Consider the following 57,671-nt stretch of genomic DNA (forward strand, 5'->3'; position numbering starts at 1 on the left):
AGTATTCTGGCGGTTTCTGCGATGCTGGCTGCCGGAAAAATTGCGCGCCTGTCCGGTGCTGAACGGAAAAAATACCAGACGGAAGTCGTACAGTGCCACAGTGCTGTCCAGAAAGGACTTGCTGCTTCCGGGGCAAAAGAGGAGCTGCCGAAGGGCTATCGGATAAAAACGATGCTGTTCACCGCCTGTCCGGCGTTGTATCTTGCGCTGTATCATCATTGGAAAGGTTGAAGTAACTGTTCCGTAGGTCTGCGCATTTACTGCGCTGACCGTAAGAAAACTTAGACTAGAAGGCAAAAATCCTATCGGCATAGCCGATTTGGAATGGATTTTTGCGCGTAACTGTGGGGGTACTGAACAGTTACAGGTTGAAAATAAGAACCGGATGCCGATGGATCGAATTGCTTTTGGATGACGCAAAAGCAGAATGAGAGGAATCATGAAAGACGATAAAATTGTTTTATATATGCATGCGGGAAGCGGCAACCACGGCTGCGAGGCGATTGTCAACAGTCTTTGCCGGATGCTTCCAAAACCGGCGATTCTGATGACGAACCGCCCGAAGGAGGATGAAACCTATTCCCTGAAGGAGCTTTGCAGTAGCTTTGTACAGGAAAAAAGCATCGAAAAGAATGTATTCGTGCATACCTGGTACTATTTGAAGCGAAAGCTTTTACACGACCCGGACTGCTTCATGGAATACCGGTATCAGGACATTTGCGGGAAAAATCTGCACCGTCTGAATATTTCCATCGGCGGGGATAATTATTGCTATGACAACATGCTCGACCGGCTAATTTCCGCAAACCGCATGTTCCACAAGCAGGGCGCTAAAACGGTTTTATATGGCTGCTCTATCGAGCCGGAGTTGTTAAAACGTCCGGAAATCATGGAGGATATGAAGCGCTATGACGCGATCGTCGCGCGGGAAAGCCTGACCTTTGCAGCACTGCAGGAAGCCGGAATTGACAAAAATATCCATTTATATCCGGACTCTGCTTTTTTACTGGAAACAAAGCTGGCTCCCCTGCCGGAGGGCTGGGCTCCCGGAAAGATGCTGGGCCTGAACATCAGTCCGATGATTGTGGACAATGAAAAGACTCCGGGCATTACGATGCAGAACTATAAAGCGTTGATTTCTCATATTTTAGAAACGACCGATCTGCATATTGCGCTGATTCCCCATGTGGTGTGGGAAAGCAATGATGACAGAAAACCGATCCGGCAGCTTTATGAAGCCTTTGCATCGACCGGACGTGTGATCGAGCTGCCGGATGGGTCCGCTCCGGAATTAAAGGGCTATATCAGCCGCTGCGAGATGTTTATCGGAGCCCGGACCCATGCGACAATCGCGGCATATTCCTCCTGCGTGCCGACGCTGGTAGTCGGCTATTCGATCAAGGCTCGTGGAATCGCAAAGGATTTATTTGGAACGGACGAGGGCTATGTCCTGCCGGTGCAGGCACTCGCCAAAAAAGAAGACCTCGTCAACGCATTTGACTGGCTGTATCAAAATGCACAGGCACAGAAAGCACACCTGCAGCAGATCATGCCGGACTATTGCAAAAAGGCAAAAGAAGCAGAAAACCTGTTGAGAGAGCTGTGAAAGCGTAAAAAATCAGAAGCAGTTGCGTGAAATACAATGCAGCCGTGCAGGCAGTTCATAAAAAACAGAGGGAGGGAAAATTGTGAGCCAGATACAGGAAATGATAAAACCGGCAGCAGCGATGCTGGATACTTATCCGGTGGTGACCACCAAACAGAAAATCAAACAGTGGATCAAGACCTGCATCCCGGGCATGACGCCGGAAAAGGTAGAGCGTTATTCCTGGCCTCAGGCGCTTCTTGCGATGGGGCTGTTGCAGGCATATGAGCAGACAAAGGACAAGACTGCGTTAAGCAGTGTGTTTTCCTATCTCAGACGGTGGAAAAACAGCGGATATCCCATCTCTCATGTGGATCATGTGATGAATGGAAGCGTTGCCCTGTGGACAGAAGAGATTTTGACGAGGGAAAAAAGGGAAGATGCAGAATCTCTGGAAGCGCTCTGGATCTGCCGGGAAGGGGCGGACATTTGCGCAGGCTGGATCAAAGCAGCGAAAAAAACTGCGGACGGCATCCTTGCGTACCGGAGCCAGCATCCGGACTGGCTGTTTGCAGATACCCTTGGGATGCTTTGTCCCTTTGCCTGTCGTTACGGTGTTCAGAAACAGGATAAAGAGCTGTTAAACCTCGGAATCCGTCAGCTGGAGCTCTTTTTCCAAAAGGGGATGGATGAAAAAACCGGTCTGCCCTATCATGGCTATGATGAAAAGAACGGCACGAAATACGGAATAATCGGCTGGGGAAGAGCCTGCGGTTGGATGCTGCTTGGATTGTCGCAGAGCATTTTGTGGATTTCAGAGCAGCCTGCAGGAGCAGAACAGACGAACAAGCTGCAGGCGGAGCAGCCTGCAGGAGCAGAACAGGCGAACAAGCTGCAGGCAGAGCAGTCAGCAGCGCAGCCGTCCTCCCAGTCTGTTGCCCGGGAGGGCTGCAATCGTCTGCTTTTACTGCAACAACAGCTCCTTGACAGCATTTTTGTATGGCAGCGCGCAGACGGTGGATTTTCCTGGCAGCTACAGGCACGGGAGGGACACCGGGATACCTCAGCAGAGGGGATGATCGGATATGGGGCCTGGCTGGCAGCAGAGACTGCAGCTGTGCAGCGTTCAGAGCAGTGGAGCCCTGCACTGAGCCGTCTGGCAGCTATCATGCAGACGAGCATCCGTGATGGGCGTGTCACAGACTGCTCCGGCGAATGCAAGGGCTTTGCGGAATATCCGCAGGTATACGGAACCTATCCCTGGGGCAGCGGCAGCGCGCTGGCCTTTCTGGCAGTGCAGCTTTTCAGGGAAGAGAATAACGATAGGGCAGAATGATCCTTATGCCCTATCACAGGACAAGTTCGATCAAACAGTTTGGCAGGAATATCAGGAGAACAGGACGAAAAAACATGGGAAGAGTCAGATATGCGACCAGAAATATAATATTCGGCTTTTTAGGGAGCGGGGCAACGACGCTGCTCAATTTTATCCTGCGGCAGGTGTTTATCACCCATCTGGGCGACACGCTTCTGGGCGTGCAGGATCTCTATAGCGAAATTCTGACGATGCTTTCCCTTGCGGAGCTTGGCGTCGGAACGGCTTTAAACTACAGCCTGTACGGTCCGGTAGCGCGGGGCGAGCGGGAAAAAATCAAATCCTACATGCAGCTGTATAAAAAAGCGTACCGCACCATTGCCATCGTGATTGCTGTCATCGGACTTGCACTGGTACCGTTTTTACCCTGGATTGTCAAAAATGCAGATTATCTGACCCTAAGGCAGCTGCGGGTTTACTATCTGCTGTTTCTGTTCAACACGGTGACAACGTATTTTGTTGCATATAAATACAGTCTTGCCAATGCGGAGCAGAAAAACTATATCCAGACGAACGCGGATGCCATCAGCAAAGCGGTTTCCGTGGTGCTGCAGCTTCTGGGACTGCTGGTACTGCCAAACTACCTGTTATACCTGCTGATCCAGGTCGCCGTGTCCCTCGGACAGAAGATTTTTATCAGCTGCTATCTGAACCGCAAATATCCGCTTTTGCTGGAAAAAAATGTGGAACCGCTGACAAAAGAAGAAACCGGAGCGGTGGTGGATAAGACGAAGGCGCTGATGCTGCACCGGATCGGGGATATGGCGCGTCTGCAGACGGATGCGATCATTATTTCGTCCTGTCTGGGTGTCGTCTGGGTCGGTCTGATCGGAACCTACAAGATGATCGTCAATTCCGTTTCGGGTTATGTAAACCTGATTTTCAACTCCGTCATTTCCAGCTTTGGAAATCTGATCGCGACGGAGAGCAGGGAAAAGCAGTTTCAGCTGTTTCTGGTGTATCGTTTTTTCGCGATCTGGGTATACGGATTTTCAGCGGTCGGATTTTTCCTGCTCCTGTCCCCGCTTGTGGAGCTCTACGTCGGAGCGGATCGCGTGTTGGCGACCTCGATTATCGCCTGGTATCTGACGGATTATTTCTTTAAGGGGGAGCGCGTCGTGCTTTCGAATTTCAAAACGGCGGCTGGCGTTTTTGAACAGGACAAATATCTGTCCATCCTTCAGGGTATCGTCAATCTGGTGGTGTCGATCGCTCTGGTGTTTAAAATCGGTCTGGCGGGCGTGTTTATCGGAACCGTCGTATCCGGACTGATTGCAAATATCACAAAACCGATCATTATTTATCGGGTTTGTTTTGAAAAAAGTGCGGTTTCCTATTTTCAGGAGTCCATCAAATATCTGCTCGTCATCGGAGCTGCGCTGGCAGTGCTCATTCCGCTGCAGAATCTGCTGATGCCGCAGGTGACGATTGCAAAATTTGCGCTGATGATCGTGATCATTACGGTTGTCTTTAATGGAATTTTTCTGATCGTGTTCGGCAGGACGGAGGAATTTAAATATTTGTACGGAATGGTAAAAGGGAGGCGGAAACGGTCATGATAATCGTAGAGGTGATGGGCGGACTGGGAAACCAGATGCAGCAGTATGCGTTGTACCGGAAGCTGGAGTCTTTGGGAAAAGATGCCAGACTGGATGTTTCCTGGTTTCTCGACAAAGATCGGCAGACAAAGGTGCTTGCAAGCCGGAAGCTGGAGTTGTCCTGGTTTGAAAATCTTCCTGCAAAATATTGCACACAGGAAGAAAAGCAGGCAATTCTTGGAAAAAATAATTTGGTCGGAAAACTGAAAAAGAAGCTGCTTGGGGGCAGCAACCAGCATTTTACGGAAAGCGATATGTACCATCCGGAAATCTTTGATCTGGAGGACGCTTATTTAAGCGGTTTCTGGGCATGCGAGGCTTATTATGCGGATATTTTGCCGATGCTGCGCAGCCAGATTCATTTTCCAGATCCGGAAAAAGGCGAAGGCTGGGATTTAGAGGCTGCCGCGAAAAATAAAGAAACGATGGAGCGCATGAACCAGGAAACCTCTGTAAGCATCCATATCCGCCGCGGGGATTATCTGGATGCACAGAATGCAGAGATGTTCGGCGGGATCTGCACGGATGCTTATTATGAAGCGGCGATTTCGTATATAAAGGAGCAGACACCGGACGCACATTTCTATGTTTTTTCAGATGACTCTGCATATGTGAAAAATGCCTATCCCGGAAAAGAGTTTACCGTCGTGGATTGGAATACAGGGAAAAACAGCCTGTTTGATATGCAGCTGATGAGCTGCTGCAACCATAATATCTGCGCAAACTCCACCTTCAGCTTCTGGGGAGCGCGGCTCAATCCGAGCCCGGATAAGGTGATGATCCGTCCGTCAAAGCATAAAAACAGCCAGAATATCGTGCCGGAGGAGATGAAAAGGCTCTGGGACGGTTGGGTGTTGATAGATGGAAAGGGAAGAATTATTTAAGAAAAGTTAAGAAAAGTTAAGAAAAGCGGTTCCTCGAATACGGTATAATAATGCTGACACACGGCAATTGCACATATTTTTTGAGGTAAAATGTGCAGCAGCGAACAAGACGGTACAAACTGGTAATTGGGCGCGTTTGCGTTGTTTTGTAGATTGAGGAGAAATTATAATGAAAAAGAAAATAGTTATATCTGAAAAAGTGACAGCGGTTATGCTTGCAGCAGCGATGGCCATTAGCATGACAGCATGCGGCAGCCCTGCAAAAGATATGCAGGGAGCAGCAGAAACAGCAGCGGATGAAGAAACAAGTACGGTAGAAACAGCAGCGGATAGAGAAACAAGTGCGGTAGAAACTGTATCAGAGATTGCCGGAAATACAACGGAAAGCACGGAGAATGCAGCGACAGACGCAGAGATTTTGGTTGCAGAAGACCCGGATACAGAAATTACAGCGTCAAATGAGAATACCGACATCAAGGTAACGGTAGAGGATCAGAAGGAAGAAAAGAAAAACGATGCAGGAGAGGTCCTGGTCACAATTAGCGTTCAGAAAGCCACCATCGAAGACAGCGGCTATGATGCACTGCAGAAGGTGCTGGATCAGCAGAGCGCAGATACCTATGAGCTGGCGCAGGAAGCATGGGGAGATATGCAGGCCTTCCTGGAAGACAGCGATTGGGAAACAACTGGCTCTTTATATGCCATCGAGGACACCATTTCCATGAAGCGTGGGGATGACAGGATCTTCAGCTATGTAACCACAGATTATTCCTATCTTGGAGGTGCACATCCGAACGTCGTTTATAATAGCTACAATTATGATACAAAGACTGGCAAAAGGCTGACGCTGCGGGATGTGACAGAGGATTACGACAGCCTGTATGCACAGGTTCTGGACACTCTGAAGGCTTTTCAGGAAGAGCATGAGGATTTTATGTTCTTTGAAGACTACGAGGATACTGTCAAGGGAATGTTTTACGGATTTTCAGCCGAAGAGGATTTGGAAGACAGCGGCATGACAGCTGCAGACAGGGAGGAAATTTCGGATACTGCAGGGACAGCGTCCGATATCGACAATATTCAGTGGTATCTGACCGACAATGAGCTGGTGGTGATCTTTAACCGTTATGATATCGCAGGGTATGCCTTTGGTCCGACTGCGGTACAGATTCCGTTCGAAACAGGGCTGGTAAAAGAGATTTATTCATGACAATAGAATGCTCGCAGAGCGTGCATTCTATTGTTGGAAGTAAATGTGCGAAGCAAGAGGAATTATGCCTATGAAGAATGTGATTGCAGTGATCTGGGACTGCGATAAGACGCTGATCGACGGATATATGCAGGATCCGATGTTTGCAGAATATGGCGTTGAGACGAAGCAGTTCTGGGCGGATGAAAATAAAATCCTGGATGAATACCAGAAAACCGGCGTGCGGGTCAATCGCGACACCTATTATCTGAATTATTTTATCAAATGTGCCCATGAGGGGATTTTTCCGGGCTTAAATAATGCAAAGCTTCGCTCTTTTGGAAAGCTGCAGAAGCTTTATCCGGGGACGCTGGAATTTTTCCGGAAAACAAAAAACATGTTCCGAAATGATGCGAGTTATTCGGAATATGATATTCAGGTAGAGCATTATATTGTCAGCACCGGGTTTGCAGAGGTAATCCGAGGAATGGAGCTGATGAATTATGTGGATGATGTCTGGGGCTGCGAACTGATGGAAGCGCCGGATGCAGATAATCAGCCGCTCATCAACGAAATCGTTTATACGATCGATAATACGACGAAAACGCGTGCGATTTTTGAAATCAATAAAGGAATTGGAAAGATTGACGGCATCGATGTCAATTCCAAGATTCCCCAGGAGCTGCGGCGTGTGAAATTTGAAAATATGATCTACATAGCAGACGGACCAAGCGATATCCCGGCCTTTTCCCTTGTACATCAAAACGGCGGTTCCACCTTTGCCATTTATCCAAAGGGCGACGTCGCTGCCATGAAGCAGGTAGAACAGATGCGTGCAGACGGAAGAGTTGACATGTATGCCGAGGCGGATTATTCCGAAAATACAACCGCAAACATGTGGATCACAAACCGCATTCAGGAGCTTGCCGACAAAATCCGGGAACGGGAAAAAAATAAAATCGAAAAATATGCCGGCGGTGTGCCCAAGCACCTGGTGTGAATCGTAGAGAAGGACCGGGAGCTTTTTGAAGTAAAATATGCAAAGCGGCTGACAGATCTGGAGCAGGAATGCGAAAAAGCTGTGATGCAGATCGATGACAGAATGTATGCAAAAACGTTGGAAGATCGTTATGATCAGGTATCGTGCTTTGGCATTGCTTTTTACAAAAGGCGTTGCCTGATTCAGAAAAAATGATATAGTTATAGATAGCAAGAATAATCGGAGGACTTACAATGAAAGTATTGGTAACCGGCGTAGCCGGACAGCTTGGACATGATGTGATGAATGAGCTTGCCAAACGCGGCCACGAGGGTGTTGGCTCGGATCTGGCAGCAGAATACAGCGGGATTGCAGACGGCAGTGCCGTAACAAAGATGCCTTATGTATCGATGGATATCACCGATGCAGCAGCGGTAGAAACGGTTTTACAGGAGGTAAAGCCGGATGCTGTCGTGCACTGCGCGGCATGGACTGCAGTGGATTTGGCAGAGGATGACGATAAGGTGGACAAGGTTCGCAGCATCAATGCCGGCGGCACGAAGAATATCGCAGAGGTATGTAAGAAGCTGGACTGCAAGATGGTCTACCTTTCCACCGACTACGTATTTGACGGACAGGGTACCGAGCCCTGGGATCCGGACTGCAAAACCTACCAGCCGTTAAACGTTTACGGACAGACGAAGCTGGAAGGCGAGCTTGCGGTTTCGGAGACTCTGGACAAGTATTTTATCGTCCGGATTGCATGGGTATTCGGCGTCAACGGCAAAAACTTCATTAAAACGATGTTAAATGTCGGCAAGACCCACGATACGCTGAAAGTTGTATCCGATCAGGTAGGCACACCGACCTACACTTATGATCTGGCGCGCCTGCTGGTAGATATGATCGAAACTGACAAATATGGGTATTATCATGTGACCAACGAGGGCGGCTACATCAGCTGGTACGATTTTACAAAAGAAATTTTCAGACAGGCAGTGGAGCTGGGACATACAGAGTATTCCGAAGACAGACTGACTGTACTGCCGGTGACAACAGCAGAATATGGTCTGTCCAAAGCAAAACGCCCGTTCAATTCCAGACTGGATAAGAGCAAGCTGGTGAAAAACGGCTTTACACCGCTTCCGACCTGGCAGGATGCGCTGCGGAGATATTTGAAAGAAATTGGGATGTAAGGAGAAAGCGGTATCTCTGATGGGAGGTACCGTTTTTAAAATTTGTGAGTGGATTTATAAAGGGAATATATAAATAAAGGGAATATATAAAAGCCTGCCGTTTGTTAATCATAGAAAAAGCAGGAAACGATTGTTAATTCTCCCCGAAAGGGGTATAATTTACTAATAAAATGCTGACAGACTGCGCATGTGGTCATGCTGGCTTAAAGAGGGGATGGAATATAAAGACTCTGAAAAGAGAGAAAGAGAATCAGATGGAACGTTTACCTTACACAGAGATTCTGAAGACAAACATCAATGTAACAAATATTGATGAGGCAGTAGGATATATCGACAAATATTTAGAGCAGATGAGAGGGGAGTACATCTGTATTTCAAATGTGCATACTACCGTGACCGCATACCGGGACGAAGAATATCGGAAGGTTCAAAACGGAAGCATTTTAAATATGCCGGATGGAAAACCCCTCTCGATTGTACAGAAATTAAGAGGATATACACAGGCAGGAAGAGTACCTGGGCCGGACCTGATGCCTGCGATCTTTAAACTTTCAGAAAAAAGAGGATATCGGCACTATTTTTATGGCAGCACGCCTGAGACGATTGAGAAGCTTGGAATACGCCTGAAAGAAGCCTATCCCAGACTGCAGATTGTTGGAATGTATTCTCCGCCGTTTCGACCGATGACGGTAGAAGAGGATGCAGAAATTATCGAACAGATCAATGAGACAAAACCGGATTTTATCTGGGTTGGTCTTGGCGCGCCCAAACAGGAGCGCTGGATGGCAGAGCATAAAGGAAAAGTGAACGGAATTATGCTCGGCGTTGGTGCGGGATTTGATTTTCATGCCGGAACGGTGCTTCGTGCACCGCGTTGGATGCAGGAAGTGTGTATGGAATGGCTGTGGCGTATGATGCAGGATCCGAAGCGGCTATTTCCCCGTTATCTGGATACAAATTTTTCGTTTTTATATTATCTGATGAAAGAAAGTAAAAAACGAAAAAAAGCGGAAAAACACATAAAAAAATACAAAAAAACAAACAGAGACAGACTGAAGATCGCCATGATCGGGCATAAGAGAATACCGTCCAGAGAGGGCGGCGTGGAAATTGTGGTAGATGAACTGTCCACCAGAATGGTAAAGCTCGGTCATCAGGTGGATGCCTACAATCGTTCCGGTTATCATGTTTCCGGAAAAAAGTTCGATGAGAAACGCGGTCGGATTTACGAAGGGGTGCGGCTCATCACAATACCAACATTTCATAACAGCAGCCTGAATGCAGTAGTATATTCTTTTCTTGCGACGATCGTGGCGACTGCAAAAGCTCTCGCAGGCGGTTATGATGTGCTGCATTATCATGCAGAAGGACCCTGTATGATGCTCTGGATTCCAAAGCTGTTTGGAATCCATGTGGTTGCAACTATTCACGGATTAGACTGGCAGCGGGCAAAATGGGGAAATTTTGCCTCTAAAATGCTGAAGCAGGGTGAAAAAACGGCTGCGCGACATGCGGATGAAATTATTGTCCTTTCCAAAAATGTGCAGGAATATTTTCAGGAAACGTATCAGCGGCATACGGTTTATATTCCCAATGGAATCAGCAGACCACAACACCGGGAAGCTGATTTGATTCAGGAACGTTTTGGACTGGAAAAGGATGGCTACATCCTGTTTCTGGCGAGAATCGTGCCGGAAAAAGGACTGCATTATTTAATTGATGCGTACCGTCAGTTGGATACGGAGAAAAAGCTGGTCATTGCAGGCGGCTGCAGCCACAGTCAGGAATATATAGACGAGATCCGCAGGATCTGCGCAACAGACCACCGGATCGTTCTGACCGGTTTTGTGCAGGGCAGAGAGTTGGAGGAGCTTTACAGCAATGCATGGCTGTTTGTTTTGCCAAGCGATATTGAAGGAATGGCCATCAGTCTGCTGGAAGCAATGAGCTATGGAAATTGCTGTCTGGTAAGCGATATACCGGAAAATACCGAAGTGATCCAGCAGTGCGGATATACGTTCCGTAAATCGGACACAGCCGATTTAAAGAGAGTGCTCGAAAAGCTGCTGGAACATCCGGAAATGGTACAGGAAAAGGCGAAACAGAGTGCGGACTTTATCTGCAGTCGTTATAACTGGGACGATGTGGTAGAACGCACTTTGAAATTATATCGAAGGAAATCAAAGCATGAGGATACTGATTGTTAATAAATTTTTATATCCAAACGGCGGTTCAGAAACTTATATTTTCAAAATCGGACAGCAGCTTCAGAAAATGGGGCATGAGGTACAGTATTTTGGAATGGAGCATGAGAACCGTATCGTTGGAAACCGGGTGGAAAGCTATACCAGAAACATGAACCTGAAGGATATGAAATTAAATAAAATCCTGTATCCGTTTCAGATCATTTATTCGTCCGAGGCACGAAAGAAAATCCGGCTGGTTTTGGATGACTTCCAGCCGGATGTTGTACATTTGAATAATTTTAACTTTCAGCTTACCCCTTCCATCCTGTATGAGATCCGGAAATATGAAAAACAGACAGGACGGCATGTGCGTATTTTGTACACGGCGCATGACAGCCAGTTAGTCTGTCCGAACCATCTAATGCAGAATCCGATTACCGGACAGCGGTGCACGAAATGCATGGAAAAAAATGCGTGGTGCTGTGTACAGGGAAAATGTATTCATGGATCAACTGTGCAGAGCATTCTGGCTGCTTTTGAACATACGCTGTACAGAAATCTCAAAACCTATCGAAGAATCGATCAGATTATCTGTCCGAGCCAGTTTATGCAGGAGCGCCTTGCGACAGATTCTGTGCTGAAACCCAGGCTTATATTGCTGCGCAATTTTGCAGATATGGAGACGTCAGATGGAAGTCAGAAAAAGGATTATGTCTTCTATTTTGGCAGATATTCGGAGGAAAAAGGAATCCGGACTTTGTTAAAGGTCTGCCGGAATTTGCCGGAAATTCCGTTTGTCTTTGCCGGCAGCGGAGATCTGGAAAATCTGGTAAATGCAGCTCCAAACGTGGAAAATGTTGGATTTTTGTCGGGAGAGGCGCTGAGCAGAAAAATTGCGGAAGCCCGATTTACGATTTTCCCATCAGAATGTTACGAAAACTGTCCCTTCAGCGTAATGGAGTCTGTTTTGAACGCTACCCCGGTCATTGGAACAAATGCAGGCGGAGTTCCGGAGCTGATCGAAGAAGGAAAAACAGGAGAGCTGTTTGAAGCAGGGAATGAGGAAGAGCTGACGCAGAAGGTAAAAGCGCTGTGGCAGGATCGAAAACGTTGTGAAAAATATGCGGAGAATTGTAAAACAGTACATTTTGATACATTGGAAGAATACTGTGAAAAACTGTGCGGGCTTTACAAGGGGGAATAAATGGAAATAACCGGAAATGACAGAGCTTGGAAAGAGGAATTAACGACGGGAGAAATTTTTTTCTGCCTGTTTTTTGGGACGCTTTTGTTTGCCAAAGGAGTAGGTTTATATGACGGACAGGGCATATTCCGAATTTTTCTGTTGATCGCATCGGCATTTTGGGGCCTGAAAATGCTGACAACAGAGTGGGAGATCAGAGAACTTCTGACTGCTGTTATTTTACTGCTTCTTGGATGGACGGCATATCGCTCATCAGGGGAAAAGGCAGCCCTTGTTTCCATGATGGTAATTACCGGGATGAAAGGGGTATCTGTGCGGAAGGTATTTCGGACAGGGCTTGTGATCTGGACGGGATGCTTTGTTGTCACGGTATTGCTTGCTTTGACCGGCACAATTGAACCACTTATGCTGGTACACAATAAGGCAGGGCTGGGCTATGTGATACGAAATTCTTTGGGATACACGCATCCGAATGTATTACATATTTCCTATGTAATTTTACTCGCATTCTGGTTCTATACGTTTCAGTGGACTGGGAAAAAGCTGCTGAAAGCTGTGGGGATAGCCTTTCTGGGAAATCTCTATATTTTTGCATATTCTTTGAGCTATACAGGCTTTGCACTGACAGTTTTTTATCTCGTGCTTTTGGTATATATTTCTTTTCGCAAAAAAAGGACGAAAGCAGAAAATGTGCTGCTGTGGTGTATTTACCCTGTATGTGCGCTGGGCTCTGTGATCGGTCCTCTTGTTTTGACGGGGAAAGCATTCGATATCGTAAATAAGCTGGTAAATACCCGGTTTTATCTGTCCCGGCATTATCTGACGAACTATCCGCTGACCTTGTTCGGAGGACAGGTGAAAGGCGGAAACAGCTGGTCGGTTGACTGCTCCTATGTGTATTGTCTGATGTATTACGGTGTTGTTTTAGCCGTTTTGTTTTTTGTGGCATATGCCGGCTGTATTGCAGATCTGATCCGCAGGAGACAGGATGACGCACTGGCTGTAGTGGTAGGGTTTTTGGCAGCAGGCTTTACAGAGCCGTTTTTGTTCAATTTTTCCTTTAAAAATTTGACACTCCTTTTCCTTGGAGCTTATTTTTACAGCCTTTTTGCAAAATTGCAAAGCAAAGAGAAAAAGAAAATTGGTACATTTCGGCTTCTATGTCTGAAAAAGGACAGTTTTGTGATTTGTATTCCGCCCCGGTTTGGAAAGGTCAGAGAGATCACGATCAGAAGAAAAAAATGGATAACGGTATCCGGCATGATCGCGGGTATTTTACTTGGCGGTATCCTGGGCATGGAGTTGATTCACGTTCCGTCTTATGTCATCGTGAATAAAAGCTGCAGCGACCGCGTTGGAGGCAGAGAGGATTATGAAATCTTCGGGGAGCTTCCGGAAGAAATCCGTGCAGATAGCCTGCAGATAGCCTGCCAGGGAGAGGATACGAAGGTATATGTGTTTGAAGGAAGCACGGTTACGCTGGAAAAATATAGAAGAGAGCTGAGTGCAGCCCTTGGAGGAGGAGTTCTTGGAGGCAGCATTGCTTTTGCGGCAGCAATAGCTGTGGGATCGCGTAAGAAGAAAGAGGATGCAGAGCAATGAAAATTCTGATGCTGGTAAACTGGAAGGTGCTTTCCTGTAAAGAAACGCCGAATGATAAACAGCCTCCGGATTATCGGGTAGAAGGAGAGCCTTATTGGTTTTACAGATATTTTAATCAGAAAGATGATGTAGATATTATCGATATATCGAGTGTTTCGTGGCTTGAAAATTTCGAACGGAAAAAGCTGCGGTTTTATGTGCTTCAGGCATTGAAAGCAATTCCTAAACTCCATAAATATGACCTGATCGTGTCACACGGGATGCAGAGTGCGGTTGTAGTATGCCTGTATCGGCGCTTTTTTAGGGGAAAAGAAAAACATATTGTTTTTGATATCGGCTCCTTTAACAGTGCGGCAGAAAGCGGCAGCGCTCTGAAGCTGATGCAGTTTGCATCCAGGTCGATTGACGGACTGATTTATCATACGAGTGCACAGCATGCGTATTATGAAAAATTTTTCCCATGGCTGGTCGAAAAATCTCAGTTTGTCCGATTTGGAACAGATGGTGTTTTCTGGAAAAAGGAAACAGACTCCAAAGAGGAGATAGAAGGCGCTGCTGCAGTGGAAAATAGCTCCGTGCCCTATATCCTGTGTGTGGGTTATATCAAGCGGGACTGGGATACTCTGTATCGTGCATATGCAGCGCTTGCAAAGCAATATGAACTGCAGAGACCTGGGTTTATGCTGCCGGTGTTGAGAATGGTCGGCAAGGCAGAATATCAGCCTCCGGAAGGCGAAAGACTGTCGGAATGTGCAAAGCTGGAGCTGATCCCATATATTCCGGTGAGGGAATTGATGACACAGATCCAAAATGCACAATTTTGTGTACTCCCGTTGGAGTCGTTTTTGTATTCCTATGGACAGATGACGCTCCTGCAGCAGATGGCACTGGGAAAAGCTGTGATTGTAGCAAAAGTGCCGAGTATGCTGGACTATGTACAAGATGGGGAGAACGCATGCTTTTATGAAGCAAAAAATGCTTCGGATCTATGCGGTAAAATGGAAGATTTTTTAAAAAATCCGGAACGCAGGGAAACCATTGGGAGCAATGCGGCAGATTATGTGAAAAGAGTACATAATGAAAAAGACATGGCACTTCAGATTGAAGCATTTTATGACAGCGTGTTAAAGGGATAACTGGAATGAAAATAATTTTTGTAATGGTAAATATGGCAGGAGGCGGAGCAGAACGGGTGATTTCTATTCTGGCAAACCGTTTTGTGAAGCTGGGAAATCAGGTTGCAATCCTGATGACTGCAGGAGATACGGTTGCCTATGAATTGGATCCTGCAATTGAATTGTTCTGTGCGGGAAGCGTGTCCGGCGGAAGTATGAAGAAGCGTCTTGAACGGATCAAAAATATGCGTCGCTTTCTGAAAAAGAATCGGGATGCGGTACTTATTTCCTTTGGTCCGGGGACGAGCTTTTTTACAGTACTTGCGGATCTGTTTTTAGACCATCCGCTTTGCATTTCTGAAAGAAATGACCCGGCAGCCTGTGGACATCCGTATTTGAGAAATCTGATTTATGCAAGGGCGGATCGTCTGGTTTTTCAGACCGAGGATGCCATGCAGAGCTTCCCTGAAAAATTACGAAAAAAGGGATGCGTGATTCCGAATCCGGTTATGAAGGGACTGCCGTCTGCGTTTGTGGGAGAACGGGAAAAAACGATCGTTGCCGTCGGAAGACTGCAGACCCAGAAAAATTATGGCATGCTGCTGAAAGCATTTGCACGCTTTCACAAGAAATATCCGGAGTACAGTCTGCACATTTATGGAAAGGGAGAAATGCTGGAGGAGCTGCAGAAGGAGGCACAACAGCTGCAGATCGATGCGGCAGTTGTATGGGAAGGCTTCCGAAAGGATGTCCTGAGTTGTATCCTTTCCGCAGGAATGTATGTTTTGCCGTCAAATTATGAGGGAATTTCCAATGCGCTCTTGGAAGCAATGGCGATCGGACTTCCGGTAATTTCTACAGATTGCCCTATCGGCGGTTCAAAAATGTGCATTCAGGATGGGAAAAATGGACTTCTCGTTCCCTGCGGAGAGGAAGAAAAATTTGCGGAGGCCATGATGTGTCTGGCAAAGGATCGGGAATATGCGGACGCTCTGGGAAAAGAGGCGGCAAACATCCGCAGCAGCTTTTCAGAAGAAACCATCAGCCAAAAATGGTTGGATGAATTATCGGAAATAAGAAAATAAAGAAGGAAACTATAACAACAGGAGACGGAAAATGCGGTTTTTATATGTTGCGCCGAGATATCATACAAATCAGGTTCCGATCATACGCGGATTAAAACGAAAAGGGCACGAAGTATGCTTTTTAAGTCAATATGCCGGAAAAGTGGAGGACTATTCCGATCTGACGCCGACAGTGATCGGGTATTCCGGATTTTTCCTGTTTTTTGACCGAATCTATATGGCCCTTATGAAAAATAGGGACGCCTATGCCGGAGACAGAAAGATGAAGTGCGGGTTTCCTCCGATCGGAAAATTAAAACGGGCGATTCGGGACAGCCATGGGGATGTGGCAATTTTACGGGAACGTTCCGTGTATTCGATCTGCGCCTATTTACTTTGCAAAAAGTATAAAATCCCGGCAATTTTATATAACCAAAGTCCGCTCTGGGAGGACTGTATAAAAAATGACCCGGCGCATCGACTGATGCGTTTATTGACTCCGACAGTGAGAATGACGCCGGTAATGGGCGTTCAGGACGGCAGAAAGGTAAAAGAGCCGGGGGCTGCATTTGTTCCGTTTGTAATGGAACCGGAGCAAAAAGCGGAGGAAAAACGCTGGATAAAAGACGGTATCACACATATTTTTTCCATCGGAAAATATGAAGAGAGAAAAAATCACCGGATGCTGGTGGAGATTGTGGAAGAGCTGTCTGCTGTTTATAACATACATCTAACCATTGCAGGGGAACGGACAACTTCTGCACATCAGGCATATTATGATCGGTTAGCGGCTTATATTGCCGATCATGGCCTGCAGGATAAGGTGACGCTTCTTGCCAATCTCAACAGACAGCAGGTCGCAGAACAATATCGGAAGGCAGATCTGTTTGTCATCCCAAGTACAAGAGAACCTGCATCGATTTCACAGCTGGAGGCAATGGCATTTTCCCTTCCGGTTGTGTGCGGAGACAAAAACGGAACTGCATGCTATGTGGAAAATGGCGTGAACGGATGGCAGTTTCAGGATAACCAGAAGGCTTCCCTGAAGGAAGTGCTGGACAAAATGGTAGGAAGTCCGGAGCAATTGCAGAAAATGGGACAGGAAAGCTACCGACTGATTCAGGAAAAATATCAGATCAAAAATTATCTGGAGGGAATAAAGGAACTGCTGAAAAAATTGGGGAAGGAATGAATTGTTAATGAAAGAAAAAGTCAAACGTTTCTTGGCTACATTTGTTTTTCAATTATATGAAAAAAATTTTTTAAAAAATAAAATTTCTGTAAATTCGATAGAACAGACTGTTGATCATATGCTTACGACAGAGGACAGTTTAGTAAGATTTGGAGATGGTGAAATAAAGTTGATTTCTGGAAAAGAGATTCCTCTTCAGAAACCAGATCAAAGGTTGATAGAACGTTTAAAAGAAATATTACAGACTGAGGAACAAGGAGTATGTATTGCATTGCCGGACATATTTTCAGGATTATCAGCCTACACTGATAGAAGCAGAAATTTTTGGATGGAACATTTATTATTTCATCGTAAAGAATATAAACAATATTGCAGTAACAGGAAGTATGAAAATGCATTTTTTTCAAGACCGTATATTATGTATAAAAATAAAGATATTTGTTTTTCACGATTTGAAAAAATGAAGCACATTTGGAATGGTAAAAAAATTGTATTTGTAGAGGGAAATACTACTCATAATGGTGTGGGCGTAGATTTATTTGAAACCGCAGCGTCTATAGAACGAATTATTTGTCCGAGCTCACAGGCATGGGAAAAATATGAGGAAATCTTGGCTGTTTGTAAAAAACAATCGCCAGATCGATTGATCTTGATTTCGCTTGGAACGGCTGGAAAGGTGTTAGCGGTCGACTTGCATCGCTTGGGATACCGTTCGATCGATATTGGTAATTTAGACATGGAGTATGAATGGTTCTTGGGGGGGGATATAGAAAAAAGAAGACTTTTAAAACATGAAATTTGTAATAGACAAGAAAATGAAGCAGCTGGTTATTTTGACTATTTGCAGCAGATTATAGCAATTATTCACTGAATCGAAAAATAGTAAAACTTAAAAATAAAACATGGAGAGTAGGAGAAATTATGTATAAAAAAATTTCATATATTTTTTCAAAGCGAGATAAATATAAAATAGTGATATTGTTTTTGATTATGGCTGCTGGAAGCTTTTTGGAAATGATGGGAATAGCTGTATTTCAGCCATTTGTCAATATTATTATGTCACCGGAAATTATTCAAAAGAATGAACATCTTTTGAATGTGTATAATTTTTTTTGCTGTAAAACAACGGAATCTTTTTTGACGATAGTAGCTGTAGGTATTATTGCAATTTATATTGTGAAAAATATTTATTTGTGGATAGAGCAGGATATGATTCTGAAATTTACTTATGGTATGCAGCAAAAATTATCTACAAGACTTCTGACTACATATTTGTCAGAGCCCTATACATTTCATCTTAATAAAAATACGGCAGAATTGCAGAGAAGTATGCAGGAAGATACGGCACTTTTTACGCAATTATTAATGCATGCGTTACAACTTGTCGCAGAGATAATTGTATGTATTGTTTTAGGGATTTATTTGTTTCGTGTAAGTCACTCTATTACAACGATAATTGTCGGATTATTAGTAGTATGTGTTGCGCTTTTTACAAAGCTTACAAAAAAATTTAATGAACAACTTGGAAAAGAATCTCAATTCTATAAGGGGAAGTTATACCAATGGGTAAATCAGTCTCTTGGCGGTGTAAAAGAAATTAAAGTGTTAAATAGAGAACATTTTTTTATCTCTTCATATAAGAATTATTATGAACTTTATATTAAGGGGGTTAGACTTAATCGGTTGCTTTCAATTTCTCCTAAATATATGGTAGAAGCAGTGTGTATGGCTGGACTTTTAATTGCAATTATTTTGAAATTAAATTTTGGCAGAAAAGAGCTGGATGCGTTTATTCCACAATTAGCGACGTTTGCAGTGGCAGCATTTCGATTACTTCCTTCGGTAGGAAGAATCAACGAACACGTAAGTAATATTTTGTATGCGGTACCTTCCTTGAATTTGATTTATGAAGATCTGAAGAATATTGAAGAATATCAGAATGAAAATGGAATAGAAGAGGAAAGAAGCTGGAGCTTTAAGAATGCTATTATCGCAAAGCATATTACATATGCTTATCCAAACACAGAAAAGAATGTATTGGAAGATACTGGGTGTGAAATTCCAAAAGGAAAAACGGTTGCTTTTATAGGAAGTTCGGGAGCTGGAAAAACAACGATGGTGGATATAATTTTAGGTTTGCTTACTCCACAGCGCGGAAAAGTTTTGGTGGATGATATAGATATATTCAAAAACCTAACAATGTGGCATCATCAGATTGGTTATATTCCACAAATAATTTATTTGTCGGATGATACGATTCGCAATAATATTGCTTTTGGCATAAATGAAGAGGAGATTGATGAAAAAGCTGTTAAAATAGCATTGCAGAAAGCACAACTATTGGAGTTTGTGGAAATGCTTCCTGATGGTTTGGATACAGTTATCGGTGATAGAGGAATAAGATTGTCTGGGGGACAGAGACAACGAATTGGAATTGCAAGAGCACTTTATCACGATCCGGAAATCTTGGTATTGGATGAGGCGACATCGGCATTGGATAATGATACAGAAGCAGCGGTTATGGAATCAATTGAAAGTTTAAAAGGAAGCAAGACGATGATCATTATTGCACATCGTTTGACTACGGTCAAAAATGCTGATATTATTTATGAGGTAGGAGAAGGAAAAGTTGTAGAACGTTCTGCTGAATATGTATTTGAGAAAGAGAAAGTAAATTGATATTTTTATTTATATTAACGATATTAACGGGTTTTCAGGTTCTATTAGCGGGACATATTAGGAAAAAATAGAGAATTGTAAAATATCATATTTATCTATAATGCAAAATAAAAACGGAGGAAAAGCTATGAAGCTGGTAGTAGCAGGAACCGGTTATGTAGGTCTTGTGGCAGGTGTATGTTTTGCGGAAATGGGACATGATGTTACTTGCGTGGACGTGGATGAAAATAAAGTAAGGCTGATGGAATCAGGAGTTTCGCCGATTTATGAGGCGGGACTGGAAGAACTGATGAAAAAGAATAATGCAGCCGGACGTTTACATTATACGACAGATTACAAATCAGCATATCGGAATCCGGATGCGATTTTTATCGGTGTTGGGACACCGGAGCAGCCGGATGGTTCCGCCAATCTGAATTATATTGCGACTGTGTGCAGAGAGATTGCGGAAAACGTAGAACAGGACTGTCTGGTCGTTGTAAAGTCTACCGTCCCGGTTGGAACCAATGACCGTGTGGAGCAGTTTATTAAAGATTTCCTGATTCGCAAAGAGCTGCATATTGAGGTTGCGTCTAATCCGGAATTTCTGGCACAGGGGTCTGCAGTGCATGATACGCTCCATGCTGCGAGGATCATTATTGGCACAGAGAGTGTTCAGGCAGAGGAAAAACTGAGAAAAATTTACGAGCCCTTTCAGCTGCCGATCGTGGCGATGAACCGTCGGTCAGCGGAGATGACAAAATATGCCTGCAACGATTTTCTGGCACTGAAGATTTCTTATATGAATGATATTGCCAATTTATGTGAGAAAATGGGCGCTGATATTGAAAAAGTCGCAGAAGGAATGAGCTATGATGCAAGAATCGGAGCGAACTTTTTAAAAGCAGGAATTGGTTATGGCGGAAGCTGTTTCCCGAAAGATACAAAAGCACTGAAATTTCAGGCAAATCAGGTTGGATATCATCTGCGCACCGTAGAGGCAGCGGTAGATGTGAACACGGAGCAGAAAATCCGGCTGTTTAAAAAGGCCAGCGACCGTCTGATCACCTTTGAGCATTTAAAAGTTGCAGTATTGGGACTTGCATTTAAGCCGGGTACGGATGATCTGCGGGAAGCCCCGTCTCTTGACAATGTGAAGCTTCTTCTGGATAACGGAGCAGACATTTATGCCTATGATCCTGTTGCAGCGGAAAATTTCAGGAAGAAATATCCGGAGGGAACACATGGAAAGGGAACGATCACTTATGTGAAAAATCCGGAGGATGCACTGCAGGATGCGACAATTTGCTTTATTTTCACAGAGTGGAAGGAAGTAAAGGCGATTGCACCGGAGACCTATTCCCAAAAGATGAGAACACCTCTTGTATATGATGGGAGAAATGTATATGCGAAAGCAGATATGGAAAAGGCTGGGGTGGAGTATTACAGCATTGGAAGATAGATAGTGGAAGAAAGGAATTCAAATGGAACAGACAGATAAAATTTTGATTACCGGAGCGGCAGGTTTTATTGGTTCCTATCTTGCAGAAAAATTATTAAAGGAACAGTTTCAGGTAATCGGTATTGATAGTCTGAATGATTATTATGATGTCAGATTGAAAGAAGAGCGGTTAAAAAAGCTGGACGGTTATACGAATTTTAAGTTTATTCGAATGGATATTGCGGATGCTGCTGCAATGAAGGCGCTGTTTGAAAGCGAAAAACCGGATATCGTAGTAAATCTGGCTGCACAGGCAGGAGTGAGGTATTCTATTACGAATCCTGACGCATACATCCAGAGTAATCTGATTGGATTTTATAACGTGCTGGAATGCTGCAGGCATTCCTATGACGATGGAAATACAGGCGTAAAGCATCTGGTTTTTGCGTCCAGCTCTTCGGTGTATGGCGCAAATAAAAAAGTACCTTACAGCACAGAGGATCAGGTGGATCACCCGGTTTCCTTATATGCTGCGACCAAAAAATCAAATGAGTTGTTGGCGTATTCTTACGGAAAGCTGTATGGTATTCCGGTTACAGGACTTCGTTTCTTTACAGTGTATGGACCCATGGGAAGACCGGACATGGCGTATTTCGGATTTACGAATAAGATGGTAAAGGGCGAGAAAATCCAGATTTATAATCATGGGGATATGTATCGTGACTTTACCTACATAGATGATATTGTAAACGGGGTTTATCGTGTGATGGGAAAAGCACCGCAGGAGGATGAAAACGGTGTAAAATATAAGATATACAATATCGGAAATAACCAGCCGGAAAGCCTGATGTACTTTGTAGAAACACTGGAGACCTGTCTGCAGAAAGCGGGAGTGATCTCAAAGCCTGCAGAAAAGGAATTTTTGCCGATGCAGCCGGGAGACGTTTATCAGACCTATGCGGATGTCAGTGAATTGGAAAAAGATTTTGATTTTCGGCCGTCAACACCTCTTTCGGAAGGACTGCAGCGATTTGCAGACTGGTATGCGGAATACTACAAGAAATAGTAGGAATAAAGAAATGAAAAAAAGCCGATTTAGAAGGATCATTTATATTTTGTGTGTTACAGCAATTTGCTTTATTCCATGTTGTTTGAAAGGAATATGGATGGGATCGGATGCTCCGTTTCATCTGGCAAGAATTGAGAGTTTAAACCAGGCACTTCAGATGGGAATATTTCCGGTAAAAGTGCATCCGTCGCTGGCATATTCCTACGGTTATGGTGTAGGTATTTTTTATCCTGATTTTTTTATTTATCTGCCGGCAGTTTTGAGAATGGCAGGATGTTCGCTGGAAGTTTCTTATAAAATATATATTTTCATTTTGCTTCTGGAATTGTTTGTTTCCATGTATTTTTGTGTACGAAAAAAAACAGGAGAGATTTATCCGGCGCTGGCGGCAGGAACATTGTATTTGTTCTCTTATCCTGTTATAGATGGAATTTTTAAAAGCTTTACACTGGCACAGACGCAGGCACTGGTATTTTTACCACTTGCATTGATGGGAATGGTTTTATTTGTCGAAAAGGATGAATTTCCATGGATGCTTGGAATTGGATTTACCGGATTGATTTATTCTCATGCGTTATCAACAGCGATTGCCCTTGTGTTATGCTTTGTATTTCTGGTGTTTCAGCTGCCAAAATGGATTGGAAAGAAGAAAAAGTGGTTCTATTTGATGACGGCAGTAGCGGGTGTATCCGGTATTACAGTTTCTTATTGGGGACCGATGCTGGAGCAGATGAAGGCTCAGAGCTATAGGGTATCACAGCCGTGGACGCATGTATCAAAAAATGTGCTTGCATTGCATAGTGCATTTGGAAAATCAGGTGTTGGAATTGTAATTTTATTGCTGAGTTGCTTGGCCATTTGTGCATTCGTCTGGAATAGGCCTTGTAAAAGCTGGAGCGGAGTAGGATATTTTATAGGGGGAATTTTTTTGATTCTCCTTACAACGAATCAGGGATTTTGGAAAACATTTGAAAAAGCATTTGATATCCTGCAGTTCCCGGGACGTTTGATGGGTGCAGCGTCGGTTTTACTGATCTTTGCCTTTGCCGTTATTTTTGCGAAGAATCAGAGCTGTGCGAAGTGGAAGAATCTTTCGCTGGGATGTGTTCTGGTATTATCTATGTTCGGCGGATTTTTTTACTGGAAAAGCAATGAAATGCCTGCAAGAGAGAATTGGGACAATCGAAATATCTGTGAGGAAATCGCAGGAATAGGTGCAGGGGAAGAATGGCTTCCGGCAGTGACAACGCGGGAAAATCTGCAGCAGCCTGGAATCGTGGTTTCAAACAGTGGAAAATCCTATATAGGGGAATTTCAGGGAAGAGAATTAGTTGTCAGGTTAAAAAAGGAAGATGCGCCATATCAGCTGCCATTGGTATGGTATAAAGGTTATCACGCGGAAACGGAGGATGGTTCGGCAGGAGAAATTAACCGACGCGGAAGCGACGGACTGGTGGAGTTGACAGATATTTCTGAAAAAGACGCTGTTGTCAGAATTTGGTATTTAGGGACGCCTTTTCAGAAAATATGTTATATAATAAACGTGTGTGCAGCTGGTACAATGTTCTTTATTGCGTTGGCTGCGCGACACAGGAGAAGAGCCATGGCACAATGAGCCGGACTCGCAGCTATGGATGAGGAAGAATTCAACATGAAACGAACAAACACCATTTTATATCTCGTTGTTCCCTGCTACAACGAGGAAGAGGTTCTGCATAAGTCGGCAGCGGTTCTTTTGGACAAGCTGGATCGGCTGATTCAGGCGGGGACGATTTCGGATAAGAGTAAGATTTTATTTATCAACGACGGAAGTAAGGACAGCACCTGGCAGATCATTTATGAGCTGACACGTCAGAACTGCAAATATGCAGGCTTAAGCTTTTCCCGCAATTATGGTCATCAGAGCGCGATCCTGGCGGGTATGATGGCTGCAAGAAGCAAGGCGGATGCGGTTGTGACAATTGATGCAGACCTGCAGCAGGATATTGAAGCACTGGATCAGTTCCTGGAATGTTATCAGAATGGCTGTGAGATTGTCTATGGCGTACGCAATGACCGTGATACCGACGGATTTTTCAAAAAGACGACAGCAGGACTGTTTTACAAGCTGATGCATGTGCTTGGCTGCCAGACGATTACGAACCATGCGGATTATCGCCTGATGTCAAAGAAGGCATTGGATGCGCTGTCAGAATTTCATGAAACGAACCTGTTTCTGCGGGGATTGATTCCGACGATGGGTTTCCAGTCGGATATTGTTTATTTCGATGTAAAGGAAAGAGAAGCCGGACAGTCGAAATATACATTGAAAAAGATGATGACGCTGGCAGTAGATGGAATCACTTCCATGAGCACCAGACCGCTGCAGATGATCGTAATCCTTGGTTTTTTGACCTTTTTGTTCAGCATTGGACTGTTTATTTCCTGTATCGTGGACTGGGCAAATGGTGCGGTTGTTGCCGGCTGGACGACAACGGTGGCTTCGACCTGTCTGATTGGCGGTATTACACTTTTATCCCAGGGAATTATTGGGGAATATATCGGGAAGATTTATATGGAAAGCAAAGGACGTCCGCGGTATATCGTGGATTCCATGATTCTGCGGGATGCAGAGGATAGCGCAGAGGAAGAGCAGGAAAATGAGCGTAAGGATTGATATTCATGCGGATGATTTTGGGGAATCTGTTCATGCAAGCAGAGATATTCTGGAATGTTTAAAGGATGGAAAATTGAACAGTATCAGTGTGCTTGCAAATATGAGCTGTTTTGAAGAATGTGTGAGGCTGTATCGGGAGGCACAGGAAGAATTTCCATGGCAGCCGGCAATTTCTGTCCATGTAAATCTGATGGAGGGCAGCTGCCTGTCAGATCCGAAGGACTTACCGGATCTGGTGGATGAAAAAGGACATTTTCAGATTTCCTGGGAAAAGTTGTTCTTTGTTTCTTATCTTCCGTCCAGAAACAGGTTCAAAAAACAGCTGAAAAAAGAAATTGAACTTCAGATCAAAGCTGTGGCGGGAGTGTTTTCAGAATTGAACCTGCAGGAGCTTCGTATAGATAGTCATCAGCATACCCACATGATACCGGTTGTAGCGGAGGCACTGTTTGAGGTATTGGAAGAGCAGGGCTGGAAAGCGTCTTATATCCGGGATGCAAAGGAGCCGTTTTTTGTATTTTTGAAAAAGACTTCTTTATACAAAACCTATCGACCGGTCAATTTTGTAAAGAATATTTTATTGAACTATTGTTCTGCATTGTTGCAGAAGCGGTTCCGGAATGCAGGGATGAAGCCGATGTATCTGTGGGGACTGATCATGAGCGGGCATATGGATGAAAAGCGAATCCGGCAGCTTTTACCGGATATAGAAAAAAAGGCAGAGCATAACGGCAGGATGCTTGAAATCCTGTTTCATCCAGGTCAGGTATTAAGAGAAGAAATATCTGATGAATTCAGTCAGGAAGATGCCATTGTGTTTCATGTTTCTCCAGATCGGAGTGTAGAAAAGCAGGCAGTTTATGCGCTGGATCTGGCACAAAAAGCGAGAAAACGATAGAGTGCACGTTTTGAGGGCATTCTATTGTCATGAATAAAAAGGAGAACGCTGATGGATAAAATAGCGGTACTGATTCCCTGTTATAACGAAGAAAAAACGATTGAAAAGGTTGTCCGGGATGCAAAAGCGGCGCTTCCGGAGGCTGTTATTTATGTATATAACAACAATTCTACCGACCGCACTGCAGAGCTGGCAGAAAAGGCCGGTGCGGTGGTGCGTCAGGAATATAAACAGGGGAAAGGCAATGTAATCCGCCGAATGTTTCAGGAGGTTGATGCACTGTGTTATATTATGGTAGACGGTGATGATACCTATCCGATGGAAAATGCGCGAGAAATGGCGGACCTGGTGCTGGAACGCAACTCAGACATGGTAGTGGGTGACAGGCTGTCTTCCACGTATTTTGAAGAGAATAAACGTCCTTTCCATAATATGGGAAACAGTCTTGTCCGTGCGTCGATCAATGCACTGTTCAAATCGGATATTCGGGATATTATGACGGGATATCGTGCATTTTCCTACCGTTTTGTCAAGACATTCCCGGTACTGTCCCGTGGCTTTGAAATCGAAACGGAGATGACGATTCATGCGGTTTATAACAATATGCAGGTAGATAATGTTGTGATCACATACCGTGACCGTCCGGAGGGCAGCGAATCCAAGTTAAATACGTATTCGGATGGTTTCCGCGTGCTGAAAACGATTTTCCGGATGTTCCGTCAGTATCGTCCCTTTGCATTTTTTGGGCTGTTGGCGCTGTTGCTGTTTGTGATTGAAGTTGGGTTCTTTATTCCGGTTGGAATCGAGTATGTGGAGACTGGTCTGGTGCCGAAGTTCCCGACATTGATCGCCTGCGGATTTGCAGGATTAGCTGCATTGCAGTCCCTGTTTGCGGGTCTTATCCTGCACAATCTTGGCGTGAAGGACAGAAGGGATTTTGAATTCCGACTGCAGATTGTGGGGAAAGATACGAAAGAATAAATAGTGTAAATAGAAATGCTGGCATAATACAAAATCAAACATCAATGCAGCTGGGGTGCGAGCAACGAAGGTTTCCCCGGCTGCATTTTTGTGATAAGGGTAGGAGAAAGCTCTATGCTGTTTAATTCCATAGATTTTTTGATATTTTTCCCGGCTGTTTTGTTGGTATATTTCATTGTTCCACATAGAATCCGTCCAACCTGGCTGCTGCTTTCCAGCTATTATTTTTATATGAGCTGGAATCCGGTACATGGAATATTACTCCTTGCAGTGACAGCGGTGACCTATTTGGGAGCGCGGCTGCTGCAGAGAATGGACTGTGAACGGGGAAAAAAGAAGAGAAATAAAAAAATTATACTTGTTGCAGAAGTTATCGCTGTAATTGGAATGCTGGGATATTTTAAATATACCGGTTTTTTCTTGGACAGTATCAATGTAGTGCTGGCAAAATTCTGTATTGCGCCAGTGGAAATAGAATGGAATATTGCACTGCCGATCGGAATTTCATTTTATACGTTGACTGCACTGGGATATTTGATCGATGTGTATCGGGGAAAGGCTGAAGCGGAACATAACTTCCTTCGATATGCGTTATTTGTTTCGTTTTTTCCACAGATTTTGTCAGGTCCGATTGAACGTTCGACGAATTTGTTACGGCAGCTTCGAGATAGCAGTATAAAACGTAATTGGAATACGGAACGGATTGCCTCCGGTTTTATTACAATGCTTTGGGGCTTCTTTTTGAAGCTGGTTATTGCTGATAGGATTGCAGTGATTGCAGATACAACCTTTGGCAGACCGGAATGCTATGGCACATTCGGACTTGTGTTGGGGGCAGTGAGCTATGGCATTCAAATTTACTGCGATTTCAGCAGTTATTCATTGATCGCACTTGGTGCAGCAAAAACATTGGGATTTGATCTGATCAATAATTTTGAAACACCCTATTTTGCGCAAAGCGTGACGGAGTTCTGGCACAGGTGGCATATTTCCCTGAGCACATGGCTTAGGGATTATGTATATATTTCGATGGGCGGAAACCGCTGCAGCAAATGGCATCAATACTGGAATATTCTGGTTACATTTATGGTCAGCGGATTATGGCATGGCGCAAACTGGACGTTTTTAATTTGGGGAGCGTTACATGGATTTTATCAGATTCTGGAAAAAGAACTTAGACCTGTTGTACGAAAAATAAACGGATATTGCCATACCAAAACAGCGTCGTTTGGATATCGTTTTGCAAAGGCTGCAGTAACCTTTGCGCTGGTGGATTTTGCCTGGATCTTCTTTCGGGCAGACTCTGTAAAACAGGCATTGTATTATGTGAAAAGGATGATTTCTTTTTGCGATATGTGGTCTCTGTTTGACGGAAGCCTTTATACGATGGGACTGGATGTACAGGAGATTCATATTCTAATGATCGGGTTGACTGGGCTTATTGTCGTGGATTGCCTGCAATATTTGAAACAGAAAAAATTAGCAGAATTATTGATGGGACAGTGGTGTGTATTCCGCTGGGCGATTTTGATTTGTTTGATTGTGAACTGTATTGTATTTGGCTATTATGGACAGGGATTTGAATCTGCAAACTTTATTTATTTGCAGTTTTAAACATATTCGCTTTCTGGAAGAGATGGAGAAGGAATGAAAAAAAAGAATGATCGAAATCGGATAAAAATAATCGGTTTTCTTCTGGTTGTTTGCATCGTGCTTGGAAAAACGACTTCCGTATTGAACTATAAAGATACGGGTGGTGGAGGTGGCTGGCAGCGATTTTATCATATGCCACAAAAAACAGCAGATGTGATGTTTTTTGGAAGCAGCCATGCACATTGTACAGTCGATCATGGTTTGTTATGGGATCAGTATGGAATTGCCGGTTATACATTGTCTGCTGGTTCTCAGCGGCTGGATAGTACCTATTATTTTTTGAAGGAGGCAATTCGGGTACAAAAGCCAAAGATTGCGGTCGTGGAGGTATGGGGAACTGTATTGGACGGAATGGAGTACAGTGAAGAGGCAATTTACAGAAATACACTTGGAATGCATTGGTCAAAAAATCTTTTTGAATTTGTAGATTATATGGCAGCAGGAATGGGAGAAAGCTCTTCGTATCGCAATCGTGTTTTATGTAAGCTTCCGATCATTCATTCGCGGTATAAGGAATTATCAAAAGAGGATTTTAAAGATGATTTGCCTTATATGAGAGGTTATCGGGGAAGCTTTGATATTGTGTCGTTTGAAACACCCGTCAAAGTGTCGGCAGATCAAAAAGCAGATTTAAATCCGGTATGCGAGGAATATTTATATAAAATCATTGAGCTGGCGAAGGAAAGCGGAACACAGCTGGTCTTTATGGCGTCTCCGTATATTTTATCAGAAGAGGAACAGATGCGTTTCAATAAGACTGCAGAAATCGCTGCGCAGGAAAGTATTCCGATGTTGGATTATAATCAGCTGAGAGATGAAATCGGGTTGGATTATGCAGTGGATTTTCGGGATTCCGATCATGTAAATAACAGCGGTGCTGCAAAGGTAACAGATCATCTGGCACGTTTTTTAACTGCAAATTATGAACTGACGGATCACAGGGGAGATTCAAAATATAAAGATTGGGATTTGAATAAGCAGTATCTGGATGATAAAAGAGAAACAAATAGGCTGAACGGGCTTACGGATGCAGGCAGCTATTTACAGGGAGTCAGTACATTGCAGAACCGTACGGTGATTCTGTCTTTGAACGGAAACTATATGGCAGCGGGAGATTCTTATTATGATGGTCTTGCTGCACTTGGAATATGTTATGAGGATTATCAAAAGGGCGGTGTTTGGATTTTTGAAAATGGCGTTCCGACACTGTATTTGAGCGGAAAAGAATACAGTCAGAAGTATCCGATCAAGGATGGAGAAATTTATGTAAAATCTGAGCTCCATAACGAAGATTGTGAAGATACGGAGTTGATTTTGAATGGGAAAAATTATAGCTTTGTAGAAAACGGACTCAATATTCTGATTTATGATCAGGATACGAAACAGGTTATCGATCATGCAGGAACCGATATTTATGTAAGCTTTGAGATGATACGAGAGGATGCAGCAGAATGAAGAGAAATTTAAACTGGAAAAAGGTCTGGAAATATTCAGTTATATTCTGGGGGGTTATTTTTGTAGTCAGCCTGATTCCTATTATATTGCTTTCTACTTATAATTTTCCCTGTGCGGACGATTTGGGATATAGTATTTACACCAGACATGCGTGGGTAGATACTCATAATCTGTTTTCCGTGCTGGGAGCAGCAGGGCGAAAAGTAGCTGAAAGTTATCAGATCTGGCAGGGAACATGGGCGTCGATCTTTTTGATGGCATTGCAGCCAGGAATTTTTGAGGATGGAACATATTGGATTGGAACACTAATGCTTTTGGCGGCATTGATTTTTTCCGTTTATTATTTCATGAAGGTATTTTGGGGGAAATGGCTTGGAAGTTCAAAAACACAGCGATTTATTGTAACCTTTTTGTTTCTTTTCTTTGGAATACAGTTTTTGATTGACAAAACGCAAGGGTTATTCTGGTATAACGGTGCATGTCATTATATCTTCCCGTGGTCTGCATTGCTGGCACTGGCTGGAATTGTCGTTTCCATGACAGTGGATTCCAGGCACGGAAAGAGAAAATCGATTATTGGAATTCTGCTGGCAATTTATATTGGCGGAGGTAATCTGGTTACAGGACTGGAATGCGGAATATGGCTTGCTCTGGGAATTTTATTGACTGTATTATGCCATAAAAAGAAGCTGCTGGGACAAGTGCTGAAAATCGCAGTATTCTGGGGAATTTCCTTTGGATTGAATGTGGCGGCGCCTGGAAACTGGGTTCGTCAGGAAGAATTTTCTTACAGACCGGGATTGATTCGTTCCGTGCTGCAGTCTTTTTATTATTGCCTGGATTATGTATTGGGGCAGTGGACGGACTGGAAGATTATTTTATTTGTCATCCTGATATCTCCGTTTGCGATTCATGCAGTTCAGGAATATAAGGGAAATTTTTCTTTCCGGTTTCCGGTGCTTGTGCCGCTTTGGAGCTATTGCGTGTTAGCGTCTATGTTCACCGAGAGCATTTATGCAGGAGGCGGTCCGGGAGCCGGACGAATTTATAATGTAATTTTTCTGACCTATCTGATTCTGATTATGTTGAATCTGGTATATTTATATGGATGGTACTGGAAAAAATATGGTTCCGGGAAGAAAGTAGAAGAAAAAGACATTCAACTTTGGCATATCGCATCAGCGGCAGGGGCGGTATTTTGTTTTCTGATTGTAGCAGGTGTGACGCCGGATGCATTTACCAGTGTTTCAGCAGCAAAATCGTTATTAAACGGCGAAGCACGGGCTTATCGGGCGCAGGAACAGGAAAGAGTAGCAATTTTAGAGGATGCTTCGATCGAAAATGCAGAGCTGAAAGAATTTCAAAATAAGCCGTATCTTCTGTTTTACGAGGATATCGAGGCGGATACGAATAACTGGAAAAATGTCCGGATGAGCTCTTATTATCGCAAAAACAGTGTAATATTAATCGAGAGCGAGACGGAATAATCTGATGAAAGCGTAGAGAATTGTGCAGATAAAATTTGAAGAACCGTGGTATTGGAGAATTAGTGAACTGATTTCAATTTTTGGTGGAATGATAATGTTGTCCTTTGGAGAGAGGATACAGAAGAAACTGAAAAGACAGAAAAAACGGAGGCTTTTACGGTGAAGAAACTGGCAGAATGGATTAGTATAAAGAAAATAGCAGTAGCTGTCGGATTCGCATTTTTTGCGTCGATGGTACCCAACTGGTTATTGGCGTTTATCGCCAGACCTTCGGGGGACGACTACGGATATTCTGCAGCAAGCCATCAGACGTGGCTTCATACGCATTCTGTGATCGAAGTGCTTCGGACAGGTCTGGAAACGACAAAGCAGATGTGCCAGGTCTGGAATGGAGACTGGTTCAGTGTTTTTATATTTACGCTGATGCCGGAGGTCTTTGTATATAGAAGTTTTTGGATCGTACCTGTGTTCTGGACACTGGCAATGATTGCAGCCACTTATTATATGGTACATGAGGTTTTTACAAACTATTTTGGCTTAAAATGGTATGAAGGCGGAGTAGTCACATTATTGATCCTGCTGATGTTTTATCAATGGATTCCAAGCTCCGGAATCGGTATGTACTGGTATGTTGGAGTAATCCATTATATGATGCCCCATGTTTTGGCAATGCTTTTGATTGGATTTTTACTGAAATATTTAAGAACGGACAAATTCAGATATATTATCTTTTCTGTTTTTGGAATGATCGCAATCGGAGGGAGCAGCTATTATTCGGCATTTCTGGTTTTATTTAGTTATGTATTGATGTTTGTGATCGTGAAAAATAAAAAGCGTGCAGGGATATTTGCATTCCCGATACTGGCCGGAATAGTTGCTCTATATTTTCAGGTTACGGCACCCGGAAATGCAGCCAGAGTAGGCGGAGAGCAGATGGGCTTCAGCGTAGGAAAAGCAGCTTTCACGATTGTAGAAGCATTGTGGCAGGGGGCTGTAAATGTAGTAAATTATTGGAGGGAGACTCCACTTTTATTTGTGCTGTTATTCTTTGTGGCAATCGTAGCATGGGAATGTCTTTCAGAAGCAAACTTAAAATTTGAGTTTAAATATCCGGTATTATGGGTTGGCTATATGTTTGGCGTGTATGCGGCAATGTATGCACCGGAGCTCTATGCAGCAACGGAGGTGTCCGGAGGACCTGGAACGGTGGAATATCTGACGTTTATTTTAACGTCAGTTTCCTCCGTTATCTATGTAGAGGGCTGGATCTTGCGGAAACTGGAACTGCGTCATACCCTGAAAAGAAGAGAAATTTATCATAAATATATCACAGTTCCGGCTGTCTTCGTTTGCCTGGTTTTGTGTCTGGTATTTAGGGGAAATCTGAAGGATTCGTTATTTTACAGCTCCTGCAGTTATATTGCAAGCGGTCAGGCAACAGATTTTAAGGAACAAATGGAATCCCAGGAAAGAATATTGCGGGATGATTCCATTAAAGAAGCATATCTGTGTCCGACAAATCCGGAGCAGGGACCATTGATGCATATGCCTGTCATCAAAAATCCGGAAGCATTTACCAATAGAGTTGTCGGAAACTTTTATGGAAAAGATATGGTTACGACAACGGAATGAACATCAGATAACAATTACAGATAGGATGAATCCAGCGTAAAAATAAAGGAGAACAGTGTGAATAAAAAGCTTCATATCGAAATGCTGCGGATCATAGCGGTAGTGATGGTCGTCTTGAATCATTCGGATCTATATTATACCTATTATACAAATACGGATAGTGTTCTTACGTTTTCCGTGTCGTTGCTTTTGTCCTGTATTTGCAGAATTAATGTTCCATTATTTATGATGATCACAGGCGCATTGCTGATTCCAAAAGCCGAGAGCTGGAGTGTGATCTTTAAAAAGAGAATTTCCAGAATGCTTGTAGTATTAGTTGCTTTTTCTGCGCTGATGTATGGTCTGCAGTGCTTTGCATGGAATCAGGATACATTTTCAGCAATGGCATTTGTGGAGAAGCTGTTTAAAAATGAGATTCAGACTTCTTACTGGTACCTGTATGAATATATAGGAATTTTGATGATGCTTCCATTTCTTGGGGCAATTGCGAGAAATGTGGATTTGGATTGCATGAAATATTTTTTGGGATTGGGGCTGATCATTAAAGTCGGAATGTCTATCGTCGGACAGTTTACGGGATATTCTATGCCGATGAGTCTCTTTGTACTGCAAAATAATGTCTTTTATGTTTTGCTGGGATATTTTCTGGAAAAAGCAGTTAGTACAGAAAAATGCCGACAGCTTTCCGGGTGGAAGTTATCGGCTGGTCTGGCAGGGAGTGTGATAGCAGCTGCAGTTATGGTGATTGCTGACAGAAAGCTGAGTGGGGAATATCATGAATCCGTATTGAATCTTATGATCCCGCTGATGGCTTGTGCAGTTTATCTTGGTGTCCGCAGATTTTTTGTAATGCATACGAATATCAGAGGAGCCGGGATCATAGCATGTCTGGGCAGCTGTGCATTTGGCGTATACTTACTGGAGCATATCGGTCAGAAGCTATTCCTGAAGCTATATTTGCAGCTGGCAGATCGGACATTCGGAATATTTGCATGCTCTGTTTATATCTGTTGTATTTTGCTGTTTAGTTTTGTATGTACATGGTTTATTCGAAAAAGTAAAATAGTAAGAAAATTTATTTAGCAGATTAGTGCAATTTTTTTTGCGGAAGCATTTTTAATGCCGCATAAAAACCGAATATCGAAGCGATAAAGCCGCGGTAAGTATACCAGTAGCACCAGGAAGCATGGGAGGATGTAACGAAAATCCATGCAAAGGGAACAAGGCTGACGCAAAGAACTGGTATGATATTAGCAAAGGCGTGAACTGCTTTCCGCCAGTCGATTTTTAACAGAGAATATAAGGCATATCCGCCAAGGATGATGAAATAAGGCCATTTCAAAAGCACACGAAGGTTTCGAAAAATCGCGCCGAATTTGGTAATTGCCTCTCCTTCGATCACGGTTTGCCCAGTATGGACAGTGAACTCAGATATGGCATTGGCAATAATATTTTCGTGTAAAAGGATGCTGCTGATTGCCCATTTCCCAAACCACATGCTGACATATCCGAGTCCGAAACAGATTCCGAGGATCAGGGTCTGGCGAACCGTTGAAGTCCAGCTGGGGAGACTTATCTTATATTCCAGAATCAATACAAGGATCAGCGGAGTACAGAGCGCTGCAAGCGGATAAGTAAGAAAATCGAAGTACACGGTAATAATTCCTAATCCGAAGAAAAGATAAGGATACAAATTTTTCTGATAGAAATATTCATGTTTCTTTAAAATGATAAGCATCGAAAGCATTACAATATAATAAATGCTTGAAAATTGAAGCGACATTGCAGTTGAAACCGGATTGAGGACAATCAGCGACATTGCAAAAGGAAACAAATATCCGGTTAAATTTTTTTGAAGAAAGTATTTTATAACGGTCAGTAAGAGAAGGAGCTGCAGCATCATATTTAACATACGCAAATCGGCATAATCCATCAGGAGCAGGAGCGGTTTTAACCACACCAGATATCCGTGCCAGTAGCGGGTGTAATCCACAGTCTGATCCGGAGTTTTATTTTCCCATGCGTACTGAATCAGGTCGATGCAGCAGGACGTAGTATCGGAAAACGTAATTCTGGAAACACGCAGCGCATTTTCGAGCGCAGAACGGTTTTGGGCAGGATGGATGGCGTCCAATAACATGATCGCATCGGTTTCATTGTCGAGCTGGGAAGATTTATATCCCTTTGCCTGCTGTGGATAAACGCCTTCCGTATAAAAAATATCGATGGAGCTGCGGACATTAGCTTCCATGCGATCGGTAGGAAGTAAATACACAATAAAGAGTGCAGCTAATCCAACAAAAATACTGATTAACAGAATAAAAATGTAGTTTCGTAAATTTTTCATTTGTGAAAAGTCCTTTACATTATGAGAGTATTGTGATTATAGCACATGGATAGTATGAAATCCAGTGACAAATCTTTCGAAATGTGGTAGAATTGCTCCAAAAACGAGAAAGGAAAGGCTTATGACATTTCAGTCCTATCTATTTTTGTTCGCATTTTTTCCAGTATTATTTATCGTTTATTATGTCCTTCTGAAAAAAAAGAAGATAAAACTTGCAGATATTTTTCTGGCAGCGATGTCCTTTGTTTTTTATGCGTATGGAAATGTAAAATATCTATATTTCCTCAGCCTGGAAGTGCTTGTAAATTACGCTGTTTACAGACTTCTTGTGTGGCTGGAATATCAAAAGAGTTATCAGAAAGTAAGAAAGTGGCTTTGTGCTGGAGCGGTTGCCGGAAATCTGTTCCTTTTATTCTATTATAAATATTACAATTTCTTTGTTGAAAATTGGAATGGGATTTTTCATACAGAGCATAGCTTCAGAACGCTAATTGTTCCGCTGGGAATCAGTTTTATTACATTTCAGCAGATCGCATTTCTGGTGGATGCGTACAGAGGGGAATGTGATAACTGTACGCTGCTGGAATATACGGTTTTTGTGTCATTTTTCCCACATATTTCATCAGGACCGATTATGACACAGGATCAGTTTTTTCCGATATTGAGAAGTGAAAAACGTAAAGAGATCGACTGGGACAGGATCAATCGGGGAATTTTCCTGTTCATATTCGGACTTGGGAAAAAGGTATTGCTGGCGGATATGTTCGGACAGGCTGTGGATTGGGGATATGGGAATATTGCCGGCTTGAACGGTATGAGTATGTTTTTGATTACCGTTTTTTATTCGTTCCAGATCTATTTTGATTTCAGCGGATACAGTGATATGGCGATTGGAATCAGCTGGATACTGAATTTGGATTTACCGGTTAATTTTAATTCTCCGTATAAAGCATATTCGGTCGTAGAATTCTGGAAAAGATGGCATATTTCGCTGACCAGGTTTCTGACAAAATATATTTATATACCGCTGGGCGGAAGCAGGAAAGGGAAACTGAGAACTTATTGCAACACGATGATCGTTTTTCTGTGCAGCGGAATCTGGCATGGTGCAAGCTGGATGTTTGTTTTATGGGGAGCGCTTCATGGCGTCGCTATGGTATTGACAAAGGCGTTGAAATGTTATGGGGAGAGGATTCCCCGGATTTTGAAAAGAAGCGTGACACTGCTGTTTATCAATTTTACATGGATTATCTTCCGGACAGCGGATCTGAAAGAACTGAGAGAAGTTTTCCGTGCATTTTTAAAAGGTGGAATTTCGATCAATCCAGACCTGTTTCAGTTTTTTGGAATAGCAGGAAAAGGAGTTGAGGAATATGCGGTTTTGTACAACATCCTCGTCTTTTTAGCTATAATCGGATTTTTAGTCTTTCTGTTAATTGCTCCAAATGCCAAAGAAGCAGTAGAAAAAATGAAGTATAAAATTTGGCATGGTTTTGTTGCTGCAGGAATTATAGCGTTATGTGTTTTGCGTTTTTCCAGCGTGAGTTCGTTTGTTTATTTTAATTTTTAACAGGGGAAACAATGGAGAAAAAATATTTTTTCAAAATAATTGGAATAATTGTATCTGTTATCGCAGCGATGGCAGGAATTATGATATGGATAGATCCTTTTTATCACTATCATAAACCGCTGCCCTATATTTCCTATATGAGCGGTGCTGATGTATATTCCAATGATGGGAAATTAAAGCATTTTGATTATGATACGTTGACGATTGGAACGTCTATGGCGATGAATTTCCGAAAGGAAAATGTAGACGCTATATTGAACGTAAATTCGCTGAATGTATATTATCTTGGGGAAGGTTATAAGGTTATCAATGAAGGTCTGAAAACTGCACTTGAGACACATCCTGATTTAAAGCTTGTGGTTCGGACAGTAGACCCAGAGTGGTTTGTATCGGATCCGAACTGGAAAGGTAGGGAGTCATATCCAGAATATTTATATGATAAGAATCCATTTAACGATGTATATTATCTTTATAACAAAGATGTGTGGAAGGATAATCTGATTCCATCGGTAATTCAGTCTTTTCAAAATGGATTTCAGGGAGAAGTGAAACAGGAGGGCTTCGGAAGTCAGGGACTGAACGGAAAAGAAAAAATATTAAAAAATTACATGCGGCCGGAAAAAGAGATCAAAGAGGTTACACAGGAAGAAACAGAAGAGTTTCTGAGCTATCTGGAAGAAAATTTGGACGTAAATATTTTACAGGTAATCAAAGACTATCCGGATGTAGAATTTTATCTTTTTTTTCCTCCATACAGTATTTGCTGGTGGGATCAGTTAAACCAGAATGGAACTGCGGTGCTGGAACGCAGAATTGATCTGGAAAAATATGCAATTGAAAAGATACTGCAATTTGACAACGTTCGTCTCTTTTCTTTTTTTAATAATTATGATCTGATCTGTAATTTGGATTATTATGTAGACAGTGCTCATTATACGGGTGACGTGAACAATATGATCCTGCAATGGATGAAATCCGGCGAGTATGAATTGACAAAAGAAAATTATGAGGATTACATTGCAAAAGAGAAGGCATTTTATACCTCATATGATTATGATCAGCTGTTCGGGGAACAGCAGTGAAAAACAGCGTGTTGAATCCCTGCTTGTTAAAAAGCAGGGATTTGTAGTATGATAAAGAGTATCAGAACCACAGAAAGGAACACACTTATGCTGCACGAACTGGAATATCCATTTGACAGTGAATATATTTTAAAAAAATCAAAAAGCTTGAAGCGTCGTCTGCTGGAGGAGAACACCCAGCGGATTCCGAAGAAGATCGCGGTGCTGGGAGGCTCTACGACCCATGATATTATCCGGATTCTGGAGCTGTTTTTGCTGAATCAGGGAATTGAACCGACCTTTTATGAATCGGAGTACGGAATGTACTGGGAAGATGCGATGTTCGGCAATGAAGAATTGAACGCGTTTGGACCGGATCTGGTTTATATTCATACGAGCTTTCGAAACCTGCGCAGTCTGCCGGAGGTAAAGGATTCCCGGGAACAGGTGGAGGACAAGCTCAGATCGGAATTTGAACATTTTCAGGTGATGTGGGAGAAGCTGGCGGATACCTGGCATTGTCCGATCATTCAGGATAACTTTGAACTTCCCTATTACCGTTTGATGGGAAATCAGGATGGTGCGGATTTTCACGGCAGAACCTGGTATGTGAACCGGATGAACCAGATGTTTGCAGATTATGCGGCAGAGCATCAAAATTTCCTGATCAACGATATCTGCTATCAGTCGGCGGTATATGGTCTGGATGAATGGTCTGCACCGTTTTTCTGGCACATGTACAAGTATAGTTTGTGCCTGAAGGCGATTCCATGGATGGCACACAACGTTGCGAATATTATGAAGTCGCTTTACGGAAAAAATAAAAAATCGCTGGTGCTGGATCTGGACAATACGCTTTGGGGAGGCATTGTCGGGGATGACGGTCCGGAAAATCTGGAAATTGGACAGGAAACGAATCTGGGACAGGTTTATGCGGAATTTCAGTCCTATGTGAAGTCACTGAAAGACTATGGCGTGATGTTGAACGTCGCGTCCAAGAATGAAGAGGAAAATGCACTTGCAGGCTTGAATCATCCGGCAGGGGTGTTGAAGCCGGAGGATTTCCTGATCATTGCGGCAAACTGGGAGCCGAAGAGCCGGAATATTCTGGAAATTGCGCATCAGCTGAACATTTTGCCGGACAGCCTTGTGTTTGCAGATGATAATCCGGCAGAGCGGGAGATTGTGCGGCAGCAGGCACCCGGCGTGACTGCGCCCGAGATCGGCAAACCGGAGGATTATATCCGCGTGCTGGATCGCGGTGGTTATTTTGAAGTGACGTCGCTTTCGGAGGATGACCGCAAGCGAAATGAGATGTATCAGGCGAATTTGAAGCGCGAAAAGGCGCAGGCATCCTTTGCGGACTATGCAGAGTATTTGAGATCCCTGGATATGAAAGCCACGATTCGAAGCTTTGAACCGGTTTACATGGCAAGAATCGCACAGCTGACCAATAAGAGCAATCAGTTCAATTTAACGACTCAGCGTATGACACAGGCACAGATTGAACAAATGGCGGCGGATGATTCTTATATTACCTTATATGGAAAACTGGAGGATAAGTTCGGGGATAACGGCGTTGTTTCTGTTGTGATCGCCCAAAAGGAAGAGAAAGCAGCGCATATCCGTCTGTGGCTGATGAGCTGCCGCGTCCTGAAACGGGATATGGAGCTTGCAATGCTGGATGAGCTTGTGGAACGGTGTCAGGAAGCAGGAATCGAAGAAATTTACGGATACTATTATCCGACGGCGAAAAACAACATGGTACGGAAATTCTACGGAGAGCTGGGCTTTGAAAAGTGTTCGGAGGATGAGGCTGGAAACAGTGTCTGGAAGCTGAATACAGCAGGCTATGAAAAACGAAACCATGTGATCGAAGTGGAGAGCTGAGTATGTTATTTCAGTCATATATTTTTATCCTGCTGTTCTTTCCGCTGTGTCTGCTGGGCTTCTGGGGGCTAAAGCGCCAGAAGCTTTTGCAGCTCTGGCTGATTGCCTTTTCCCTGTGGTTTTACGGAGCAGCGAGTCCGTATTATCTGTTGCTGCTGCTGGGCAGTATTGCATGGAATTATGCTTTTTTTCGCGCCATAGAGAGTGGCATTAGGCGTGTTACAGAGCGTGTTTCCGGGAGTGCTATGGAGCGCGCAGAGTATGGGATGGAACGTGACAGCTCCCGGAAAAGACTCTTGTTAGGAATTGGAATTGCAGGAAATCTTGCATTACTTTGCTTTTTTAAATATTTTAATGCAATATCGGCTGGCTGGAGTCAGATGAAAGGACTGGAGGATCCGATTCTGCAGCTTGCATTGCCCCTTGGCATCAGTTTTTTTACCTTTCAGCAGATTGGATTTCTGGCAGATGCTTATAAAGGAGAGGTTGGGGCGTGCAGCCTGAGGGAATATGTCCTGTTCGTTTCCTTTTTCCCATATGTGTCGTCCGGACCGATTGTTAATGCACAGGAAATGCTGCCGCAGTATCGGCAAATCGGTCGGCAGCGTCTGGATTGGGCAAAGTTTGCAGGCGGACTGCATCTGTTTGCGCTGGGGCTGTCAAAAAAGGTGCTGCTTGCGGATACCTTCGGCAAGGCGGTGGATGCAGGCTATGGCAATGTGGCAGGGATGTCCGGCACGGATGCCTGGCTGGTGATGCTGTTTTATACGCTGCAGCTGTACTTCGATTTCAGCGGCTATTGCGATATGGGGCGGGGCATTGCTCATATGCTTGGCATGGAGCTGCCGGTGAACTTCGATTCTCCCTACAAGGCGTCCAACATCATTGAATTTTGGAAACGCTGGCATATTACGTTGAACCGTTTTCTGAGAAAATATGTATACATTCCGCTGGGCGGCAACCGGAAAGGTACAGCGCGGATGTATTTGAACTTATTTATTGTATTTCTGGTCAGCGGAATCTGGCACGGCGCAGGCTGGAACTTTGTCCTGTGGGGAGCGCTGCATGGTGCGCTGTATCTGGTTACTCGGGCATGGCAGCGAAAGCAGCCACGGCAGCAGTGTGCGGCGGATGCGCATGTTCAAAGTGGAACGAAAAAATCCGACGTACTTTCTATAGTCCAACATGTGCTTTGCGTCGCTCTGACCTTCCTGTTTTTGAACTTTACATGGATGCTGTTCCGTTCTGCAAATCTGTTACAGGCAGGTGAGTTTGTCGGACGGTTAATCGGCGGTGGCTTTGCAGCTCCGGCGGTTCAGATCACAGAGGCGTTCAATTTGGAAGAGTTTTGGTATGTGATCAAGATTTTACATCTGGATCGTCTGCCGGGAAGCGAGCTGTACTTATGCTTTGGTTTTTTGGCAGTGGCGCTTTGGATCGTCTTTTTTGCACGCAACGCAGGTGAGCGGGAAAAGAGCTTTGAACCGAATGGGAAAACGATGTTCGTGACGGCATTTTTGATGATCTGGTGTGTGGTGTCATTAAGCGGTGTAAGCAGCTTTTTGTATTATCGGTTTTAGAAGGTGCCGGTTTGGCTTAAATTGAGGAGTAGTGTGAAAAAATAAGCGTGATCGCTTATTTTTCGCACTGCTATTTGTGCCGCAGGCGTCACAAAGTAGCTATGATCGCAGAGCAGAACTGGAAGTTCTGCTCGCGATTCCTTCGGCGCAAGACGCCTGCGGAATGGAGATTAGAATGGAAGAAAACGAAGGAAAAGAAAAAAAGCAGAAAAAAATGCAGCCGAAGCGCTGGTTTGCCGGTTTTCTGGGCATTTTTCTGGCGGGACTTGCAGGATGTATGGCACTGGTGATCTGGGTCGATCCTTTTTTTCAGTATCATAAGCCCCTTGCGTGGTTCCCGTATCTGGTGGATAACCAGGTCAATCAGAATCCGGGATTGGCAAAGCATATGGATTACGATGGTATTTTGATCGGTTCCTCGATGACTGCAAGCTTTAACACAGACTGGTTTGAGGAGCTGATGGGAATGAAAACCCAGAAGCTTTCCTATAACGGATCTTATCCGAAGGATCTGTCCAACATCATGCAGCTGGTATTTGACGCAAAGGGCGATCAGGTCAAGGCTGTGTACATGGCGGTGGATCAGTCCACATTTTCAGCAGATCCGGAGAAAACCAAGTTTCCGGTTACGGATTATCTGTATGATGATAACGTGTTCAATGATGTTCCATATCTGTTGAACAAGGATGTGCTGCTGGATTACATTCTGCGCCCTTTGGCGGATCGAAAGGATGCGTCGGACTGGGCGGAGTTGTATAAGCCGTGGTGGACGGATGAATATTATAACAAGGCAAACGTGCTGATGTACTACGAGGCGGCAGAGGAAAAGCAGGAAGAGGAAGCACTTGCGGCGGATTATTTTAAGGATGCGGTTGAGGAAAATCTGCAGAAAAATATTCTTCCGTATATTGAAGCCCATCCGGAGACGGAGTTTTATATTTTTTATCCCCCCTACAGTATTCTGTTCTGGAACGATGTAACGCGGGAAAAGGAGCTGGAGGCGGTCATCGGCAGACTGGAATATATGACGGAACGATTGTTAAACTATGAAAATGTTCATGTGTTCAATTTTCTGGGAAAAGAAGATATTATCTGTAATCTGAACAATTATGCGGACTATATGCATTATCATAAAAATGTCTGCCGGTATATCACGGAGTGCTTTGCAACCGGTGAAAATGAACTGCATCCGGAAAATTATGGGCAGGCGTTTGATGAGATCAGGACACTGGCGATGAGCTATGATTATCCTGCGATCTGGGACGACTGGTACGACACAACACCGCGGTATGGGGAGGAATAAAGATTGAAAAATAAAATTTTTCAATCGCGAGATTTGTGTCTGCGCGCGCTTGACACAAACTCGGCATGCGCAAAAAAACGTGCGCAGAAATGAGAGGAAAATATGCTGCAGAAAGCATTGGGATGTCTGTTTGTGTTTGGAATTGCCCCGGTCGGGATCGGCGGACTTTGGACAAAAGGAATGGGGCAGAAAAGAGAAAAGATTTTGAACCTGTATCTGGCAGGTTTTTTGAGTGAGCTGGCGGTATTTCAGTTAATCGCAGTGCCGGTGATGGTAAAAGAAGTTTATGGGATGAACCTGCTGGTGTATTTGACGACTGCAGTTTTTACAGTGCTGGCTGCGGCGGGATTTATCTGGACGCTTCTGCGGGAACGATACTTGCGGAAGCAGACTGGGCGGAATGAGGACGTGAATCAGCAGCAGGCGGGGCAGGCGCAAGCGTGCAGTCTGCGAAAATCGACGATTTCGGGCACTGGCAACGGAGCACGGAACCGCATACGGCGAACGGCAGTTCAAAATCCGGAGCGTCTGCTTTTCTGGCTGCTGTTTTTGGCATCAGTGGGATATCAGATGTACATGGCCTTTGCCTATGCTTCATTTGATGGGGATGATGCGTATTATGTAGTTCAATCTGTATTGGCGGATCAGACCGGAGTGTTGAACCGGATTCGTCCCTACACTGGACTTTCTACGGACTTAGATATCCGTCATGCCCTGGCGACGCTGCCGCTGTGGATTGCCTATGTGGCGCGGATGACAGGCATTCATGCGACGATTGTGGCGCATACGCTGCTGCCGCTGATTTTTATTCCGCTGACCTATTATGTGTTTGTTCAGATCGGCAGAAAGCTGTTTTCCGACGGCTCTGTCAAGCTTCCGATTTTTCTGACGCTGGTTTCCATTATGCAGATCTGGGGGAATATTTCGATTTATACGAATGAAACCTTTTTCCTGACGCGGACCTGGCAGGGAAAATCGGTGCTGGCAAATCTGATCTTGCTGGTGGAGCTGTGGCTGATGTTGGAGCTTTGTGCGCGGGAAAAAAATAGGGAGAGGCAGGAAGAAACGGGATCGCAGCTGCCCTACTGGCTGCTGCTTGCAGTCAATCATATCGCAGCGGCGATGATGACGAGTATGGGTGCGTTTCTGACGGCGATGCTGTTCGGCATTACGGCGCTTGTGGCGGCGATCCGATATCGGAGCTGGTCGATTTTGTGGAAAACGGCGTTGTGCTGCATTCCGAATGTGGTTTATCTGATGTTGCTGCTGGTTTTGTAAGTGAAAGACGGCAGTTTGCAAAACACCTGTGAACTGCATCGATAGGAGAGATTGCGTTGAAAGAGATTGTGACAATTTTTCAGAATTACTGCGGCAGCGGCTGGTATCCGGTACTTTTTCTGGCTGCGCTTTTGTATTTGCTGGTGACAGAAAAGAAAAAACAGATCCGTGTGGTGCTGGTGGAAAGCTCTTTGGTGATCACGGTTTTATTCTTTCTGCCGTTTACAAAGACGGTAATGAATCTGCTGGGCGAAGGAGAAACCTATTACCGGATTTTGTGGCTGCTTCCCATGGCGGTCGTGATCGCTTATGCGGGGATCCGGTTGTTTGGAAAGCATTACCGGATCGGCTTTGTTGTTTTGGCGCTGGTGCTGGTGCTGACCGGAAAATCGGTGTACAACAGCCCGTATCTGTCAAAGGCGCAGAACCGGTATCATATTCCAAATTCCGTGATCGCGATCTGCAACGAGATCATGCCGGCGGAGGAGGAAGAGCGCGTCTGGGCGGTATTTCCGCAAGAGCTGATCTACTATGTACGGCAGTATACCTCGGAGGTGCAGATGCCGTACGGGCGGGAAATGCTGGAGGCGTCCTGGGAGTGGAACTGGGACACGCACCCGATTTATAAGATTATGCGGGAGGATACGATTGATCTGGATGCGCTTTCGCCGCTTTTGACGGAGTACAACTGCCAGTATCTGATTTTGAACAAGAGTGTTCCGTATACCGGCGATCCGCAAAAAAACGGACTGACGAAAATCGCGGATATTGAAGCATATGAGCTGTACCGGAATGAAGCAGTGGAGATTGCGAAGAGGAAAGAATAGGAAAAGAATAACAAACCGGGAGCCTGCGCAGTGTGCACAGGCTCCCGGTTTTTATGCAAGATCCATTTACTGTTTAAATACTTTTCCAAACCGCTCTGCGATTTTTTCACGACCCTTTTGGTTCAGATGATATCCGTCCGTCAGGCAGTCGGTATCCTCCATTGTGATCGCACCGTAGTAGTTGTCGATAAAGGATACGCCGTTTTTGCGGCAGGCTTCGACTTCCCAGTTGAGGTAATCGACCATCGTGCCGTTGCCGAGATCATCGCGGTCGATGTCGATGGTTTTGCCGTTTGCATCCGTGAAGGTGCCGTAGGGCTGGGAGAGCAGGTAAATGCGAATATGCGGGCACTGCTCCTGGAAAAGCTTGATTGTTGCGGTTAAAGCGCCGTAAACGGTTGTCAGGTTTTTATCGTTTGCCTCGTCGTAAACCGTGCGGTCGTCCCTGTAGTCCTGCAGGTCATAGAGGATCACGAGGTCGTCCACCTTGGAAAGGTCAACGCTCTTTAAAGTTTCGAGCGCCTGCGCGGCAGCTTCGGAATTCATCTGCGGGACGATGACGTCCATTAGGTCGAAATTCTGGTTGAGCAGAGCAGCCGCAACCCAGTAAAGGCTGACGCCATCCAGCGGATAGCTGTTGTCAAATTCCTGATGCTTCATGGAAATGGAGCTTCCGGGGAACGCGGCGTTTAAAATGGTGGCATTTGCGGATTTTTCCATCAGGGCAGCCAGACCGGTGTCGGAGCGATCATCGGACAGAAGGTCGTTTCCGAGGGCAAGAACGGTGGTTACCCCATCATCCTCATGTCCTTCGAGCATTTCCGGATCGAGAGGCTGGAGATAATCCATAACCTCAACATCGAACTCTGTAGTCGTTTCATTTGGGTCATAATCGGACTGACGGCCGCGGTTCCAGAGAAACAGCCGGACAATCGTTACAACGAGGATGATAGAAAAGACGATGACGAAAATCACATGTCCGGACGGACGCCCGGAGCTGGAAGAACGACGCCTCCTTTTACGGCTTTTTGTATGGGAATGGGTATGATTTGAATGCTGATTTGGTCTGCTGTTTTCTGCGGTAGAATTATTTTCTTTCATAAAAAATCTGAACTCCTTATGGTTTACTGTCAATTTTGACCGGTAAAAAGTCGTTTTGATACATTCATCTTAGCATTCAGCCCCACAACTGTCCAGACAGGGGGCAAAAGATTCAAAATAATTTAAGAATCTTAAATCTTCCTAATCCGTGAGAAAGATGATATACTGGAGCAACAGCGAGTCAACATGCTTGCATGATTGACGAGCGGCGACAGTAGCCCATGAACGAAGTTTATGGGCGAAAGCCGGTAACGAACGAACAGCCTGCGTAAGCAGGCAAAAAAGCACGTTAGCGCGGGTTCGTGAGTGCACTTTCGGCGACCAAAAAGGAATTTTTATATGAAAAAGAAACTGAATTTACGGGATTTTGCCATCCTGCAGCTTGTCGTGCTGATCTACACCAGCTCCACGGTCATCAGCAAAATCGCAGCGCAGTCCGCGGAGAGCGGAAGAGGATGGACATTTTTGCTGCTCTACGGAGCAGAAATCGGAGTGCTGGGCATCTATGCGCTTTGCTGGCAGCAGGTCATCAAACGGGTGGAACTGTCTGTGGCGTATGCGAATCGGGCGATGGCGCTTTTATGGTCCCTTTTGTGGGCGGTATTACTGTTCGGGGAGCAGATTACGGTGAAAAAACTCATCGGCGTCGGACTGGTGCTTGCCGGGACGCTGATTATCAACGGAGGAAAGGAGCAGGAAAATCATGATTGATTATCATTACTTCTTTCTGATCGGCTCCGTGCTTGTGGCGGCGGTCTCCCAGGTTTTATTAAAAAAGGGCGCCCTGCATCATTATGAAAGCTGGATTCGGGAATATTTGAATCCGTGGGTCATCACGGGTTATATTTTGATGTTCGGCTCCGTGTTTTTAAGTATTATGGGACTTCGGGGCGTGGATTTTTTCAACGCCCCTGTCATTGATTCGCTGGGCTATGTATTGGTTCCGGTCTGCGGTGCGGTGTTTTTTCATGAAAAGCTGACTGCTCGCAAATTAGTGGGAATATGCTGCATAGTTCTGGGAATGGCTGTGTTCTACCTTTGAGGTCAGCTGCAGCCATTTTGCATAATCGTAGGAGCGGCGCATATCTGCAGTGCAGGCGGCAAGCTCCGCCGGATCACCCAGACGGTCGCGGAAGGCACGTCGGTCTGCCGGGGCGAGATTGACATATTTCAGATAGGAAATTTTGAGTTCATTTAAATGGCCGCGGCAGGCGGGACAGTATTTTTTGTGCCCGTTCAGCATGTGGATTCGTTTACAGTGACGGCAATAATGGATGTACATCATAAGCGTAACTCCTTTCTTTTGGGTGACAAAAGTCTTTGTCCGGATAAACATATTGTGCCATTTAGACAAAAAATACACAACGAAAAAACGTTTACAATTTTCGACAGGAAAGCTGGCAGGAGGGAATCAGTGGAGGAACAGTATAAGAAGAAAAAAACGGGAAGTGCCAAAAAAGCGGCTCCCCATGGGATAAAAGATAGAAAGAGCGCATCAGAGCAGAAAAAAAAGGCGCAGCGCGCAGAACGTATTCCCGAGCGGAAAAAGTCGAACTGGGACGATGGAGAATTTCTCGACGACTGGGACGAGGTATCCGGCAAAACAGCAGCGCACAGCAATAAGCGCCGCGTGAAAAAGCCTGCTGGAAAAAGCAGTCAGACCTTTCATGAAAAAAGCAGTCAGAACCGCACTGTAAAGCGCTCTGCGTCCGCATCGACCGCAGCATCCGGCAGAAACCGAAAACACCGGTCTGCCAGAAAAGAGCCGATGGCGGCGCTGGATATCGCGATTGCTCTGACGGGCGTGCTGGTTTTGGCGGCGGCAGCGTTTACGACATCGATGTATCTGGGACGAAACGAGCAGAATAAGCAGATGGAGGCGGTGGCTGCAGTCGGGAAAAATCTGGAAGCGATCGGGATGTCCGGGGAAGAGGTCCTGTCGGCGGTCGCTGTCGCAGCGCAGAACGTCTCGGAGGAGGCTTCTGAAGAAGAGACGACGGAGACGGAAACCGGATATGAGGAAAAGGATCTGGAAGCCAATGTCGACGTTATTTTAAAGCTGTCTTCGATGCAGAAGGATATGAAAATTAAATTCGCGGACAAAAACTCCGGTAAGCTGATAGGAAATCAACCCTTTACCGTAAAGCTGGAGGGCGCGTCGAGCCAGAACGCAAAGGATGACGACAAGGACGGCGTAATTTATTTAAAAGACTTAAAAGCAGGCGATTACGTCGTTATCGTGACCGGACCGGATGAAATCAGCGGCAGAAAAGCAGCCGGAATTTCCGGGCGAGTGACGGTAAAGGACAAGATTGAGTATAAAAAGGTCGACGTGACGGACGAGATCAAAAAGGAGTCGGAGATCAACGTGGCGAAAGAGGATACCGCGATTGCACCGGCAGTGGAATCGGTTCTGCAGGATACTGTGGAATGGGTTGCGTCCACCAAAACACCGGCAGGAAATGGACAGGAATATGAAGAGGTCGGCAAGTCCGATATCCCGGAGCCTGCCCAGGCAAGACTTCTGGAGCCGGAGATAAAATACGCATATTTTGCAAAGGAAACGCAGATCGCCGTTTTCGATCAGCCCAGGGAGGAATCCCCTGCGGAGAGAGAGAACACGCCGCCTTCGGAGAGCGAGTCTTCCTCCGAGAGCGAAAGCACAAAGCCGTCTGAAAGTGAAGGTACAAAGCCTTCGGAGAGCGAATCAGAATCCGGAAGCAGCAAGCCGACGGAAAGCGAGAGCACGAAGCCGTCCGAGAGTGAAAGTACAAAGCCTTCGGAAAGCGAATCTGCAACCGAAAGCAGCACTGCAGCGACAGAGCCGACGAAAACGCCGGAAACCAAGCCGGAGGAGATAAAGGTCAAGAAGATCACGATCTCAGGCTCTGCAACGGTTGAGGTTGGACAGACTGTTTCCCTTTCTGCAACGGTATCGCCGGACAATGCAGCGAACAAGTCCGTTCGCTGGGAAATCGTTTCCGGAAAAGAGTTTGTCTCGGTGGATGATAAGGGAACGGTAAAAGGCGTAAAAGCCGGAGAAGCGAAGATCAAAGCGGTCGCGCAGGACGGCAGCAACGTAGAGAGCGGAATCAGCACCGTGAAGGTGACGGAGAAAAAGATAAACCGCGGCGATACAAAGACCTTATTGAAAGATAAAAACGGCAACCAGCTGTACTGCAAGGACGGGGATAGCTACCGTGAGGCAACGACGGCGGATTATTATACGAAAGATAAATTTTACCGTAAAAAAGCGAATGTGGAATATCGGTATACCGGATGGCAGACGATCGACGGAAAACGCTTTTTCTATGACAAAAACGGGACCGCCGTTACCGGCGAACAGGTGATCCAGGGCGTGAAATACACGTTCAATGGGGACGGCAGCTTAAATACGGGAACTGTGATGGGAATTGACATTTCCAAACACAACGGCAATATCGACTGGAACGCAGTCAAAAACTCCGGCGTACAGTACGTCATCCTGCGCTGCGGCTACCGCGGCTCGGCTTCGGGTGTGCTGGTAGAGGATCAGAAGTTTAAGAGAAATATTCAGGGCGCGACGGCGGCAGGTCTGAAGGTCGGTATTTATTTCTTCAGCCAGGCGGTGAATGAAGTGGAAGCGGTCGAAGAGGCCTCCATGACGCTTTCTCTGATTAAAAATTACAGAATCACTTATCCTGTCTATATTGACGTGGAGAGCGCGAATGGGCGCGCAGACGGAATCTCCAAAGCGGCGCGAACGTCTGTCATCAACGCATTCTGCCAGACGATCCGTAACAGCGGCTACACGCCGGGATTGTATGCGAACAAAAACTGGCTGACGGAAAAGATCAATACAGGCGCCCTTGGCGGCTGCAAGATCTGGTTGGCGCAGTATGTTGCTGCACCGACCTATGGAGGACGTTACGAGATGTGGCAGTATTCGTCGAGAGGGTCGATTGCAGGAATCAAAGGAAATGTTGACTTAAACGTAAGCTATATGGGTTACTGATATTGTGACAAAATTTGATACGGACAGGGCGCTGCAGTCTGCAGGATATCCGTAAACTGCAGCGCGCATTGCCGGGAATGGCGGCAATGCCGTATTTTCCTGTTGGAAAAACACGGAAAATATGGTACACTGGAAAAAAATCAGGATTATGGGATTTTGCGTCCTTTTGCGCAGAATCGAAAAGGAGAAGAGGCATGAGAACCTATCTTGTTACCGGAGGAGCGGGGTTTATCGGTTCCAATTACATTCACTATATGTTCCGCAAGTATGACAACGAAATCCGCATCATCAATGTGGATGCGCTGACCTATGCGGGTAATCTCGAGAACTTAAAAGACATTGAAAACCGCGATAACTATACCTTTGTAAAAGCAAATATCTGCGATAAAGAAGCGATTGCAAAGATCTTTGCAGAAAACGATATTGACCGCGTAGTTCATTTTGCAGCGGAAAGCCATGTAGACAGAAGCATCAGGAATCCCGAGGTATTCGTACAGACCAACGTGCTGGGTACTGCCGTGATGTTAAACTGCGCAAAGAACGCGTGGGAGCTTCCGGACGGCACCTTTAAGCCGGGCAAGAAATTCCTGCATGTTTCGACGGATGAAGTATACGGCTCTTTGAGCGAAGACGGCGGCTATTTCTATGAGACAACCCCCTATGCACCCCACAGCCCGTATTCTGCCAGCAAGGCAGGATCTGATATGCTTGTAAAAGCGTATATGGATACCTATCATTTCCCTGCAAATATCACAAACTGCTCTAATAACTACGGCCCTTACCAGTTTCCGGAAAAGCTGATTCCGCTGATCATCAACAATGCGCTGCACGGCAAGAAGCTTCCGGTATACGGCGACGGCAAGAACGTCCGCGACTGGCTGTATGTCGAAGACCACGCAAAGGCCATCGACATGGTGCAGGAGCAGGGCAGACTGTTCGAAACCTACAATGTAGGCGGTCATAACGAAAAACAGAACATTCAGATCATCGAAATCATTATCGAGACCCTGCAGGAGATGCTTGCAGACGACGACCCGCGCAAGGCGCTTGTCAGCAAGGATCTGATTACCTATGTAGCAGACCGTAAGGGACACGACAGAAGATACGCGATCGCTCCCGACAAGATCAAGAAAGAGATCGGCTGGTATCCGGAGACGATGTTCAAAGAAGGCATCAAAAAGACCATTGCATGGTACTTCGAGCATGAAGACTGGATGGAGCGTGTAACCAGCGGCGACTACCAGAAATATTATAACGAAATGTACAAAGCCTGAGAAATTTCCGGACTGCCGGGAGGAAAATGCCGGACAGACCGAGAAAAACAGGGCTTTGTATACCAGAATGGGGACGGCGCGCGACACCGTTCCCCTTTTGGCGCATCTGGGCAGGAGCGCACGGCAATAGAACAGTGCTGCCGGGCAGTAGAACAGTGCTGCCGGGCAGTAGAACAGTGCCGCCGAAGCGATCCTGTAAAGCAAAATGTTTTTCATACAGGCGAATGAACGCATAGGAATGGAGGAATCTATGAAAGGTATCATTCTTGCAGGCGGCTCCGGAACCCGCCTTTATCCGCTGACCAAGGCGGTATCCAAACAGATTATGCCGGTTTACGACAAACCGATGATTTATTATCCACTCTCCACACTGATGCTGGCGGGCATCCGGGAGATTCTGATTATTTCCACGCCCAGGGATCTGCCTGCTTTTAAAGAACTGTTCGGTACAGGCGAGCAGCTGGGACTTTCGATGTCCTATGCGGTTCAGGAGACACCCCGCGGACTGGCAGACGCATTTTTGATCGGCGCGGATTTCATCGGAAACGACAGCGTTGCCCTCGTTCTGGGCGACAATATTTTCTATGGACAGAGCTTTTCCAGAGTGCTGCGTCAGGCAGCGGAGCGGGAAAAGGGTGCGACGATTTTCGGCTATTTTGTCCGCGATCCCAGAGAATACGGCGTGGTGGAATTCGATGAAAACGGCAAAGCGCTTTCCATCGAGGAAAAGCCGGAGCATCCCAAGAGCAACTACGCAGTTCCCGGACTGTATTTTTATGATAACGACGTTGTGGAAATCGCCCGCAACGTAAAGCCGTCTGCAAGAGGCGAGATCGAAATCACTTCGATCAACAACGAATATCTGCGCAGAGGGACGCTGATGGTGGAGACGCTGGGCAGAGGCTTTGCATGGCTCGATACCGGCAACCACGATGCACTGCTGGATGCGGCAGATTTCGTTGCAGCGGTACAGAAGCGTCAGGGCATGTACATTTCCTGCATTGAGGAAATCGCGTTCCGCAGAGGTTTTATCGATAAACAGCAGCTCTTAAAGCTTGCGGAGCCGCTGATGAAGACCAACTATGGAAAATATCTCGTAGAGGTCGCAAACGGACTTTAAAAACGGAACAGGAGAATAGAAAAATGGGAAAAATTTCAGTAGAAACATGTCATATCGAAGGTCTTAAGGTGATCACCCCCCAGGTGTTCGGCGACGCCCGCGGTTACTTCATGGAGACTTATAACTACAACGATTACAAGGAAGCCGGCATCGATCAGGTTTTCGTACAGGACAACCAGTCCGCATCCAAAAAAGGCGTTCTGCGGGGGCTTCATTTCCAGATCAATTACCCCCAGGACAAACTGGTGAGAGCGATTCGCGGCGAAGTGTTTGACGTTGCGGTTGACTTACGTCCCGGCTCCAAAACCTATGGTCAGTGGTACGGTGTGCTGCTTTCCGAAGAGAACAAAAAGCAGTTCTTTATCCCCAAGAATTTCGCACACGGCTTTGTAGTGCTGTCGGATTATGCGGAATTTGCCTATAAGTGCACCGACTTCTATCATCCCAACGACGAAGGCGGTCTGGCATGGAACGATCCCCAGATTGGCGTAGAATGGCCGATTCCGGAAGGAATGGAACTGACCTTGTCTGACAAAGATAAAAAGTGGGGCTCTTTTGCCGAATTTACAGAAAGCAGAAATAAATGAAGAGACTGAATAAAAAAACAGGAATCGCCATATTCACTGCGGTGATGGCGATTCTTGCCGTTATTATCCTTGTTTATCATAATCCCCTTGCCAATCCGCAGGATGAGCTGCTGAAAAAAGTGATTGCCTGCGTGCTGATCGTGGCGGCGGTCATTGCCTTTATCCGGTTATACGATAAGATCACGGTGCTGCCGGTGGAATTATACCAGAACCGCAGGCTGATCTGGAAACTGGCAAAGAGCGATTTCAAAAAGCGCTACGCAGGCTCTTATATGGGAGCGTTCTGGGCGATGGTGCAGCCGGTCATCACAGTTGCGATGTACTGGGTTGTTTTCGTGATTATTTTCCCGAACCGGACTGGTTATGCCTCCGGAGGCGTAGAAGGTGTTCCGTATATCCTGTTTCTGACAGCGGGACTGGTGCCCTGGTTTTATTTTTCCGAAGCTCTGACCAGCGCAATGGTATCGCTGCTGGAATATAATTACCTGGTAAAAAAAGTCGTATTCAAAATCAGTATCCTGCCGATTATCAAGATTATTGCAGCGACATTTATTCATGCGTTTTTCGTGCTGGTTTTACTGATCGTGGCAGCATTGAACGGCTATTATCCGAGCCTGTATACACTGCAGGTATTTTATTACAGCTTCTGCATGTTCGTTTTTGTACTGGCACTCAGTTATACGACCTGCTCGGTTGTCATTTTTTTCAGGGATCTGCAGTCCATTGTCAATATCTTTCTGCAGGTCGGTATGTGGGCAACTCCGGTGCTGTGGAATATCAATGATTTTCCGATGAAGCTTCAGATGATCGTGAAAATCAATCCGCTTGTATACATTGTGGAGGGCTACAGAAGCGCTGTATACGGAAAACAGTGGTTCTGGGAGGATTTTTACTCCACGGTTTATTTCTGGATTATCACGGTGGTGCTGTTTGGCATTGGCGCGCTGATTTTCAAGAAACTCAAGATTCATTTTGCGGATATCATGTAAAGGAAAACTGGTTATGGAACAAAAAGAACTGGCAATTCATGTGGACAGGGTGAGCAAAGTATACAAGCTGTACCGCAGAAACCGGGATCGTCTGATCGAATCCCTGGGACTGACAAAAAAGAAACTTTCCACGCCGCATTACGCATTAAAGGATGTCAGTCTGGACATTTATAAAGGAGAGACTGTCGGCATTATTGGCACGAACGGCTCCGGCAAATCGACGATTTTAAAGATTATCACCGGCGTATTACATGAGACGAGCGGCACTGTGCAGGTAAACGGCAGAATTTCCGCCTTGCTGGAGCTGGGCGCAGGCTTTAACATGGAATACAACGGCATCGAAAATATTTATCTGAATGGAACGATGATCGGTTTTTCTGAAAAAGAAATTGATGAAAAACTGCAGGATATCCTGGATTTTGCGGATATCGGGGACTATGTGTACCAGCCGGTAAAGACCTATTCCAGCGGTATGTTTGTCCGACTGGCATTTGCAGTTGCCATCAATATCGACCCGGAAATCCTGATCGTCGATGAGGCGCTTTCGGTTGGCGACGTATTTTTCCAGGCAAAATGCTATCGAAAATTCGAGGAATTCAAGAAAAAAGGCAAGACGATCCTGTTCGTCAGCCACGATCTGAGCGCGATCAGCAAATACTGCGACCGTGCGATTCTGTTAAATCAGGGCGTAAAGCTCGGAGAAGGCTCGCCCAAAGACATGATCGACGCCTACAAGCAGGTGCTGGTGGGACAGTACGAAACGCCTAAGGCTGGCGTGGATGTACCTGACCTGACGGCGGACGGGGATGTTCGGGCGGCGCTTGACAAACAGAAAAAGAAGCAGGAAGCGGCGCGCATGGGCGTCAACCCGGAGACACTGGAATACGGCACGAAGCAGGCGGAAATTGTTTCGTATTACATTACGGACAAAAACGACGTGCAGACGACCGCAATTTTAAAGGGCGACGAATTCACGATGCATATGAAGGTGAAAATCGGTCAGGATCTTCCGGCACCGATCTTTGCTTTTTCCATCAAAAACATCAAGGGCGTGGAGATCACGGGAACGAACACGATGTTTGAAAAGACGTTTCTGGAGAGCGTAAAGGCGGGTCAGGTGCTGGAAATTACATTCCGCCAGAAGATGCGCCTGCAGGGCGGTGACTATCTCATATCCCTGGGTGTGACAGGGTATGAAAAAGATACGTTTAAAGTGTATCATCGTCTTTATGACGTGCTGAATATTACGGTCGTGTCCGACAAGGATACGGTGGGCTATTTTGATATGGAATCTCAGGTTGAGGTGAAGGAGATTTAACGTATGCAGACAGGCAGGACAGAGAAGATCGGGAATGTTGTGCTGGATTATTCCCATTATCCGGAACAGGATTTTTACTGCGACGGAGCGTCGGAGGATGCGCTTTTGGAGCTGGTAAAAACAATCCCGCCCCGGGAATATCCCCAGGAAATCTATAAAGCGGCGAGCTGGGAGGTGCTTTACCACCTTTCCGACCTGCGGGAAAATATTGTCGGATGGCTGCCTGTTGACAAAAGCATGAAGGTGCTGGAAATCGGTTCCGGCTGCGGCGCGATTACGGGAAGCCTCGCACAGAAGGCAGGCAGCGTAACCTGCGTCGACCTTTCAAAAAAACGCAGCTTGATCAACGCTTATCGCCATCAGGACTGTGACAACGTGACGATCCATGTGGGCAACTTTTCGGACATCGAGCCGGATCTGCCGACGGATTATGATTTTGTCTGTCTGATCGGCGTGTTCGAATACGGGCAGAGCTATATCGGCGGAAAAACCCCCTTTCACGATTTCTACCGAATTATCAAAAAACATGTGAAATCCGATGGACATATCGTGATTGCGATAGAGAATAAACTTGGTTTAAAATATTGGGCGGGGTGCCGGGAAGACCACGTCGGCACGTTTTTTTCAGGCCTGGAGGATTACCCCCAGGGCGGTGCGGCTCGCACCTTTTCCCGGAGCGGTCTGGAAAAAATCCTGAAAGAATGCGGTGAGACGGAATATCATTTCTACTACCCTTATCCGGATTATAAATTTATGACGACGCTGTACTCCGACCGGTATCTGCCCAAAGTCGGAGAACTATCTAATAACCTGCGAAATTTCGACCGCGACCGGATGCTGCTGTTCGATGAAAAAAAGGTGTTCGACATGCTCATCCGCGAGGGACTGTTTGGACAGTACAGCAATTCGTTCCTCGTGATGACAGGGCCCATGACGGATATTGTATACAGCCGTTTTTCCAACGACAGAGCGGAGCATCTGAGCATCCGCACGGATATTCTGGAAAAGGACGGAAAACACACTGTCCGGAAATATCCGGCAACCTCAGCTGCCGCGGCACATATTGAAGCCCTGGCAGAGAATGAATGCGTCTTCACAGAACGGTTTAAAGGCAGCACCCTCTCAGTCAACCGTCTGGAGCTGAAACGGAATCCGGATGGATTGCCCTTTGCGGAAATCGAATATCTCGAAAATAGCCGGACATTGGAAGAGCTGCTGGATGAGTGCTTACAGAACAATGACGAAGCCGGTTTTGATAAGCTGTTTGACCGTTACTGCAAAATCGCAGCGTGGAAAGCGGAGGGGACGAAGCAGGATTATGACCTGACCTTCTCGAATATCTGCGTACAGGGTGATATCTGGACGATGATCGATTACGAGTGGACGACAGACAAGCTGACGCCGCAGCAGATCATCAGCCGGGCATTGAACTGCTATGGTCAGGAGGATCCGGTTCGGATGGAGCATCCGATTGTGAAAAAGCATCTGGAAGCCCTCGGCATCGGCAAAGAGCAGATGCGGGAGCTTTCGGAAAAAGAGCTGGCGTTCCAGCGCTTTGTCCTGCAGGAAAAGGACGGGCGGAGCCGGACGGCTCTTGGGCAGCTTCGGCATCTGATCGGCAACCGTGCTGTGCCGTATCAGGAATTTTTCGCCCGGGCGGACCGCAAAAAGGTGCAGGTATTTGAAGACTTCGGCGCAGGATATACACCGGAGCATTCTTATTATCAATATGATGCATATGAGGCGGACGATCTGATCAACGCCAGGATCATCTGCAAAGCAGGTACAAAAGCGATTCGCTTAGATCCTGCGGAGCTGCCGTGTCTGGTACAGATTCATGGAATCGAATGGCGCGGAAAAGCGCTGACGCGGGCACAGCTGGATCAGTGCCTGTCGACGAACGGACAGGTGCTTGCAGATACCCCGTCCCATGTTCCGACGGTACTGTTTGAAACAGGAGATCCGAACATCAGCGTTCGGCTGGATTGTCTGGACAACGAGGCGACGGATGGCGAAGCGCTGATCATCCGGGCACAGATCGCATGGCTGTCGGCGGAAATGCTGCAGGATATTCAGGCGCGCCTGGCGGCAGCGGCAAGGAGGAAAGGTTTTTGGTTTCAAAGATAAAAGAAACAATTCAGGATAATCTGGTAAAGAGAAGATACCGCTGGTATCAGGAGCAGATTCAGAAACAGACCCTCACCTATGACGAGTGGATTCGGGAAAAGGAAGCCCAGGAGGACGAGACACTGCGCGCAGAGCACAGGGTAGAGCACGCGGAGGTGATCTCCTACGACGAGTGCCGTGCAGATTTTGATGTGCGTCGGTATGCC

At 45.3% G+C, this 57,671-nt stretch carries 48 protein-coding genes (2 of these 48 only partly in view); 45 read left to right on the forward strand and 3 right to left on the reverse strand.

Annotated elements, in window-relative coordinates:
* The 28 genes from OCV62_RS02735 to OCV62_RS02875 all read left to right on the forward strand — a co-directional run.
* Positions 1-231 carry the final stretch of a glycosyltransferase family 2 protein gene (locus OCV62_RS02735; RefSeq protein WP_262585008.1) on the forward strand. 876 nt of this gene lie to the left of the window's left edge, so only the last 231 of its 1,107 coding nucleotides appear in the window; the start codon falls outside the window, past its left edge; the stop codon is at positions 229-231.
* 208 nt (positions 232-439) lie between these two features.
* On the forward strand, positions 440-1,606 hold the full coding sequence (locus OCV62_RS02740) for a polysaccharide pyruvyl transferase family protein (RefSeq protein WP_262585009.1): 1,167 nt from the start codon (positions 440-442) through the stop codon (positions 1,604-1,606).
* An 82-nt stretch (positions 1,607-1,688) separates the two neighbouring features.
* Positions 1,689-2,921, forward strand: a complete 1,233-nt coding sequence (locus tag OCV62_RS02745) for a glycoside hydrolase family 88 protein (protein ID WP_262585010.1) — start codon at positions 1,689-1,691, stop codon at positions 2,919-2,921.
* A gap of 74 nt (positions 2,922-2,995) precedes the next feature.
* Positions 2,996-4,519: a lipopolysaccharide biosynthesis protein gene (locus OCV62_RS02750; protein ID WP_262585012.1), complete on the forward strand. Its 1,524-nt coding sequence runs from the start codon at positions 2,996-2,998 to the stop codon at positions 4,517-4,519.
* A complete protein-coding gene (locus OCV62_RS02755) occupies positions 4,516-5,442 on the forward strand; it encodes an alpha-1,2-fucosyltransferase (RefSeq protein WP_262585014.1) in 927 nt (308 codons plus the stop codon). Before OCV62_RS02750 ends, OCV62_RS02755 begins: the two co-directional genes overlap by 4 nt.
* 169 nt (positions 5,443-5,611) lie before the next feature.
* Entirely contained in the window at positions 5,612-6,652 is a 1,041-nt protein-coding gene (locus tag OCV62_RS02760) for a DUF3298 and DUF4163 domain-containing protein (RefSeq protein WP_262585015.1), read from the forward strand.
* Positions 6,653-6,722: 70 nt separating this feature from the next.
* Complete coding sequence (locus tag OCV62_RS02765; RefSeq protein ID WP_118495770.1) at positions 6,723-7,631, forward strand: HAD family hydrolase; 909 nt, start codon at positions 6,723-6,725, stop codon at positions 7,629-7,631.
* Positions 7,632-7,826 (forward strand): PD-(D/E)XK nuclease domain-containing protein, encoded by a 195-nt coding sequence (locus OCV62_RS02770; protein WP_262585079.1) that lies wholly within the window; start codon positions 7,632-7,634, stop codon positions 7,824-7,826.
* A gap of 38 nt (positions 7,827-7,864) precedes the next feature.
* On the forward strand, positions 7,865-8,806 hold the full coding sequence (rfbD, locus tag OCV62_RS02775) for a dTDP-4-dehydrorhamnose reductase (RefSeq protein ID WP_262585016.1): 942 nt from the start codon (positions 7,865-7,867) through the stop codon (positions 8,804-8,806).
* Positions 8,807-9,060: 254 nt separating this feature from the next.
* Complete coding sequence (locus OCV62_RS18150) at positions 9,061-11,013, forward strand: WecB/TagA/CpsF family glycosyltransferase (RefSeq protein ID WP_317258832.1); 1,953 nt, start codon at positions 9,061-9,063, stop codon at positions 11,011-11,013.
* On the forward strand, positions 10,994-12,196 hold the full coding sequence (locus OCV62_RS02790) for a glycosyltransferase (protein WP_262585017.1): 1,203 nt from the start codon (positions 10,994-10,996) through the stop codon (positions 12,194-12,196). The genes OCV62_RS18150 and OCV62_RS02790 overlap by 20 nt, the downstream gene beginning before the upstream one ends.
* On the forward strand, positions 12,197-13,798 hold the full coding sequence (locus OCV62_RS02795; protein WP_262585018.1) for a hypothetical protein: 1,602 nt from the start codon (positions 12,197-12,199) through the stop codon (positions 13,796-13,798).
* On the forward strand, positions 13,795-14,934 hold the full coding sequence (locus tag OCV62_RS02800) for a glycosyltransferase family 4 protein (RefSeq protein WP_262585019.1): 1,140 nt from the start codon (positions 13,795-13,797) through the stop codon (positions 14,932-14,934). The genes OCV62_RS02795 and OCV62_RS02800 overlap by 4 nt, the downstream gene beginning before the upstream one ends.
* Positions 14,935-14,939: 5 nt before the next feature.
* Positions 14,940-15,998, forward strand: a complete 1,059-nt coding sequence (locus OCV62_RS02805; protein ID WP_262585020.1) for a glycosyltransferase — start codon at positions 14,940-14,942, stop codon at positions 15,996-15,998.
* 31 nt (positions 15,999-16,029) lie between these two features.
* Entirely contained in the window at positions 16,030-17,169 is a 1,140-nt protein-coding gene (locus OCV62_RS02810) for a glycosyltransferase family 4 protein (protein WP_262585021.1), read from the forward strand.
* A 7-nt stretch (positions 17,170-17,176) separates the two neighbouring features.
* A complete protein-coding gene (locus OCV62_RS02815) occupies positions 17,177-18,040 on the forward strand; it encodes a GT-D fold domain-containing glycosyltransferase (protein ID WP_262585022.1) in 864 nt (287 codons plus the stop codon).
* A gap of 50 nt (positions 18,041-18,090) precedes the next feature.
* A complete protein-coding gene (locus OCV62_RS02820) occupies positions 18,091-19,848 on the forward strand; it encodes an ABC transporter ATP-binding protein (protein WP_262585023.1) in 1,758 nt (585 codons plus the stop codon).
* A 127-nt stretch (positions 19,849-19,975) separates the two neighbouring features.
* Positions 19,976-21,289, forward strand: a complete 1,314-nt coding sequence (locus tag OCV62_RS02825; RefSeq protein WP_262585024.1) for a UDP-glucose dehydrogenase family protein — start codon at positions 19,976-19,978, stop codon at positions 21,287-21,289.
* Positions 21,290-21,311: 22 nt separating this feature from the next.
* Positions 21,312-22,334 (forward strand): SDR family NAD(P)-dependent oxidoreductase, encoded by a 1,023-nt coding sequence (locus tag OCV62_RS02830; protein ID WP_262585025.1) that lies wholly within the window; start codon positions 21,312-21,314, stop codon positions 22,332-22,334.
* Positions 22,335-22,434: 100 nt separating this feature from the next.
* Positions 22,435-23,952 carry a 6-pyruvoyl-tetrahydropterin synthase-related protein gene (locus tag OCV62_RS02835; RefSeq protein WP_262585026.1) on the forward strand — a complete coding sequence of 506 codons (1,518 nt, stop codon included), beginning with the start codon at positions 22,435-22,437 and terminating at the stop codon, positions 23,950-23,952.
* Between the two features lie 36 nt (positions 23,953-23,988).
* Positions 23,989-24,993: a glycosyltransferase family 2 protein gene (locus OCV62_RS02840; RefSeq protein ID WP_262585027.1), complete on the forward strand. Its 1,005-nt coding sequence runs from the start codon at positions 23,989-23,991 to the stop codon at positions 24,991-24,993.
* Positions 24,977-25,891 (forward strand): ChbG/HpnK family deacetylase, encoded by a 915-nt coding sequence (locus tag OCV62_RS02845; RefSeq protein ID WP_262585028.1) that lies wholly within the window; start codon positions 24,977-24,979, stop codon positions 25,889-25,891. The genes OCV62_RS02840 and OCV62_RS02845 overlap by 17 nt, the downstream gene beginning before the upstream one ends.
* A 51-nt stretch (positions 25,892-25,942) precedes the next feature.
* Positions 25,943-26,872, forward strand: coding sequence for a glycosyltransferase family 2 protein (locus OCV62_RS02850; RefSeq protein WP_262585029.1), 930 nt, complete (start codon positions 25,943-25,945; stop codon positions 26,870-26,872).
* Positions 26,873-26,986: 114 nt separating this feature from the next.
* Entirely contained in the window at positions 26,987-28,486 is a 1,500-nt protein-coding gene (locus OCV62_RS02855; protein WP_262585030.1) for an MBOAT family O-acyltransferase, read from the forward strand.
* A 33-nt stretch (positions 28,487-28,519) separates the two neighbouring features.
* Positions 28,520-29,980, forward strand: a complete 1,461-nt coding sequence (locus tag OCV62_RS02860; RefSeq protein ID WP_262585031.1) for a hypothetical protein — start codon at positions 28,520-28,522, stop codon at positions 29,978-29,980.
* Complete coding sequence (locus OCV62_RS02865) at positions 29,977-31,467, forward strand: DUF6056 family protein (RefSeq protein ID WP_262585032.1); 1,491 nt, start codon at positions 29,977-29,979, stop codon at positions 31,465-31,467. The genes OCV62_RS02860 and OCV62_RS02865 overlap by 4 nt, the downstream gene beginning before the upstream one ends.
* A 159-nt stretch (positions 31,468-31,626) precedes the next feature.
* Complete coding sequence (locus tag OCV62_RS02870; protein ID WP_262585034.1) at positions 31,627-33,099, forward strand: DUF6056 family protein; 1,473 nt, start codon at positions 31,627-31,629, stop codon at positions 33,097-33,099.
* Between the two features lie 57 nt (positions 33,100-33,156).
* Entirely contained in the window at positions 33,157-34,182 is a 1,026-nt protein-coding gene (locus OCV62_RS02875) for an acyltransferase (protein WP_262585035.1), read from the forward strand.
* 4 nt (positions 34,183-34,186) lie between these two features.
* Here OCV62_RS02875 and OCV62_RS02880 read toward each other — a convergent pair whose 3' ends face one another.
* On the reverse strand, positions 34,187-35,446 hold the full coding sequence (locus tag OCV62_RS02880) for a hypothetical protein (RefSeq protein ID WP_262585036.1): 1,260 nt from the start codon (positions 35,444-35,446) through the stop codon (positions 34,187-34,189).
* Between the two features lie 121 nt (positions 35,447-35,567).
* Between OCV62_RS02880 and OCV62_RS02885 the strand changes: the two genes are divergently transcribed.
* From OCV62_RS02885 to OCV62_RS02915, 7 genes are all read left to right on the forward strand, one after another.
* Entirely contained in the window at positions 35,568-37,016 is a 1,449-nt protein-coding gene (locus OCV62_RS02885) for an MBOAT family O-acyltransferase (protein ID WP_262585037.1), read from the forward strand.
* An 11-nt stretch (positions 37,017-37,027) separates the two neighbouring features.
* Complete coding sequence (locus tag OCV62_RS02890) at positions 37,028-38,098, forward strand: hypothetical protein (protein ID WP_262585038.1); 1,071 nt, start codon at positions 37,028-37,030, stop codon at positions 38,096-38,098.
* Between the two features lie 87 nt (positions 38,099-38,185).
* Positions 38,186-39,967, forward strand: coding sequence for an HAD-IIIC family phosphatase (locus tag OCV62_RS02895; protein ID WP_262585039.1), 1,782 nt, complete (start codon positions 38,186-38,188; stop codon positions 39,965-39,967).
* Between the two features lie 2 nt (positions 39,968-39,969).
* Entirely contained in the window at positions 39,970-41,547 is a 1,578-nt protein-coding gene (locus OCV62_RS02900) for an MBOAT family O-acyltransferase (protein ID WP_262585040.1), read from the forward strand.
* 163 nt (positions 41,548-41,710) lie between these two features.
* Entirely contained in the window at positions 41,711-42,850 is a 1,140-nt protein-coding gene (locus OCV62_RS02905) for a hypothetical protein (RefSeq protein ID WP_262585041.1), read from the forward strand.
* A gap of 102 nt (positions 42,851-42,952) precedes the next feature.
* A complete protein-coding gene (locus OCV62_RS02910; RefSeq protein ID WP_262585043.1) occupies positions 42,953-44,128 on the forward strand; it encodes a DUF6077 domain-containing protein in 1,176 nt (391 codons plus the stop codon).
* 56 nt (positions 44,129-44,184) lie between these two features.
* Complete coding sequence (locus OCV62_RS02915; RefSeq protein WP_262585044.1) at positions 44,185-44,955, forward strand: hypothetical protein; 771 nt, start codon at positions 44,185-44,187, stop codon at positions 44,953-44,955.
* A gap of 66 nt (positions 44,956-45,021) precedes the next feature.
* Here the strand turns inward: OCV62_RS02915 and OCV62_RS02920 are convergent, their stop codons facing one another.
* A complete protein-coding gene (locus OCV62_RS02920) occupies positions 45,022-46,056 on the reverse strand; it encodes an SGNH/GDSL hydrolase family protein (protein WP_262585045.1) in 1,035 nt (344 codons plus the stop codon).
* 339 nt (positions 46,057-46,395) lie between these two features.
* Between OCV62_RS02920 and OCV62_RS02925 the strand changes: the two genes are divergently transcribed.
* Together OCV62_RS02925 and OCV62_RS02930 are read left to right on the forward strand one after the other, a co-directional pair.
* Positions 46,396-46,767 (forward strand): DMT family transporter, encoded by a 372-nt coding sequence (locus tag OCV62_RS02925; RefSeq protein WP_262585046.1) that lies wholly within the window; start codon positions 46,396-46,398, stop codon positions 46,765-46,767.
* Positions 46,760-47,098, forward strand: a complete 339-nt coding sequence (locus OCV62_RS02930) for an EamA family transporter (protein WP_262585047.1) — start codon at positions 46,760-46,762, stop codon at positions 47,096-47,098. Before OCV62_RS02925 ends, OCV62_RS02930 begins: the two co-directional genes overlap by 8 nt.
* On the opposite strand, the gene OCV62_RS02935 is transcribed toward OCV62_RS02930, so the two are convergent.
* The gene (locus OCV62_RS02935; RefSeq protein WP_262585048.1) at positions 47,048-47,341 is read right to left on the reverse strand and encodes a hypothetical protein; all 294 of its coding nucleotides are present in this window, start codon (positions 47,339-47,341) and stop codon (positions 47,048-47,050) included. The two genes, OCV62_RS02930 and OCV62_RS02935, sit on opposite strands and share 51 nt — an antisense overlap.
* Before the next feature lie 129 nt (positions 47,342-47,470).
* Here OCV62_RS02935 and OCV62_RS02940 point away from each other — a divergent pair, with 129 nt between their 5' ends.
* The 8 genes from OCV62_RS02940 to OCV62_RS02975 all read left to right on the forward strand — a co-directional run.
* Entirely contained in the window at positions 47,471-50,050 is a 2,580-nt protein-coding gene (locus OCV62_RS02940; RefSeq protein WP_262585049.1) for a GH25 family lysozyme, read from the forward strand.
* A gap of 194 nt (positions 50,051-50,244) precedes the next feature.
* Positions 50,245-51,324: a dTDP-glucose 4,6-dehydratase gene (gene rfbB / locus OCV62_RS02945; RefSeq protein WP_021916180.1), complete on the forward strand. Its 1,080-nt coding sequence runs from the start codon at positions 50,245-50,247 to the stop codon at positions 51,322-51,324.
* A 250-nt stretch (positions 51,325-51,574) separates the two neighbouring features.
* The gene (gene rfbA, locus OCV62_RS02950) at positions 51,575-52,444 is read left to right on the forward strand and encodes a glucose-1-phosphate thymidylyltransferase RfbA (protein WP_021916179.1); all 870 of its coding nucleotides are present in this window, start codon (positions 51,575-51,577) and stop codon (positions 52,442-52,444) included.
* A 23-nt stretch (positions 52,445-52,467) separates the two neighbouring features.
* Positions 52,468-53,031: a dTDP-4-dehydrorhamnose 3,5-epimerase gene (gene rfbC, locus OCV62_RS02955; protein ID WP_021916178.1), complete on the forward strand. Its 564-nt coding sequence runs from the start codon at positions 52,468-52,470 to the stop codon at positions 53,029-53,031.
* Positions 53,028-54,020 carry an ABC transporter permease gene (locus tag OCV62_RS02960; protein ID WP_118495736.1) on the forward strand — a complete coding sequence of 331 codons (993 nt, stop codon included), beginning with the start codon at positions 53,028-53,030 and terminating at the stop codon, positions 54,018-54,020. The genes rfbC and OCV62_RS02960 overlap by 4 nt, the downstream gene beginning before the upstream one ends.
* A 13-nt stretch (positions 54,021-54,033) precedes the next feature.
* Positions 54,034-55,338, forward strand: a complete 1,305-nt coding sequence (locus tag OCV62_RS02965) for an ABC transporter ATP-binding protein (protein ID WP_021916176.1) — start codon at positions 54,034-54,036, stop codon at positions 55,336-55,338.
* A 3-nt stretch (positions 55,339-55,341) separates the two neighbouring features.
* Positions 55,342-57,465, forward strand: a complete 2,124-nt coding sequence (locus tag OCV62_RS02970) for a class I SAM-dependent methyltransferase (protein ID WP_262585051.1) — start codon at positions 55,342-55,344, stop codon at positions 57,463-57,465.
* Positions 57,450-57,671: the beginning of a glycosyltransferase family 2 protein gene (locus tag OCV62_RS02975; RefSeq protein WP_262585052.1), read on the forward strand. 1,800 nt of this gene lie beyond the right edge of the window; the window shows 222 of its 2,022 coding nt (coding positions 1-222); the start codon lies at positions 57,450-57,452; the stop codon falls past the right edge of the window. The genes OCV62_RS02970 and OCV62_RS02975 overlap by 16 nt, the downstream gene beginning before the upstream one ends.

Source organism: Gallintestinimicrobium propionicum, from assembly GCF_025567525.1.
GTDB lineage: Bacteria > Bacillota > Clostridia > Lachnospirales > Lachnospiraceae > Gallintestinimicrobium > Gallintestinimicrobium propionicum.

Coding starts and splice junctions, on each gene's coding strand:
- OCV62_RS02920 (WP_262585045.1), bottom strand. CDS start 46,056: ATGAAAGAAAATAATTCTACCGCAGAAAACAGCAGACCAAATCAGCAT.
- OCV62_RS02855 (WP_262585030.1), top strand. CDS start 26,987: ATGCTGTTTAATTCCATAGATTTTTTGATATTTTTCCCGGCTGTTTTG.
- OCV62_RS02880 (WP_262585036.1), bottom strand. CDS start 35,446: ATGAAAAATTTACGAAACTACATTTTTATTCTGTTAATCAGTATTTTT.
- OCV62_RS02965 (WP_021916176.1), top strand. CDS start 54,034: ATGGAACAAAAAGAACTGGCAATTCATGTGGACAGGGTGAGCAAAGTA.
- OCV62_RS02910 (WP_262585043.1), top strand. CDS start 42,953: ATGCTGCAGAAAGCATTGGGATGTCTGTTTGTGTTTGGAATTGCCCCG.
- OCV62_RS02765 (WP_118495770.1), top strand. CDS start 6,723: ATGAAGAATGTGATTGCAGTGATCTGGGACTGCGATAAGACGCTGATC.
- OCV62_RS02755 (WP_262585014.1), top strand. CDS start 4,516: ATGATAATCGTAGAGGTGATGGGCGGACTGGGAAACCAGATGCAGCAG.
- OCV62_RS02970 (WP_262585051.1), top strand. CDS start 55,342: ATGCAGACAGGCAGGACAGAGAAGATCGGGAATGTTGTGCTGGATTAT.
- OCV62_RS02925 (WP_262585046.1), top strand. CDS start 46,396: ATGAAAAAGAAACTGAATTTACGGGATTTTGCCATCCTGCAGCTTGTC.
- OCV62_RS02805 (WP_262585020.1), top strand. CDS start 14,940: ATGAAAATAATTTTTGTAATGGTAAATATGGCAGGAGGCGGAGCAGAA.
- OCV62_RS02810 (WP_262585021.1), top strand. CDS start 16,030: ATGCGGTTTTTATATGTTGCGCCGAGATATCATACAAATCAGGTTCCG.
- OCV62_RS02760 (WP_262585015.1), top strand. CDS start 5,612: ATGAAAAAGAAAATAGTTATATCTGAAAAAGTGACAGCGGTTATGCTT.
- rfbD (WP_262585016.1), top strand. CDS start 7,865: ATGAAAGTATTGGTAACCGGCGTAGCCGGACAGCTTGGACATGATGTG.
- OCV62_RS02815 (WP_262585022.1), top strand. CDS start 17,177: ATGAAAGAAAAAGTCAAACGTTTCTTGGCTACATTTGTTTTTCAATTA.
- OCV62_RS02905 (WP_262585041.1), top strand. CDS start 41,711: ATGGAGATTAGAATGGAAGAAAACGAAGGAAAAGAAAAAAAGCAGAAA.
- OCV62_RS02740 (WP_262585009.1), top strand. CDS start 440: ATGAAAGACGATAAAATTGTTTTATATATGCATGCGGGAAGCGGCAAC.
- OCV62_RS02865 (WP_262585032.1), top strand. CDS start 29,977: ATGAAGAGAAATTTAAACTGGAAAAAGGTCTGGAAATATTCAGTTATA.
- OCV62_RS02790 (WP_262585017.1), top strand. CDS start 10,994: ATGAGGATACTGATTGTTAATAAATTTTTATATCCAAACGGCGGTTCA.
- OCV62_RS18150 (WP_317258832.1), top strand. CDS start 9,061: ATGGAACGTTTACCTTACACAGAGATTCTGAAGACAAACATCAATGTA.
- OCV62_RS02930 (WP_262585047.1), top strand. CDS start 46,760: ATGATTGATTATCATTACTTCTTTCTGATCGGCTCCGTGCTTGTGGCG.
- OCV62_RS02795 (WP_262585018.1), top strand. CDS start 12,197: ATGGAAATAACCGGAAATGACAGAGCTTGGAAAGAGGAATTAACGACG.
- OCV62_RS02835 (WP_262585026.1), top strand. CDS start 22,435: ATGGGATCGGATGCTCCGTTTCATCTGGCAAGAATTGAGAGTTTAAAC.
- OCV62_RS02840 (WP_262585027.1), top strand. CDS start 23,989: ATGAAACGAACAAACACCATTTTATATCTCGTTGTTCCCTGCTACAAC.
- OCV62_RS02895 (WP_262585039.1), top strand. CDS start 38,186: ATGCTGCACGAACTGGAATATCCATTTGACAGTGAATATATTTTAAAA.
- OCV62_RS02890 (WP_262585038.1), top strand. CDS start 37,028: ATGGAGAAAAAATATTTTTTCAAAATAATTGGAATAATTGTATCTGTT.
- OCV62_RS02860 (WP_262585031.1), top strand. CDS start 28,520: ATGAAAAAAAAGAATGATCGAAATCGGATAAAAATAATCGGTTTTCTT.
- rfbA (WP_021916179.1), top strand. CDS start 51,575: ATGAAAGGTATCATTCTTGCAGGCGGCTCCGGAACCCGCCTTTATCCG.
- rfbC (WP_021916178.1), top strand. CDS start 52,468: ATGGGAAAAATTTCAGTAGAAACATGTCATATCGAAGGTCTTAAGGTG.
- OCV62_RS02935 (WP_262585048.1), bottom strand. CDS start 47,341: ATGATGTACATCCATTATTGCCGTCACTGTAAACGAATCCACATGCTG.
- OCV62_RS02750 (WP_262585012.1), top strand. CDS start 2,996: ATGGGAAGAGTCAGATATGCGACCAGAAATATAATATTCGGCTTTTTA.
- OCV62_RS02830 (WP_262585025.1), top strand. CDS start 21,312: ATGGAACAGACAGATAAAATTTTGATTACCGGAGCGGCAGGTTTTATT.
- OCV62_RS02820 (WP_262585023.1), top strand. CDS start 18,091: ATGTATAAAAAAATTTCATATATTTTTTCAAAGCGAGATAAATATAAA.
- OCV62_RS02900 (WP_262585040.1), top strand. CDS start 39,970: ATGTTATTTCAGTCATATATTTTTATCCTGCTGTTCTTTCCGCTGTGT.
- OCV62_RS02800 (WP_262585019.1), top strand. CDS start 13,795: ATGAAAATTCTGATGCTGGTAAACTGGAAGGTGCTTTCCTGTAAAGAA.
- OCV62_RS02850 (WP_262585029.1), top strand. CDS start 25,943: ATGGATAAAATAGCGGTACTGATTCCCTGTTATAACGAAGAAAAAACG.
- OCV62_RS02845 (WP_262585028.1), top strand. CDS start 24,977: ATGAGCGTAAGGATTGATATTCATGCGGATGATTTTGGGGAATCTGTT.
- OCV62_RS02885 (WP_262585037.1), top strand. CDS start 35,568: ATGACATTTCAGTCCTATCTATTTTTGTTCGCATTTTTTCCAGTATTA.
- OCV62_RS02825 (WP_262585024.1), top strand. CDS start 19,976: ATGAAGCTGGTAGTAGCAGGAACCGGTTATGTAGGTCTTGTGGCAGGT.
- rfbB (WP_021916180.1), top strand. CDS start 50,245: ATGAGAACCTATCTTGTTACCGGAGGAGCGGGGTTTATCGGTTCCAAT.
- OCV62_RS02960 (WP_118495736.1), top strand. CDS start 53,028: ATGAAGAGACTGAATAAAAAAACAGGAATCGCCATATTCACTGCGGTG.